Annotated in this window: 48 protein-coding genes and 1 tRNA gene (1 of these 49 running past the window's edge); 32 read left to right on the forward strand and 17 right to left on the reverse strand. The window is 74.3% G+C overall.

The window, feature by feature from the left end; genetic code table 11:
• Positions 1-130: 130 nt before the first annotated feature.
• Entirely contained in the window at positions 131-1,483 is a 1,353-nt protein-coding gene (locus ACGFZN_RS25495) for an ABC transporter permease (RefSeq protein WP_393861020.1), read from the forward strand.
• Between the two features lie 67 nt (positions 1,484-1,550).
• Here ACGFZN_RS25495 and ACGFZN_RS25500 read toward each other — a convergent pair whose 3' ends face one another.
• Entirely contained in the window at positions 1,551-2,087 is a 537-nt protein-coding gene (locus ACGFZN_RS25500) for an HNH endonuclease (RefSeq protein ID WP_330339930.1), read from the reverse strand.
• 348 nt (positions 2,088-2,435) lie between these two features.
• On the opposite strand from ACGFZN_RS25500, the gene ACGFZN_RS25505 reads away from it, so the two are divergent.
• The 16 genes from ACGFZN_RS25505 to ACGFZN_RS25580 all read left to right on the forward strand — a co-directional run bounded on the left by ACGFZN_RS25505 (position 2,436) and on the right by ACGFZN_RS25580 (position 22,069).
• The gene (locus tag ACGFZN_RS25505; RefSeq protein WP_393860800.1) at positions 2,436-3,542 is read left to right on the forward strand and encodes a mechanosensitive ion channel family protein; all 1,107 of its coding nucleotides are present in this window, start codon (positions 2,436-2,438) and stop codon (positions 3,540-3,542) included.
• 139 nt (positions 3,543-3,681) lie between these two features.
• The gene (locus ACGFZN_RS25510; protein WP_393860801.1) at positions 3,682-3,942 is read left to right on the forward strand and encodes a hypothetical protein; all 261 of its coding nucleotides are present in this window, start codon (positions 3,682-3,684) and stop codon (positions 3,940-3,942) included.
• Complete coding sequence (locus ACGFZN_RS25515; protein WP_393860802.1) at positions 3,930-4,280, forward strand: Uma2 family endonuclease; 351 nt, start codon at positions 3,930-3,932, stop codon at positions 4,278-4,280. Before ACGFZN_RS25510 ends, ACGFZN_RS25515 begins: the two co-directional genes overlap by 13 nt.
• Before the next feature lie 207 nt (positions 4,281-4,487).
• A complete protein-coding gene (locus ACGFZN_RS25520) occupies positions 4,488-5,699 on the forward strand; it encodes an ROK family protein (RefSeq protein WP_393860803.1) in 1,212 nt (403 codons plus the stop codon).
• Positions 5,700-5,740: 41 nt separating this feature from the next.
• Positions 5,741-7,087 carry an ABC transporter substrate-binding protein gene (locus ACGFZN_RS25525; RefSeq protein ID WP_393860804.1) on the forward strand — a complete coding sequence of 449 codons (1,347 nt, stop codon included), beginning with the start codon at positions 5,741-5,743 and terminating at the stop codon, positions 7,085-7,087.
• A gap of 3 nt (positions 7,088-7,090) precedes the next feature.
• Positions 7,091-8,032 carry a carbohydrate ABC transporter permease gene (locus ACGFZN_RS25530; protein ID WP_393860805.1) on the forward strand — a complete coding sequence of 314 codons (942 nt, stop codon included), beginning with the start codon at positions 7,091-7,093 and terminating at the stop codon, positions 8,030-8,032.
• 1 nt (position 8,033) lies between these two features.
• On the forward strand, positions 8,034-8,927 hold the full coding sequence (locus ACGFZN_RS25535) for a carbohydrate ABC transporter permease (RefSeq protein ID WP_393860806.1): 894 nt from the start codon (positions 8,034-8,036) through the stop codon (positions 8,925-8,927).
• A 7-nt stretch (positions 8,928-8,934) separates the two neighbouring features.
• Positions 8,935-10,200: a 6-phospho-beta-glucosidase gene (locus tag ACGFZN_RS25540; RefSeq protein ID WP_393860807.1), complete on the forward strand. Its 1,266-nt coding sequence runs from the start codon at positions 8,935-8,937 to the stop codon at positions 10,198-10,200.
• The gene (locus ACGFZN_RS25545; protein WP_393860808.1) at positions 10,191-11,162 is read left to right on the forward strand and encodes an N-acetylglucosamine kinase; all 972 of its coding nucleotides are present in this window, start codon (positions 10,191-10,193) and stop codon (positions 11,160-11,162) included. Before ACGFZN_RS25540 ends, ACGFZN_RS25545 begins: the two co-directional genes overlap by 10 nt.
• Positions 11,163-11,308: 146 nt before the next feature.
• On the forward strand, positions 11,309-12,745 hold the full coding sequence (locus ACGFZN_RS25550; RefSeq protein WP_393860809.1) for a hypothetical protein: 1,437 nt from the start codon (positions 11,309-11,311) through the stop codon (positions 12,743-12,745).
• Between the two features lie 14 nt (positions 12,746-12,759).
• Entirely contained in the window at positions 12,760-13,791 is a 1,032-nt protein-coding gene (locus ACGFZN_RS25555) for a glutamate ABC transporter substrate-binding protein (protein WP_393860810.1), read from the forward strand.
• A gap of 43 nt (positions 13,792-13,834) precedes the next feature.
• Entirely contained in the window at positions 13,835-15,106 is a 1,272-nt protein-coding gene (locus tag ACGFZN_RS25560) for a hypothetical protein (protein WP_393860811.1), read from the forward strand.
• Positions 15,103-17,568: a tetratricopeptide repeat protein gene (locus tag ACGFZN_RS25565; protein ID WP_393860812.1), complete on the forward strand. Its 2,466-nt coding sequence runs from the start codon at positions 15,103-15,105 to the stop codon at positions 17,566-17,568. The genes ACGFZN_RS25560 and ACGFZN_RS25565 overlap by 4 nt, the downstream gene beginning before the upstream one ends.
• Positions 17,569-17,571: 3 nt before the next feature.
• Positions 17,572-18,879, forward strand: coding sequence for a protein phosphatase 2C domain-containing protein (locus ACGFZN_RS25570; protein WP_393860813.1), 1,308 nt, complete (start codon positions 17,572-17,574; stop codon positions 18,877-18,879).
• Between the two features lie 79 nt (positions 18,880-18,958).
• Positions 18,959-20,299 carry a hypothetical protein gene (locus ACGFZN_RS25575; RefSeq protein ID WP_393860814.1) on the forward strand — a complete coding sequence of 447 codons (1,341 nt, stop codon included), beginning with the start codon at positions 18,959-18,961 and terminating at the stop codon, positions 20,297-20,299.
• Between the two features lie 33 nt (positions 20,300-20,332).
• Positions 20,333-22,069: an FHA domain-containing protein gene (locus ACGFZN_RS25580; RefSeq protein WP_393860815.1), complete on the forward strand. Its 1,737-nt coding sequence runs from the start codon at positions 20,333-20,335 to the stop codon at positions 22,067-22,069.
• 24 nt (positions 22,070-22,093) lie between these two features.
• Here the strand turns inward: ACGFZN_RS25580 and ACGFZN_RS25585 are convergent, their stop codons facing one another.
• Positions 22,094-23,071, reverse strand: coding sequence for a methyltransferase domain-containing protein (locus tag ACGFZN_RS25585; protein WP_393860816.1), 978 nt, complete (start codon positions 23,069-23,071; stop codon positions 22,094-22,096).
• 79 nt (positions 23,072-23,150) lie between these two features.
• On the opposite strand from ACGFZN_RS25585, the gene ACGFZN_RS25590 reads away from it, so the two are divergent.
• The 4 genes from ACGFZN_RS25590 (at position 23,151) to ACGFZN_RS25605 (ending at position 30,764) form a co-directional block, all read left to right on the forward strand.
• Complete coding sequence (locus tag ACGFZN_RS25590) at positions 23,151-23,555, forward strand: globin (protein WP_393860817.1); 405 nt, start codon at positions 23,151-23,153, stop codon at positions 23,553-23,555.
• 168 nt (positions 23,556-23,723) lie between these two features.
• Positions 23,724-27,017 (forward strand): FtsX-like permease family protein, encoded by a 3,294-nt coding sequence (locus ACGFZN_RS25595; protein WP_393860818.1) that lies wholly within the window; start codon positions 23,724-23,726, stop codon positions 27,015-27,017.
• Position 27,018: 1 nt separating this feature from the next.
• The gene (locus ACGFZN_RS25600; RefSeq protein WP_393860819.1) at positions 27,019-29,754 is read left to right on the forward strand and encodes an FtsX-like permease family protein; all 2,736 of its coding nucleotides are present in this window, start codon (positions 27,019-27,021) and stop codon (positions 29,752-29,754) included.
• Between the two features lie 50 nt (positions 29,755-29,804).
• Positions 29,805-30,764, forward strand: coding sequence for an ABC transporter ATP-binding protein (locus ACGFZN_RS25605; RefSeq protein WP_393860820.1), 960 nt, complete (start codon positions 29,805-29,807; stop codon positions 30,762-30,764).
• Positions 30,765-30,787: 23 nt separating this feature from the next.
• On the opposite strand, the gene ACGFZN_RS25610 is transcribed toward ACGFZN_RS25605, so the two are convergent.
• The 7 genes from ACGFZN_RS25610 to ACGFZN_RS25640 form a co-directional block, all read right to left on the reverse strand.
• On the reverse strand, positions 30,788-31,465 hold the full coding sequence (locus ACGFZN_RS25610) for a hypothetical protein (protein WP_393860821.1): 678 nt from the start codon (positions 31,463-31,465) through the stop codon (positions 30,788-30,790).
• Positions 31,462-31,878 (reverse strand): acyl-CoA thioesterase, encoded by a 417-nt coding sequence (locus ACGFZN_RS25615; protein ID WP_393860822.1) that lies wholly within the window; start codon positions 31,876-31,878, stop codon positions 31,462-31,464. The genes ACGFZN_RS25610 and ACGFZN_RS25615 overlap by 4 nt, the downstream gene beginning before the upstream one ends.
• Positions 31,879-31,884: 6 nt before the next feature.
• Positions 31,885-33,549, reverse strand: coding sequence for an energy-dependent translational throttle protein EttA (gene ettA, locus ACGFZN_RS25620; RefSeq protein WP_393860823.1), 1,665 nt, complete (start codon positions 33,547-33,549; stop codon positions 31,885-31,887).
• 328 nt (positions 33,550-33,877) lie between these two features.
• Positions 33,878-35,254: a Cys-Gln thioester bond-forming surface protein gene (locus ACGFZN_RS25625; protein WP_393861021.1), complete on the reverse strand. Its 1,377-nt coding sequence runs from the start codon at positions 35,252-35,254 to the stop codon at positions 33,878-33,880.
• Positions 35,255-35,620: 366 nt separating this feature from the next.
• The gene (locus ACGFZN_RS25630; RefSeq protein ID WP_393860824.1) at positions 35,621-36,097 is read right to left on the reverse strand and encodes a single-stranded DNA-binding protein; all 477 of its coding nucleotides are present in this window, start codon (positions 36,095-36,097) and stop codon (positions 35,621-35,623) included.
• A gap of 388 nt (positions 36,098-36,485) precedes the next feature.
• Positions 36,486-38,480 carry a GTPase gene (locus tag ACGFZN_RS25635; RefSeq protein WP_393861022.1) on the reverse strand — a complete coding sequence of 665 codons (1,995 nt, stop codon included), beginning with the start codon at positions 38,478-38,480 and terminating at the stop codon, positions 36,486-36,488.
• A gap of 690 nt (positions 38,481-39,170) precedes the next feature.
• Positions 39,171-40,775 (reverse strand): dynamin family protein, encoded by a 1,605-nt coding sequence (locus ACGFZN_RS25640; protein WP_393860825.1) that lies wholly within the window; start codon positions 40,773-40,775, stop codon positions 39,171-39,173.
• Positions 40,776-41,048: 273 nt separating this feature from the next.
• On the opposite strand from ACGFZN_RS25640, the gene ACGFZN_RS25645 reads away from it, so the two are divergent.
• Positions 41,049-41,121, forward strand: a tRNA-Arg gene (locus ACGFZN_RS25645).
• A 223-nt stretch (positions 41,122-41,344) separates the two neighbouring features.
• Here ACGFZN_RS25645 and ACGFZN_RS25650 read toward each other — a convergent pair.
• Positions 41,345-42,460: an ABC transporter substrate-binding protein gene (locus tag ACGFZN_RS25650; protein ID WP_393860826.1), complete on the reverse strand. Its 1,116-nt coding sequence runs from the start codon at positions 42,458-42,460 to the stop codon at positions 41,345-41,347.
• Positions 42,461-42,857: 397 nt separating this feature from the next.
• On the opposite strand from ACGFZN_RS25650, the gene ACGFZN_RS25655 reads away from it, so the two are divergent.
• Positions 42,858-43,334: a hypothetical protein gene (locus tag ACGFZN_RS25655; RefSeq protein ID WP_393860827.1), complete on the forward strand. Its 477-nt coding sequence runs from the start codon at positions 42,858-42,860 to the stop codon at positions 43,332-43,334.
• Between the two features lie 44 nt (positions 43,335-43,378).
• Positions 43,379-43,558: a hypothetical protein gene (locus tag ACGFZN_RS25660; RefSeq protein ID WP_393860828.1), complete on the forward strand. Its 180-nt coding sequence runs from the start codon at positions 43,379-43,381 to the stop codon at positions 43,556-43,558.
• A gap of 73 nt (positions 43,559-43,631) precedes the next feature.
• Here the strand turns inward: ACGFZN_RS25660 and ACGFZN_RS25665 are convergent, their stop codons facing one another.
• On the reverse strand, positions 43,632-45,641 hold the full coding sequence (locus ACGFZN_RS25665; protein WP_393860829.1) for a hypothetical protein: 2,010 nt from the start codon (positions 45,639-45,641) through the stop codon (positions 43,632-43,634).
• Positions 45,642-45,844: 203 nt separating this feature from the next.
• Here ACGFZN_RS25665 and ACGFZN_RS25670 point away from each other — a divergent pair, with 203 nt between their 5' ends.
• The gene (locus tag ACGFZN_RS25670) at positions 45,845-46,804 is read left to right on the forward strand and encodes a D-2-hydroxyacid dehydrogenase family protein (RefSeq protein WP_393860830.1); all 960 of its coding nucleotides are present in this window, start codon (positions 45,845-45,847) and stop codon (positions 46,802-46,804) included.
• A gap of 177 nt (positions 46,805-46,981) precedes the next feature.
• Positions 46,982-47,281, forward strand: a complete 300-nt coding sequence (locus ACGFZN_RS25675) for a chaplin (protein WP_393860831.1) — start codon at positions 46,982-46,984, stop codon at positions 47,279-47,281.
• A 201-nt stretch (positions 47,282-47,482) separates the two neighbouring features.
• Here the strand turns inward: ACGFZN_RS25675 and ACGFZN_RS25680 are convergent, their stop codons facing one another.
• The 6 genes from ACGFZN_RS25680 to ACGFZN_RS25705 form a co-directional block, all read right to left on the reverse strand.
• Entirely contained in the window at positions 47,483-48,001 is a 519-nt protein-coding gene (locus tag ACGFZN_RS25680) for a tyrosinase family oxidase copper chaperone (protein ID WP_393860832.1), read from the reverse strand.
• Positions 48,002-48,179: 178 nt separating this feature from the next.
• Positions 48,180-48,695 (reverse strand): hypothetical protein, encoded by a 516-nt coding sequence (locus ACGFZN_RS25685; RefSeq protein ID WP_393860833.1) that lies wholly within the window; start codon positions 48,693-48,695, stop codon positions 48,180-48,182.
• 165 nt (positions 48,696-48,860) lie between these two features.
• Entirely contained in the window at positions 48,861-49,352 is a 492-nt protein-coding gene (locus ACGFZN_RS25690) for a DUF5949 family protein (RefSeq protein WP_393860834.1), read from the reverse strand.
• Positions 49,353-49,510: 158 nt separating this feature from the next.
• Positions 49,511-49,801, reverse strand: coding sequence for a hypothetical protein (locus tag ACGFZN_RS25695; protein ID WP_393860835.1), 291 nt, complete (start codon positions 49,799-49,801; stop codon positions 49,511-49,513).
• Between the two features lie 248 nt (positions 49,802-50,049).
• On the reverse strand, positions 50,050-50,865 hold the full coding sequence (locus ACGFZN_RS25700) for a hypothetical protein (RefSeq protein WP_393860836.1): 816 nt from the start codon (positions 50,863-50,865) through the stop codon (positions 50,050-50,052).
• Positions 50,866-51,033: 168 nt separating this feature from the next.
• On the reverse strand, positions 51,034-51,273 hold the full coding sequence (locus tag ACGFZN_RS25705; protein WP_393860837.1) for a chaplin: 240 nt from the start codon (positions 51,271-51,273) through the stop codon (positions 51,034-51,036).
• A gap of 214 nt (positions 51,274-51,487) precedes the next feature.
• Here ACGFZN_RS25705 and ACGFZN_RS25710 point away from each other — a divergent pair, with 214 nt between their 5' ends.
• The 6 genes from ACGFZN_RS25710 to ACGFZN_RS25735 form a co-directional block, all read left to right on the forward strand.
• Positions 51,488-51,754 carry a hypothetical protein gene (locus ACGFZN_RS25710; protein WP_393860838.1) on the forward strand — a complete coding sequence of 89 codons (267 nt, stop codon included), beginning with the start codon at positions 51,488-51,490 and terminating at the stop codon, positions 51,752-51,754.
• A gap of 53 nt (positions 51,755-51,807) precedes the next feature.
• Complete coding sequence (locus ACGFZN_RS25715; RefSeq protein WP_393860839.1) at positions 51,808-52,968, forward strand: glycosyltransferase family 4 protein; 1,161 nt, start codon at positions 51,808-51,810, stop codon at positions 52,966-52,968.
• Positions 52,965-54,383 (forward strand): sugar transferase, encoded by a 1,419-nt coding sequence (locus tag ACGFZN_RS25720; protein ID WP_393860840.1) that lies wholly within the window; start codon positions 52,965-52,967, stop codon positions 54,381-54,383. The genes ACGFZN_RS25715 and ACGFZN_RS25720 overlap by 4 nt, the downstream gene beginning before the upstream one ends.
• 3 nt (positions 54,384-54,386) lie before the next feature.
• Positions 54,387-55,742: an O-antigen ligase family protein gene (locus ACGFZN_RS25725; RefSeq protein WP_393860841.1), complete on the forward strand. Its 1,356-nt coding sequence runs from the start codon at positions 54,387-54,389 to the stop codon at positions 55,740-55,742.
• A gap of 103 nt (positions 55,743-55,845) precedes the next feature.
• A complete protein-coding gene (gene murJ / locus ACGFZN_RS25730; RefSeq protein WP_393860842.1) occupies positions 55,846-57,603 on the forward strand; it encodes a murein biosynthesis integral membrane protein MurJ in 1,758 nt (585 codons plus the stop codon).
• 52 nt (positions 57,604-57,655) lie between these two features.
• A protein-coding gene (locus ACGFZN_RS25735) for a polysaccharide deacetylase family protein (RefSeq protein ID WP_393861023.1) crosses the window boundary here: on the forward strand, positions 57,656-57,671 show its start. It continues 677 nt past the right edge of the window; only the first 16 of its 693 coding nucleotides appear in the window; its start codon is at positions 57,656-57,658; its stop codon lies beyond the right edge, outside the window.

Below are 57,671 nucleotides of genomic sequence, written 5' to 3' on the forward strand. Positions count from 1 at the left end.
ACACCACCTTTTCGATCATCTCGACTGGGGGCTCAAGTCATACCGGGGCCGAAGGCCGGGAGCCTCCTTGCGAGGCCATGAAGAAGGTAACGGGGCAGGCGCCGGGGCGGCTGGGCGGCCGCGGGCCGGTCTGGCCGGCGACGCGCGGCTGGCCTGGCGGTTGCTGCGGGGAACCGGGCGGCCGGAGTGGTGGCGGCTCGGACTGACCGCGGCCGGGGCCGCCCTGGCCGCCGGGTTCGCGCTGGCCGCCGTCGCCCTGGCCTCGCTGCACGGGCACTACCAAGTGTCCTTCGGCCACGGCCTGCTGGACGACCCCGGCGAGCGCTCCGGAGTGATCGCCGGCCTCCTGCTCCTCCTGCTGCCGGTGCTCGGGTTCCTCGGCCAGTGCGCGCGGATCGGCGCCGTGCGCCGTGACCGCCGGCTGGCCGGGCTGCGGCTGGCCGGGGCCACCCCGGCGCAGGTGCGCCGGATCGCCGCGCTGGAGACCGGGCCAGCCTGTCTGCTGGGCTCGGTCCTCGCCGGCGCGGTCGCGGTACCCGTGGTGCTGGGCGTGTGGAGCGGGCCCACCGGGTGGATGTGGGCCGGCTTCGCACTGGTCGTACTGGGAGTGCCCCTGCTCGGGGCGGCGGCGGGCGCGCTGGCCCTGCGCCGGGTGGTGGCCTCGCCGCTCGGCCGGGTGCGCCGGGTGCGGCCGGCCGGCGGACGCGGGCCGGGGCTGCTGTTCGCGGCCGGTGTACTGCTGGTGCTGCTGCTCGCGCTGTGGTCCGTGGCGAACGCCTCCGGAGCCGACCGCGGGTGGGCGCCCTTGGCGGTGTCCGGTCTGGTTCTGGCGGGCGGGGCGGGGGCGGTGTGGCTGGCCGGGGGCGCGGCCGGGGCGGCCGGGCGGCTGCTGGCGGGCCGGGCCCGTGGCGCGGCGGTGCTGATCGCCGCGGAACGGCTGCGCGACGACCCCTGGGCGGCGGCCCGCACCCATGCGGCGGTGCTGCTGGTCACGCTCGCCGGCACGGCCTTCGCCGGGGTCCGGCAGGCACTTCTGGCCGATCTGCGCGAGGCGAGCCGGGAGCACTCGCTCGCCATGGGCACGGCCTTCTACACCACGGGCATCGACCTGACGGGAGCCGCGCTCCTCGTCGCCCTTCTGATCACCCTCTCGGGGCTCGCCGTCGGCACCGCCGAGTCGGTGGCGAACCGCCGCGGCGGGCTGAGCGCACAGGTCGCCTCCGGGGTGCCGCGGGCGGTGCTCGGCCGGGCGCTGCTGCTGGAGACGGCCCTGCCGCTGGCCCCCGCGCTGGTGCCGGCGGGCGCGGCCGGCATGGCGGTCGGCGTCTGGTACGGCTCGCTGGTGCACGGCGGCCTGCCCACCGTGCCGTACACCGCGCTGCTGGTGCCGCCGGCCGTGTACGTGTGCTGCCTGCTGGCGGCGGCCGGTTCGCTGCCCCTGCTGCGCCGCTCGGCGGACCCGGCCCGGCTGCGCTACGCGTGAGCCGCCCGGCTCCGGGGACGCTCAGGGGGCTCCCGGAGCCGGCGGGTACGGGAAGGCCCGGATCTCGTCAGGCGGATATGCCGTCGATCCGGGCCAGGGCATCGTCCGCGCCGTACGGCTGCAAGTACGGCAGCCAGCGCGGGTCCCGGTGGCCGGTGCCGATGATGCGCCAGGCCAGGCCGGTCGGCGGAGCCGGCTTGTGCCGCAGCCGCCAGCCGAGTTCGACGAGGTGGCGGTCGGCCTTCACGTGGTTGCAGCGGCGGCAGGACGCCACCACGTTGTCCCAGACGTGCTTGCCCCCGCGGCTGCGCGGGATGACGTGGTCGACGCTGGTTGCGACGCCACCGCAGTACATGCACCGGCCTCCGTCGCGCGCGAAGAGCGCTCGGCGGGTGAGCGGAACGGGCCCCCGATAGGGAACCCGGACGAATCGCTTGAGCCGGACCACGCTGGGTGCGGGAACGGTGACGGATGCGCTGTGCATATAGGCGCCGGATTCCTCGAGGGAGACGGCCTTGTTCTCCAGGACGAGGACGAGCGCGCGGCGGAGCGGTACGACGCCGAGCGGCTCGTACGACGCGTTGAGGACCAGGACATGCGGCACGGGTGCCTCCTTGGGCGTCGGCGGCGCGTGGCTCGCGCCGGGACGATCTGCAGTCAGTCTCCCCTCATGCCTGGTGGCGGCGCCACCATGTCCCGGTAACGGGCTGGGAGTGTTTTCGACCACACCTCATTCATCCCCCGGATCACGCCCGGTTCAAGCCGGCGGGGTCCCTGCCTGTTCACGCCGGGGTGAGCCCCGTCTCTCCCGTACGCCTCCTTGGCGGATTCGCACGGGGCACACACAATGCCCCGTTAGTGTGGTGGCCCTGTCCGTCCGGTGACCTTTCCGTGACCTTGAAGACCTTGACCGCCCGCCGGCCGGACCGCGCAGCACCTGGAGGTACCTGCCGTGTCGTCCTTGCCCGCCGTCCTGCTGGCCGCCGGAGCGTCGCCGACCCCCTCACCCTCCGGCTCGACGGAACCGGCCGTCCCCTCGCTCCAGGACGCCCAGGAGAGCGCGACGAACGCGGCGAGCTGGGTCGAGCAGAACTGGTCGACGTGGCTCGCGATGGGGCTGCAGATCCTGCTGATCGTGGTCGTGGCGGTGGCGCTGCGCGCGGTGGTGCGGCGGGCGATCACCAAGCTGATCGACCGGATGGGCCGCGCCGCGCAGTCCGCGGAGGGCACGGCGCTCGGCGGGCTGCTGGTCAACGCCGAGCGGCGGCGGCAGCGGGCGGCGGCGATCGGGTCGGTGCTGCGGTCGGTGGCGAGCTTCCTGATCCTCGGCACGGCCGCGCTGATGGTGCTGGGCACCTTCAAGATCAACCTGGCGCCGCTGCTGGCGTCGGCCGGCGTGGCCGGCGTGGCGATCGGTTTCGGCGCGCGGAACCTGGTCACCGACTTCCTCTCCGGCGTGTTCATGATCCTCGAGGACCAGTACGGCGTCGGCGACGTGATCGACGCGGGCGTGGCCACCGGCGAGGTGATCGAGGTGGGGCTGCGCGTGACCAAGCTGCGCGGCGCGGACGGCGAGATCTGGTACGTCCGCAACGGCGAGGTCAAGCGGATCGGCAACCTCTCCCAGGGCTGGGCCACGGCCGGCGTCGACGTGACGGTGCGGGCGAGCGAGGACCTGGACCACGTCAAGGCCACGCTGGACGACGTCGCCGAGCACCTGAGCAAGGAAGAGCCCTGGAACGAGCTGCTGTGGGGCCCCGTCGAGGTCCTCGGGCTGGACTCGGTCCTGATCGACTCCATGGTCGTCCGGGTCTCCGCCAGGACCATGCCGGGCAAGTCCCTGACGGTCGAGCGGGAGCTGCGCTGGCGGATCAAGCGGGCGTTCGACCGGGCCAGCATCCGGATCGTGGGCGGCGCGACCTCCGTGGAGGACGCGGAGGACGCCCCGGACCCGACGGCCGCGGTGGCGGCCCCCTCGGTGTACGCCAACGCCGACTCGCCGCAGGTGGCGGCGACGGCCCCGCTCGCCCCGCGACGGCCGGCGACTCCGGGCAAGTAGCGAGCGGAACGGTTCAGCACACTCGTTCGAGTGAACAGGTGGGGCATCCCGGCGCGTGGTGCGCACGGGGTGCCCCATCGTTCCGCCGGGGCGCCCGGCGTGGGCTTAGCCTGGCATCAGTGCGACGAGGAGACGAGCGATGAGCGCCGAACCTCTCATGGAGCCGGTGATGACGCAGGACCCCATCGATCTGCTGATCGCGTTCGAGGAGGCGTCGGTGGCGCCGATTCGGCCCGAGTACGTCGAGGGGACGGTCATCGTGCCGCCGCAACCGGACTACAACCACAGCAATGGCGCCGTCAATCTCACGGTCCAGCTCACACGGCCGGACCCGACCTGGCGGGGATGGGCATGGGCTTTAGGGCCGCCCACCAGGACGGCAGCACGATGGCGCTGGTGATTCCCGACTTCTCCATCCTCCACCGGGAGCCGACCGAACCGGACAACTCCTATCGGTACCCGATCGACATGATCGCTCTGGTCGGCGAGGTCACCTCGTCCAACCACGCGGTGGACACAGGCGCCAAGCTCGCCACCTACGCCGCCGCCGGCATCCCCGTCCACGTCCTCATCGACCGCCACTCCAGGACGGCCCACTGCTACACGGACCCGGTCCTTCCCGGCGACGACCCCACCGAGGCGTACTACGACACCGACGACAAGGTCGACCTCGGCGAACCCCTGCACCTCCCCGCTCCGTACCCCGCCCTCGACACCACACCCTTCCTCCGGGACTGACCGAGCGCCGGACATTCCCCCGAGATAACGACTCCGTCTCCTCGGCGCCGCCGTCTCTTGACGCCCCCTTCGTCCTGGGCTTACGTTCCTCCCACGCCAATAGGAAAGTTTCCTAACAGTGATCTCCGGTCGGCCAGTGATCCAAGACTGGACGGTTCCGCCGGGTCACTGAAAAGCTGGGTGGCTGGAAAGGCAGGTGTCGACTCCATGGCAGGAACCGCCGGTACGCCGGGCACCCCGCGCGTGCTGCGCGCCATGAACGACCGTGCCGCCCTGGACCTGCTGCTGGAGCACGGGCCGCTGTCGCGCACCCGGATCGGCAAGCTCACCGGCCTGTCCAAGCCCACCGCCTCCCAGCTGCTGGCCCGCCTGGAGGCGGCCGGGCTGGTCCGGGTGACCGGCACCAGCGAGGGACGGCCAGGACCCAACGCCCAGCTGTACGCGGTCAACCCCCGCGCCGCGTACGCCGCGGGGCTCGACGTCACCCCCACCCGCATCCGCGCCGCGGTCGCCGACATCACCGGCCGCACGGTGGGCGAGTTCGAACTGCCCACACCGGGACGGCGGCCCGCGCAGCCCGTCGTCCAGCAGGTCACCGACGCCCTCGACGGCGCCGTCAAGGCCGCCGGTCTCGCGCGCGGCGACGTGCACCGGCTGGTCATCGGCACCCCGGGCGCCTTCGACCCCAACACCGGCCGGCTGCGCTACGCCTCCCATCTGCCCGGCTGGCACTCCCCCGCCCTGCTCGACGAACTCGCCGCCGCCCTGCCGATGCCGGTCGAGTACGAGAACGACGTCAACCTCGTCGCCCTCGCCGAACAGCGGCTCGGCGCGGCCCGGGGCCACGGCGACTTCGTGCTGCTGTGGAACCAGGAGGGCCTCGGCGCCGCCCTGGTCCTCGGCGGCCGGCTGCACCGGGGCTGGACCGGCGGCGCCGGCGAGGTCGGCTTCCTGCCGGTGCCGGGCACGCCCCTGGTGCGGCAGGTGACCAAGGCCAACAGCGGCGGCTACCAGGAGCTGGCCGGCTCCCAGGCCGTACCGAAGCTGGCCCGGGAACTCGGCATCGAGGACGTGCCGCCGGGGCCGTACCCGGACGTGGCCGCCGCCCTCGTCGCCCGCGCCGCCGACCACGCCACCGGCCCCTACCGGGAGCTGCTGCGCACCTACGCGACCCGGCTCGCCACCGGTCTCGCCTCGCTCGTCTCCGTCCTCGACCCCGAACTCGTCGTCCTGTCCGGCACCGCGCTGACGGCCGGCGGCGAGGTGCTGCGCGCCCTCGTCCAGGCCGAGCTGGCGGAACTGGCCGCGGCCCGCCCCCGGCTGGTCGTCGGCGACGTCCACGAACACCCGGTACTGCGCGGCGCGTTGGAGTCCGCGCTCGGCACCACCCGCGACGAGGTCTTCGACACCTCGCGCTAGGCCCCCCTCTCACCCACCCCGTCCCGCTGGGAGACCGCGCCATGCCCGAAGTCGTACCCTCAGCTGCCCGAAAAGCGGCTTTCGCCCTGACCACCTGTGCCGTCCTGCTCGCCGCCTCCGCCTGTACGGGGCAGTCCGGCTCCGGCGCCACGGACGACGCGTCGAAGGACACGACGATCAACTTCTGGCACGCCTGGAGCGCGCCGAACGAGGTGAAGGCCGTCAAGTCCCTGGTCGCCGGGTTCGAGAAGGCACACCCCAACATCCATGTGAACGTCGTCGGCAACATGACCGACGACAAGATCAACCAGGCGCTGCGGTCCGGCGGGGACAAGGCGCCGGACGTGATCTCCTCGTTCACCACCAACAATGTCGGCAAGTTCTGTTCCTCGGGCGCGCTGGTCGACCTCAACCCCTTCTTCAAGAAGGCCGGCATCGACCCGGAGAAGACGTTCCCGAAGCCGATGAACGAGTACACCCAGTTCGACGGCAACCGCTGCACGGTGCCGCTGCTCGGTGACGCGTACGGGCTCTACTACAACAAGACGGCGTTCGCGAAGGCCGGTATCGCCGGTCCGCCGAAGACCTGGTCCGAGTTCGAGGCCGACGCCAAGAAGCTGACCATTCCGCAGGGCGACGGCTACAAGCAGCTGGGATTCATGCCGGACTACCACGGCTGGGAATCCACCACCGAGCACTACTTCGCGCAGTTCTCGCCGACGTACTTCGACAAGGACGGCAAGTCCGACCTCGCCAGGGACCCGGCGTTCCAGCAGGGCTTCGCACTCCAGAAGCGGCTGGTGGACGAACTCGGCGGATTCCAGAAGCTGGAGAAGTTCCGGGCCACCCTCGGCGACGAATGGGGCCCCAGGCACCCCTTCCACACCGGCCAGGTCGCCATGCAGCTCGACGGCGAGTGGCGGCTCGGCATGGCCGAGCAGGCAAAGCCGAAGTTCGGCATCGGGGTCGCCCCCCTGCCCGTGCCCGACGACCAGGTGAACCAGTACGGCAAGGGCTACATCACTGGCACCATCGCGGGCATCGCCGCCACCAGCCACAAGCAGAACGCGGCCTGGGAGTTCGTCAAGTACGTCAGCACGAACACGGACGCGGTGGTCGGATTCGCCAACGACATCCACAACGTCCCCTCCACGCTGGCCGCGCTGAAATCCCCGAAGCTGAAGTACGACCCGCGGTTCAAGACGTTCCTGGACATCGCCGCCAACCCCTACTCCGCCACCACTCCCGCCTCCGTCAACGGCGGCCAGTACCTCGTGACGATCCAGCAGTTCGGCTACGACTACGAAAGCGGCAAGGTCACCGACCTGAAGGCCGGCCTGAGGAAGACGGCGGCACAGATCGACACCGACATCGCGCAGGCGAAGTAGCCGATGAGCACGGTCACCCTGGCGTCCAAGCGCCGCCGGTCGGCGCTGCGGACCCTCGCCTTCATGTCGCCCTGGCTGATCGGGTTCGCGGTGTTCTTCGCCTACCCGCTGGTCTCGACGGTCTATTTCTCCTTCATGCACTACGACGGCTTCAAGCCGCCGACGTGGAGCGGGGGCAAGAACTGGGCCTATGTCTTCGAGCACTACCCGCTGTTCTGGCCGGCCCTGCGCAACACCCTGTGGCTGGTGCTGGTGATGGTGACCCTCCGGGTCGTCTTCGGGCTCGGCGTCGGCCTGCTCATCACCAGGATCAAGACGGCGACGGGCGTCTTCCGCACCCTGTTCTACCTGCCCTACCTCGCCCCGCCGGTGGCGGCCACCATGGCCTTCGCCTTCCTGCTCAACCCCGGCACCGGCCCGGTGAACTCGATCCTGGACAAGGCCGGCATCCCGGCGCCGGGCTGGTTCAACGACCCCGCCTGGTCCAAGCCGGCCCTCACCCTGCTGGCGCTGTGGGGCATCGGCGACCTCATGGTGATCTTCATGGCCGCGCTGCTGGACGTGCCGGCCGAGCAGTACGAGGCGGCCGAGCTGGACGGCGCCTCGGCCTGGCAGCGGTTCCGGTACGTCACGCTGCCCAACATCTCCCCGATCGTGATGTTCGCCGTCGTCACCGGCGTGATCCAGACCATGCAGTACTACACGCAGCCGCTGATCGCCGGGAAGGTCGCCTCCGGGGTGATCCAGGGCGCCGGCACCCAGTTCGAGCCCGGCTACCCCGACAAGTCCACGCTCACCCTCCCCCAGCTCGTCTACAACCTCGGCTTCCAGCGCTTCGACTACGGCTCGGCCTGTGTGGTGGCGCTGGTGCTGTTCGCCCTGTCGATGGTGTTCACCGCCTTCCTGATGCGGCGCCGGGGCGGTCTCATCCAGGCAGGTGACTGACATGACCCAGGTACTGGACACACCGGTGGAACTGCGGGCCCCGGTCTCGCCCGCCGAGCGCACCGCCCGGCGCCGGGCCCTGCTGGAGTGGATCGCCGTCCACTCCCTCGGCGTCGCCGCCGCGCTGTTCTTCACCCTGCCCTTCGTGTTCGTCTTCCTGACCTCGCTGATGAGCGACAGCCAGGCGCTCAGCCGGGATCTGATCCCGCACACCTGGGAGTGGGGCAACTACCGGAAGGTCTTCGACACGCCGGGCTTCCTGACCTGGTGGAAGAACACGCTGATCTACGCGGGCCTGGGCACCGTGCTCACCGTGGTGTCGTCGCTCCCGGTGGCGTACGCGCTCGCCAAGTTCCGCTTCCGGGGCCGCAACCTGTCGCTCATGCTGGTGATCTCGATGATGATGCTGCCCCCGCAGGTGGTGATCATCCCGATGTACCTGTTCTGGGCGAAGCAGCTGGACCTGTCCGGCACGCTGTGGCCGCTGATCGTTCCGATGGCGTTCGGGGACGCGTTCTCCGTCTTCCTGCTGCGCCAGTTCCTGATGACGATCCCCAACGAGTACCTGGACGCGGCGAAGGTGGACGGCTGCGGGGACCTGAGGACCCTGCTGACGGTGGTCCTGCCGATGGCCCGGCCGGGCATCGCCGCCGTCGCCCTCTTCCAGTTCTTCTACGCCTGGAACGACTACTTCGGCCCGCAGATCTACGCGTCCGAGAACCCCGGCGCCTGGACCCTGTCCTACGGCCTGGAGTCCTTCAAGGGCGCCCACCACACCGACTGGAACCTCACCATGGCCGCGACCGTGCTGGTCATGGCCCCCGTGATCCTCGTGTTCTTCTTCGCCCAGCGGGCGTTCGTCGAGGGCGTCACCCTCACCGGAGTAAAGGGTTGATCCGACTGTGAAACTCACCGTGGTCGGCGGAGGCTCGACCTACACCCCCGAACTCGTCGACGGCTTCGCCCGCCTGAGGGACACCCTGCCCGTCGCAGAACTCGTCCTCGTGGACCCGGCCGCCGAACGCCTGGAGCTGGTGGGCGGCCTGGCCCGCCGCATCTTCGCCAAGCAGGGGCATCCGGGCCGGATCGTCACCACCGCCGACCTGGACGCGGCCGTGGACGGCGCCGACGCCGTGCTGCTCCAGCTGCGCGTCGGCGGGCAGGCGGCCCGCGAGCAGGACGAGACCTGGCCGCTCACCTGCGGCTGCGTCGGGCAGGAGACCACCGGCGCGGGCGGCCTCGCCAAGGCGCTGCGCACGGTCCCGGTCGTCCTGGACATCGCCGAACGGGTCCGCCGGGCCAGCCCGCGTGCCTGGATCATCGACTTCACCAACCCGGTCGGCATCGTCACCCGCGCCCTGCTCCAGGCCGGGCACCGGGCGGTCGGCCTGTGCAACGTGGCGATCGGCTTCCAGCGGAAGTTCGCCGGCCTGCTCGGTGTCGCCCCGGCGGATGTGCATCTGGCACATGTGGGCCTCAACCACCTGACGTGGGAGACCGGTGTGCATCTCGGCGGTCCGGAGGGCGAGAACGTCCTGCCGAAACTGCTCGCCGAACACGGCGACGCGATCGCCGGCGACCTGCGCCTGCCGCGCCCCCTGCTGGACCGGCTGGGCGTGGTCCCCTCCTACTACCTGCGCTACTACTACGCCCACGACGAAGTCGTGCGGGAACTGGGCACCAAGCCGTCCCGGGCCGCCGAAGTCGCCGCGATGGAGCGGGAGCTGCTGGCGATGTACGGCGATCCGGCCCTGGACGAGAAACCCGCGCTGCTCGCCAAGCGGGGCGGGGCCTACTACTCGGAGGCGGCCGTGGATCTGGCGGCGGCGCTGCTGGGCGGGGCGGGCAGCCCGTACCAGGTGGTCAACACCGTCAACAAGGGCACCCTGCCCTTCATCCCGGACGACGCGGTGATCGAGGTGCAGGCCGCGGTCGGCCCGTGCGGGCCGGTCCCGCTGCCGGTGCCGGACCTGGACCCGCTGTTCGCCGGGCTGGTCGCGAACGTGACCTCGTACGAGGAGCTGGCCCTCGAGGCGGCGCTGCGCGGCGGCCGCGACCGCGTCTTCCGCGCCCTGCTCGCCCACCCGCTGATCGGCCAGTACGCCCACGCCGAGGCCCTCGCCGACCAGCTGATCGCACACAACCGGGAGCACCTCGCGTGGGCCTGACCTCGACCGTGCTCGCGATCGACGCGGGCAACAGCAAGACCGACGTGGCCGTGGTCACCGCCGCCGGGGAGGTGCTGGCCACGGCCCGCGGCGGCGGCTTCCGCCCGCCCGCGGTGGGGGTGGCGGCGGCGCTGGACGCGCTGGCGGCCCCGGTCGCGCGGGCCTTCGCCGACGCGGGCGTCACCTCGGTCTCCCACGTCTCGGCCTGCCTGGCCAACGCCGATCTGCCGGTCGAGGAGGAGCAGTTGGCGGCGGCGCTGCGGGCGCGCGGCTGGGGCGGCTCGGTGGCGGTGCGCAACGACACCTTCGCGATCCTGCGGGCGGGCGTCGCCGAGCCGCGCGGGGTGGCGGTGGTGTGCGGGGCGGGCATCAACTGCGTCGGCATGCGCCCCGACGGCCGTACCGCGCGCTTCCCGGCGATCGGGCGGATCTCCGGCGACTGGGGCGGGGGCTGGGGGCTGGCGGAGGAGGCGCTGTGGTTCGCGGCCCGCGCGGAGGACGGCCGGGGCGAGCCGACCGCGCTCAGCCGCGACCTGCCCGCGCACTTCGGGCTGCCGACCATGTACGCGCTGATCGAGGCGCTGCACCTGGAGCGCATCGACCACGACCGCCGGCACGAGCTGACCCCGGTGCTGTTCGCGACGGCCGCCGGGGGCGACGCGGTGGCCCGCTCGATCGTGGCCCGGCTCGCACAGGAGGTCGCGGTGCTGGCCACGGTGGCGCTGACCCGGCTGGACCTGCTCGGCGAGGAGACGCCGGTGCTGCTCGGCGGGAGCGTCCTGACGGCCGGTCACGCCCTGCTGGACGACGGCGTCCGCGACCTGCTGTCGGCCCGCGCCCTCAAGGCCGACGTCCGCGTGGTCACGGCGAGCCCGGTGCTCGGCGCGGCCCTGCTGGGCCTGGACCGGCTGGGCGCGGGCGCGGAGGCGCAGGAGCGGGCGCGGGCGTACTGGGCGGGATAGCCGGTCCCGGCGGAACCGAACAGGTGCGCAGGGCGTTTTCAAGGACAGCGCACACTGCGATCCGATCAAGATCCAGTGAAGGCCGGTGCGGAGGCCGGTGCGTGCCGCGATACTGGGCGGCGGGGAATGGCCCTGGGGGAGGTCGAGTGACACACGCGCCGCAGAGCAGTACGGCACCACCGGCGGCGGGTCCCGGCCTGCCCGCCGCTCCCGGCATCCCCGCGCAGCCCGGCCGCCCCGGCCCGGCCGGCTCCCCCGCGCCGGTCACCCGGCGGACCGCGTTCGCCGAGGGCGTCGACCGGCTGCGGGGCGCGGCCACCACCGAGCCGGGCCGGCTGCGGATCATCGGGGCCGTACTGGCGCTGCTGGTCGTGGCGTTCGGCGCGGTCACCGCCTGGCAGGCCAGTGAGCGGGCGGCCGCCGCCGACGACGTGCTGCACCGCAGCCAGCCGCTCAGCTCCGGCGCGGCCGACATCTACCGGTCGCTGGCGGATGCCAACACGGCCGCGTCCAGCGCGTTCCTGGCGGGCGGTCAGGAGACGGCCGCCTCCCGGGACCGGTACGAGAAGGACATCCGGACCGCCGCCGGGGGCCTGGTCACGGCCGCCGCCAACGCCGAGCCGGGATCGGCGTCCGAGGCCACCATCGCGAAGCTGAACCGGCTGCTGCCCGAGTACAAGGGGCTCGTCGAGCGGGCGCGGACGTACAACCGGCAGGGCTATCCGGTCGGCGGCGCCTATCTGCGGTACGCCAACGAGAAGATGCAGAAGGAGATGCTCCCGGCCGCGGAGGATCTCTACACCACCGAGAACCGGCGGCTGGACGCCGACTACGGCGACGCCACGCCGTACCCGTGGCTCGCCATCGCGCTCGGCGTGCTCGCGCTCGCCGCGCTCGGCTGGGCCCAGCACCGCACGTACCGGCGCACCAACCGCGTCCTCAACCACGGCCTGGTCGCCGCCTCCGCCGCCACCACGATCGCCCTGCTGTGGCTCGTCGTCGGGCACACGGTGGCCCGCTCGGACCTGAACGGCTCCTACGACCACGGCGTCCGCTCCCTGAGCGTGCTGCACGACGCCCGGATCGCCTCCCTGAAGGCGCGCGGCAACGAGAACCTGAGCCTGGTGGCGCGCGGCGCCGAGACGGTCGCCGTCGGCGGGCGGACGTACGACGCGTACTACTACGACTTCGACAAGGACATGACCGTGCTCGGCAGCGGTCTGAGCCGCGCGGAGAAGCTCGCCGACGACAAGGGCGGCACCACGCCGGTGAAGGCCGCCGAGGGCAACATGGCGGTGTGGAAGCAGCGCCACGCCGCCGCCCGCACCGAGGACGAGAACGGCAACTACCAGCAGGCGCTGGACAAGGTCATCGGCGCCCAGGGCGCCACCGGCGAGTGCTTCGACAGCGTCGACCGCAACCTGGCCCAGGCGATCGGGCACGAGCAGGACGAGTTCGCGCGGGCCGCCGGCGACGGGCGGGACGCCATGACCGGGCTGCCGGTCGGCGCGGCCGTGCTCGCGGTGCTCGCCGCGGCCGGCGCGCTGGCCGGGGTCGGCCGCAGACTTTCGGAGTACCGGTGACAGGGGGCGTGACGATGTACGCGACGCGTCTGCGAGCCTCCCTGCGGGGCTGGGGCGGGGTCGGCGCGATGGCGGTGCTGTGCGCGCTGGCGCTGGGCCTGGTGCTGCTGCTGCCGTGCACCCAGCAGGCCCCGCCCCGGCCGCAGCGGTCCGGGCAGGCCGTCGCCGAGGGGGTGCAGGCCCGGGCGAGCGACTGCAAGGACTCCGAGGCGCAGAAGCAGACCCTGGCGCCGTCCGGCGCCGACGGGCCGACGATCGACGCGATCAAGTCCCGTACGGGCGCCAGGCGCAAGCTGATCGTCGGCGTCGACCAGAACAGCTACCACTGGGGCTACCGCAACCCCAACACCCCGGGCGCGGAGCTGGAGGGCTTCGACATCGACCTGGTGCACCGGATAGCCCAGGACATCCTCGGCGACCCGGACGCGGTGCAGTTCAAGGCGATCCCGACCAGCCAGCGGATCTCCGCGATCCAGGACGGGCGGGTGGACATGGTGGTGCGGACCATGACGATCACCTGTGACCGGCTGTCCCAGGTGGCGTTCTCCGCGCCCTACTTCAAGACCGGTCAGCAGGTCCTCGCGCCCAAGTCGTCGGCCGTCACCGGCTACAACGGCACCCTGGCGCACAAGAGGATCTGCACGGCGGCCGGTTCGACGGCGTACGCCAAGCTGGACGCCGACCGCAAGAGCGGCGCCCTGCCCGCCTCCGCCGACATCTCCACCACCGTCCCGAACCAGCTGGACTGCCTGGTGAGGCTGCAACTCGGCGAGGTGGACGCGGTGGTGACCGACGGCGCGCTCGCCGCCAGCCAGGCCGCGCAGGACCCGACGGTCGAACTGAAGGGCGGGGCGTTCACCACCGAGTACTACGGCGTGGCGATGAAGAAGGACGCCTCCGATCTGGTACGCCGGGTCAATCGCATTCTGGTGGGCTACCGTTCCGGCGGCTGGCAGGCGTCGTACGACAAGTGGCTGTCGGCGACACTGGGTAAGGACTCCTCGGCGTCCAAGCCGCCCGCCCCGCAGTATCTGCGCACGAGTTGAACGACATCCGACCGGAAACCCCCACAGCAGCGAGAGGTGATCGATGGGCGTCACGGACCCCGCCGGGCCGGTGATGGACCGGGACGAGGTGGACCGTGCGCTGGCGCGGCTCGGCCAGGAGCACGAGGCGATCGAGACCTCGCTGCTGGCGCTGCAGGACCACGCGGGCCGCAGACTCCTCGAGGGCGCCGAACTGACCGGGGTCACCAGGGAACGCTGGCAGGCCACGGAGACCCGGATCACCCGGCTGTGGGGGTACTTCGACGCCTACGCCGCCGCGCTGCGCACCGCCCGCGAGATCCGCGCCCGGCGCCGCTGGTCCAGCCGCGAGGACCTGGCGGAGCTGACCGGGCTGCTGCGCGGCGAGTCCGTCACCGTGGCCGGCGACGGCACGCTCAGCGAGTCGTTCACGCTGTCCGGCCTGGTCGACCGGATGAACGAGCTGTACGCGACGAGCCTGGACCTGGTCGTCGCCGCCGACGCGGTGTGGTCGGCGCTGCCCGCGCGGATCGATTTACTCGCCGCGGAGCTGCAGCGCACCCGCAAGCTCGCGCACTCCGTCGGCGTGCGCCCCGGCGAGCACCCGGCCGGTGACGACCTGGAGCGGATCACCCGCACGCTGACCAGGCTCAGGGAGGACGTCGTCTCCGACCCGCTGGCCTTCTGGGTGCCGGCCGCGGGGAGTTCGGCCCCCGGCGGCGGCCGTCCGGACACCACGGTGTACGACCGTGAGGCGCGCGCCCTGGAGGACGTGCGCCGGGAGATCGACGCCGTGCTGCAGGTCCGGCAGGACGCGGAGGCGCGGCTGATCCGGCTGCGGGACGTGCTCTCGCGCGCCGACCGCACCCTCGCCGAGGCCCGTGCCGCGCGCGGCGAGGTGCTGGCGAAGATCGCGGCGACCGAGGTGCCGGTGGTCAGCGGGCCGCCGACCGTGCTCCAGGAGCAGCTGGCGACGGCGGCCGAGTACCGCAGGCAGGGCCAGTGGCACCGGCTGTCCCCGCTGCTGGAGTCCCTGGAGCAGAGGGCGGAGGACGAACTGCTGCGCGCCCGCGAGCAGTTGACCGCCGTCACCGCCCCGCTCGCGGTCCGCGCCGAGCTGCGCGGCCGGCTCGACGCCTACAAGGCGAAGGTGGCCCGGCACGGCCTCGCGGAGGACCCGGTGCTGGTCGAGCGGTACGACGCGGCCCGGCGGATGCTGTGGAGCGCGCCCTGCGACCTGCGGGTGGCCGAACAGGCCGTGCTGCGCTACCAGAAGGCGGCGGCCGAACTGCTCGGCGCGGGCGCGCCCGAGGACCGTGAGGGGGACCAGTCATGAGCCGGCCGGGGCAGAGCTGTCAGCGTCCGGGCTGCGAGGGGTCGTACGAGGACGTCGGCGGCGGCGAGCTGTACTGCGACACCTGCGGCCTCGCGCCCGTCGTCGCCGGGGATCCCTCCTCCGGGGGCGGGATGGTCGGCTCGGCGCCCACCGGGGTGGCCAAGGGGGCGGTGGACAGCGGCGGTTCGCGTTCGTCGTCGCAGTCGTCGAAGTCGCGCCGCTCGGTGTCCGGGCGGCTCTCGCGGTCCCTGTCCGGCCGGTCCAGCGGCCGCTCGGTGTCGGTGCGCAGTTCGGGTTCGTCGTCGGGGACCTCGACACGCGGACGGCTCGGCGCCGGTCTGGTGCACGTGCCGCAGGTGCCGCGGCCCGATCCGCGCTCGATGGTGCTCGAGAACCCGGAGGTGCCGGAGCGCAAGCGGTTCTGCTCCCGCTCGGACTGCGGGGCGCCGGTGGGGCGGGCCCGCGGCGACCGCCCGGGCCGCACCGAGGGCTTCTGCACCAAGTGCGGGCATCCGTACTCCTTCGTGCCGAAGCTCAAGGCCGGGGACGTGGTGCACGGCCAGTACGAGGTCGCGGGCTGCCTCGCGCACGGCGGGCTCGGCTGGATCTACCTCGCCGTGGACCGGGCCGTCTCCGACCGCTGGGTGGTGCTCAAGGGCCTGCTGGACACCGGCGACCAGGACGCGATGGCCGCCGCGATCTCCGAGCGGCGCTTCCTCGCGGAGATCGAGCACGCCAACATCGTGCGGATCTACAACTTCGTGGAGCACCTGGACCAGCGCACCGGCTCCCTCGACGGCTACATCGTGATGGAGTACGTCGGCGGCAAGTCCCTGAAGGAGATCGCCAACGCCCGCCGGACACCGGACGGCAGACGCGATCCGCTGCCGGTGGAGCAGGCCTGCGCCTACGGCATCGAGGCCCTGGAGGCGCTGGGTCACCTGCACAGCCGCAACCTGCTGTACTGCGACTTCAAGGTCGACAACGCCATCCAGACCGAGGACCAGCTCAAGCTGATCGACATGGGCGCCGTGCGCCGCATGGACGACGACGAGTCGGCGATCTACGGCACGGTCGGCTACCAGGCGCCGGAGGTCGCCGAGGTGGGCCCCTCGGTGGCGAGCGACCTGTACACGGTGGCCCGCACGCTCGCGGTGCTGACCTTCGACTTCCAGGGCTACACGAACGTCTACGCCGACTCCCTGCCCGATCCGGACGGCATCGGCGTCTTCCGCCGCTACGAGTCCTTCTACCGGCTGCTGGTGCGCGCCACCGACCCCGACCCGGCCCGCCGGTTCGCCTCCGCGCAGGAGATGGCCGAGCAGCTGACGGGCGTGCTGCGCGAGGTGGTCGCGCTGCAGACCGGGCAGCCCCGGCCCGCCCTGTCGACCCTGTTCGGGCCCGAGGTGAAGGTCACGGACCGGGAGTTGTTCCCGCGGCTGGACGGCGACGTGTCCCGGCTGGGTGCGCGCCCGGTTGGCAGGTCGGCGCCCGCCGCGCCGGCCCTGCCCCCGCCCGCGCTCGTCAAGCCCGTCGACACGGCCGCCACCGCCCTCGCCCTGCCGGTCCCGCTGGTCGATCCGAACGACCCGAACGCCGGTTTCCTGGCGGGCCTGCTGGCCTCGGCGCCGGGCGAGCTGATCAGCGCGCTGGACGCGGCGCCCACGCGGACCGCGGAGACCCGGCTCAGGCAGGTCCGGGCCCGGCTGGAGAGCGGGGACCACCAGGCCGCGCTGACGAGCCTGGCCCAGCTGGAGGAGGAGCGGCCGGACGACTGGCGGGTGGTGTGGTACCGGGGCGTGGCCGCGCTGGTCACCGGCGACTTCGAGGGCGCCGCGCTCGCCTTCGACGCGGTCTACGACGCCTTCCCCGGCGAGGCCGCGCCCAAGCTGGCGCTCGGCCTGTGCGCGGAGGTGCTGGGCCAGCTGGACAACGCCGCCGAGTACTACCACCTGGTGTGGGCGACCGACCCCAGCTATGTGAGCGCCGCATTCGGGCTCGCCCGGGTGCAGCTCGCGGCCGGGAACCGGCGGGGCGCGGTGCGGACCCTGGAGTCGGTGCCGGAGTCCTCCATCCACTACACGGCCGCGCGGGTCGCCGCGGTCCGGGCGCGGCTCAGACAGCGCACGGCGACCCCCGGTGACGTGGCGTTCCCCGACGACCTGACGGCCGCCGCCCGGCAGGTCGAGGCGCTGGACGCGTACGGTCTGGACCCGGCCCGGCGCGAGCAGTTGTCGGCGGAAGTCCTCGGCTCGGCGCTGGACTGGATACTCTCCGGGGGCCAGGGCGCCTTGCCCGCGACCGGCGGACGGATGCTGCTGGGCAGCGGTCTGGACGAGCGCGGCCTGCGCTTCGGCCTGGAGCGCGCCTACCGCACGCTGGCCCGGCTGGCGCCCGGCGGCGAGGAGAGGATCGAACTGGTGGAACGGGCCAACCGTTACCGCCCCCGGACGTGGGTGTAGTCGATGTCGCAGATGCCCCAGCAGGCCGCACTGCCGAAGTGCCCGAGCTGCGCGGAGCCCGTGGAACCGGGCGACCTGTTCTGCGGAGCGTGCGGGCACGACCTGTCCGTCGTGCCCGCGCCGCCGCAGGACCATCCGACGCTCACCATCACCGGCTCCCCCGGCGACGGGGTGGACTGGCCCGCTCCCGAGCCGGGCAGCGCCGCGCCGGCGGTGCACCTCCCGGCCGACCTGCCCGGCACCGACTCCGGCGGCCGGCCGCTGCCCGAGCACGGGCCGGGAGCGGAGCCGGCCGCTTCCGGGGTGCGGTTCGACCGGCCCGCGGAGCCCGAGGAGTACCCGTTGCAGGCGCCGGACCCGCGCGTGGCAGAGACCCCGGCCGCGTCCGAGGAGCCCGCGCAGGTGTGCGTGGCCTGCCGGTCGGGCCGGGTGGACAGCGACGGCTACTGCGAGAACTGCGGGCACGCCCAGCCCCGGGAACGCGACCACATGGAACGGGAGTCGGGGCCGGTGGCCGCCGTCAGCGACCGGGGGCTGCGCCACCACCGCAACGAGGACGCCTTCGCCGTCGGCCACACCGCGCTGCCCGACGGCACCCCCGCCGCCGTCGCGATCGTCTGCGACGGCGTCTCCTCCGCGACCCGCCCCGACGACGCGTCGGCGGCGGCCTCCCAGGCGGCCGGCGACGCCCTGCTGGCCGCGCTGCCGCGCGGCACGCATCCGCAGACCGCCATGCACGAGGCGATCGTCGCCGCCGCGCAGGCCGTCAACGCGCTCGCCGAGGAGCCGGCGACGGCCCGCGAGCACGCCCCGCACCAGAACGCGCCGGCCTGCACGATCGTCGGCGCGGTGGTCACCTCGGGGCTGCTGGTCGTCGGCTGGGTCGGCGACAGCCGCGTCTACTGGGTGCCGGACGACCGCGGCGCGCCGCCGGCCCGGCTGACCGAGGACGACTCGTGGGCCGCGCAGATGGTCGCCGCGGGGCTGATGAGCGAGGCCGAGGCGTACGCCGACGAACGCGCGCACGCCATCACCGGCTGGCTCGGCGCGGACGCCTACGAACTGGAGCCGCACACCGCGTCGTTCAAGCCGGACCGGTCCGGTGTGGTGGTGGTGTGCACCGACGGCCTGTGGAACTACGCCGAGACGGCCGAGGAGATGAGCGAGGCCGTCCCGCCGGGCGCGGCCGAGCGCCCGCTGCACACCGCCCGGGTGCTGGTCGGCCACGCCCTGGACGGCGGGGGCCACGACAACGTAACAGTGGCGGTCCTGCCGTTCCCGGCGCCGCCGCAGGGGGCAGGATCGGCCTGAGGCACGGGCCGGAGGGGACCGGCCCTGCACAGTAGGCGCCCTGCGCTCGGCAGGGCGCTCGAGGGGGATGTGAGCAGTCATGGCCAATTTCTCGAAGCCGCACGTGCCGCAGTTCGCGATGGACGTGTACCAGAACGAGTACCTGCCGGAGGGCGGGCGCGAGGTCAACGCGATCGTCACGGTGACGGCCACCGGCGGCGGCACGATCGGCAGCGCCGCCTCGCGCCTGTACCCGAAGGGGCACGGCCCGTCCGCCGCGGTGGCGGTCATGGTGGACTGCTCCGGTTCCATGGACTACCCGCCGGCCAAGATGCGGGGCGCCCGGGACGCCACGGCCGCCGCGATCGACGCGCTGCGCGACGGCACGCACTTCGCGGTGATCGGCGGCACGCACGTGGCCAAGGAGGTCTACCCGGGCGGCGGGCGGCTCGCGGTCGCCGACGCCGGCACCCGCGCGCAGGCCAAGCAGGCGCTGCGGCAGCTCGGCGCGGGCGGCGGCACGGCCATCGGCACCTGGCTGCGGCTCGCCGACCGGCTGCTGAACTCGGTGGACGTCACCATCCGGCACGGCATCCTGCTCACCGACGGCCGCAACGAACACGAGTCCCCGCAGGATCTGAAGGCGACGCTGGACGCGTGCGCCGGACGGTTCACCTGTGACGCGCGGGGCGTGGGCACCGACTGGGAAGTGAAAGAAGTCACAGGGATCGCCTCGGCGCTGCTCGGCACCGCGGACATCGTCGCGGATCCGGCCCATCTGGCCGCCGACTTCACGGCGATGATGGAGACGGCGATGGGCAAGGAGGTCGCGGACGTCTCACTGAGAGTGTGGACGCCGGTCGGCACGACGATCCGGTTCGTCAAGCAAGTCGCGCCCACCGTCGAGGACTTGACCGGCCGCCGCACCGAGGCCGGGCCGCGCGCCGGGGACTATCCGACCGGGTCGTGGGGCGACGAGTCCCGCGACTACCACGTGTGTGTGGAGGTCCCCCCGGCCGGCCTGGGCCAGGAGATGCTGGCCGCGCGGGTCTCCCTCGTGGCGCCCCAACCGGACGGATCAGTGCAGAACCTGGGCGCGCAGGGGCTCGTACGGGCCGTGTGGACCGACGACATGGCGGCCTCCACCTCGATCAGTCCCCAGGTCGCCCACTACACCGGGCAGGCCGAACTGGCACAGGTCATCCAGCAGGGGCTCACTCTGCGCAAAGCGGGCGATTTCGATGGCGCAACGGCCAAACTGGGACGTGCCGTTCAGCTCGCCAACGCCTCCGGGAACGCCGATACTGCGAAACTGCTTGCGAAGGTGGTGGACGTGGTCGACGCCGCGACAGGTACTGTGCGGTTGAAGACGAAGGTCGCGGAGGCGGATGAGATGACTCTGGAGACCCGGTCCACAAAGACTGTTCGTGTAAAGAAGTGACCCTGGAAGCGTAGGAGAAGGGGAAGCGCCGACATGCCGACCTGCCCGAACGGACACCAGTCGGGTTCCGACGACTGGTGCGAGGTCTGCGGTCACCGCATGGCCGGTGCCGTACCTCCGCCCCCGCCGCCCCCGCCGCCGGGCGGTTACGGCTTCCCGCCCCCGCAGGGCACCCAGGCCGGTGGCGGACGCCCGCCGGCCTCCTCGGCCCCGGAGCCGGAGCTGTGCCCGCAGTGCCGTACGCCCCGCGAGGGCGGCGCGCCGTTCTGCGAGGAGTGCCGGTGGAACTTCCTCACCAACACGGCCACCTCGTACACCCCGGCCGCGCCGCGCCCGCCGCAGCCGCGGTTCCAGCCGCCGAGCGCGACGTACGGCGGCAATGACGGCTACGAGTACCAGGGCTCGCGGCCCTCGCAGATGAACCGTCCCGCCGAGCCGATCCCGTCCTTCGGCAGCGAGCCCTCGGGCCCGACCCCGTTCGGCGACCCCGACCGCCGCCCCTCCGGCCCGCCCACATCACCGGGCCCGTCCGGTTTCGGCGGCGGACCGGGTCAGGGTCCCGGCCAGGGGTCCGGCGGCCCTTCCGGTTTCGGCCAGGGTTCCGGCGGTCCTGGCGGCCCCGGCGACCCGTCCGGCTTCGGTGGACGTCCGGGGCAGAGCCAGGGCCAGGGGCCCGGCGGTCCGGGTGGGCCCGGCGGTCCTTCCGGCTTCAGCGGTGGCCCCGGCCAGGGTGCGAACGGCCCCGGCGGCCCCGGCGGCCCGTCCGGCTTCGGTGGACGTCCGGGGCAGAGCCAGGGCCAGGGGCCCGGCGGTCCGGGTGGGCCCGGCGGTCCTTCCGGCTTCGGCGGTGGCCCCGGCCAGGGTGCGAACGGCCCCGGCGGTCCCGGCGGCCCGTCCGGCTTCGGCGGCCCCGGTCAGGGGCAGGGCCAGGGTCAGGGTCAGGGGCCCGGTGGTCCCTCCGGCCCGCCGCCGTTCGGGCGCGAGCCCTCGGGTCCGGGCGGCTCCTTCGGCCGTGACGGCTCCGGTCCCGGCGGCCCCGGCGGGCCGTCCGGGTTCGGCGGCGACCCCTCGCGTCCCGTTCCGCCGCCGCCCGGCCCCGGTGCCGGTCCCGGCGGCGCCCCGCAGGCGTTCCAGCAGTCCGGTCCGCCCGCGCCGCCCGCGTTCCCGCGCGAGAGCGGCCGGCCCGCCGGCGGTCCGCCCTCCGGCGGCCCCTCGTTCGGCGGCGAGGACGACTGGGTGATCTCCCCGCCGTCGTCCGGCGGCCCCGGCGGCGGTCAGGGCGGCGGCCCCGGTGGCGGGTACGGCTATCCGCAGCCCGGCGCCACGCAGGCTCCGCCCGGACCGGGTGGCTTCCCGCAGCAGCGGGCCACCTGGACGGCGACCATCGGCCCGGACCGCGAGTACTTCATGGCGATGATGCAGCGCTCGGGCCCCGAGGCCGCGGGCCTGAACCTGCCCGCGTACTCGCCCGAGCAGCAGCGCACGCTCAGCGGCAACCAGGTCACCATCGGCCGCCGCCGGCACTCCACCGGCGACACCCCCGACATCGACCTGTCCGTGCCGCCGGAGGACCCGGGCGTCTCGCACCAGCACGCGGTGCTGGTGCAGCAGCCGGACGGCAGCTGGGCGGTCGTCGACCAGAACTCGACCAACGGCACCACCGTCAACATGTCCGACGAGCCGATCCAGCCGTTCGTGCCGGTGCCGCTGCAGGACGGCGACCGGGTGCACGTGGGCGCCTGGACGACGATCACCATCCGGCGCGGCTAGCCGGAGCCGGGGCACGGGCGGGAGTCAGGGCAGGGGCCAGGCGTACGGCCCCTCCGGCTCGTCCAGCCAGGCCCAGACGTGCTCGCCGCCGACCGTGACGCCGTACCGCTCGCGCTCCGGCATGCCCTCGCGCTCCCACAGCGCATAGGCCTCCTGCGGATCGAGGGCGCCCCGGGTCAGCGCGAGCAGGAAGCGGAACGACTCCTGCTCGCGTGCCCCGCCCGGCAGCCCGGCGAGCGAGATCCCGTCCGGCGCCCTGCGGCGCTCGCCGCGCAGCGGCACGAAGTAGGCGGCCGTCGGCAGGAAACGGCCCTCGCCCCCGGTCGCGTCCCGCACCGTCAGCGCGAGCAGGCCGGTGGCCAGCGGGGTGAGGATCCGGCCGCCGGGGCGGCACTGGGCGAGCCAGGCGCGCGGCACCGTGGACAGCTCGCAGGTGGCGACGATCCGGTCGAAGGGGGCGCGTTCGGGCACCCCGCGCGTGCCGTCGCCGGTGACGACGGCCGGGTGGTGGCCGGCCGCGGCGAGGTGCTGCCGTGCCGACTCGGTGATCTCCGGCTCCAGGTCGACGGTGGTGACGAGGCGGTCGTCGCCGAGCCGGTGGGCGAGCAGGGCCGCGTTGTAGCCGGTGCCCGCGCCCACTTCCAGGACCCGGTGGCCGTCCGCGACCTCCAGCGCGACCAGCATCCGCGCCATCAGGGAGGGCTGGCTGCTGGAGGAGACCAGCTCCCCGTCGCGCAGCCGGGTGACCAGCGGCACGTCCTCGTAGGCGCCGCGCACCCAGCGGGCCCGGGCCTCCGCGTCCGGGCTCTCGCCCCAGCGGCGCTCGTAGCCGTGCGGACCGGCGACGTAGTAGTACGGCACGAACAGGTGCCGGGGCACCGCCGCGAACGCCTCCCGCCACACCGGGTCCCCGGACCAGGCTCCCCCGGCGTCGATCTCCCGCACCAGTGCGGCCCGCGCGGCGGCGGCCAGACGCTCGGTCTCGGTGTCACAGGGGCCCATGGCTCCACAGTAGGGGCGGACCGGCCGCACGAGTCCTAAGCCTTGAGGCCTCGGTCCGCCGGTCTGAGACGATGGGAGCGTGAATGAGATTCGGCGCGGCACGCTTCAGGAGAAGACCTTCTACGAGCAGGTCGGCGGGGAGGAGACCTTCCGCCGGCTCGTCCACCGTTTCTACCAGGGAGTCGCCGAGGACCCGTTCCTGCGGGCGATGTACCCGGAGGAGGACCTGGGCCCGGCCGAGGAGCGGCTGGCGCTGTTCCTGATGCAGTACTGGGGCGGTCCCACCACCTACAGCGAGAACCGCGGCCATCCCCGGCTGCGGATGCGGCACGTGCCGTTCAAGGTGGACCGCGCGGCCCACGACGCGTGGCTGCGGCACATGCGGGTGGCGGTCGAGGAGCTCGGGCTGTCCGAGGAGCACGAGACGACGCTGTGGAACTACCTGACGTACGCCGCCGCGTCGATGGTCAACACCCCGGACTGACCGGCCCGCCGGTCCCGGACCGACCGGACCGCTGAATTTTCGGATTCCGGTCGCGCGCAGCCGTATCACGATCTGGTGTAGACCGCTCGACAACCGCTTACCCCCGGCCGTTCCGGTCTGTCAGCATCGCCCGAAGGGCGGGTACGGACGGACACTCACGGGGGCCGGGTGACGGGGCTTGTCTTCGCACGCGCGCGTGCGCACCGGCTGCTGCTGGGCGCCGCGGTGCTCACCGTCGTGCTGACCACGGCGGTGCTGGCGACGCTCACCGCGTACTCGGCGGCGATCGGCGACGCGGCGCTGCGCCATGTGCTGGCCGATCCCCGCAACGCCGCCGACACCGCGCTGATCGTCAAGGCGGACGTGCCGCCGGACCGGCGCGCCGCCGCCGACGCGGCCGTCCGCGCCGCCGCCCGGAAGACCTTCGACGGGCTGCCGGTCACGCTCAGGACCCTGCGCCGCTCCGGCCCCTACGCGCTGCCCCGCTCGCTGCAGCCGCCCGCGGCCCGGTCCGGCGACCCGGACCTGACCTACCTCGCCGCGCTGGACCGCACCCAGCTGCGGCTGACCGAGGGCCGCCTCCCGCGCCGTACCACAGGCGCGGTCGAGGTCGCGCTGCCACAGTCCGCGGCCCGGTCGCTGCGGCTGCGCCCCGGGGACCGGCTCACCCTGCCCGACCGGCTGGGCGGCCCGGCGGTGCGCGTGCGGATCACCGGGCTGTACCGCCCGGTCTCGGTGACGGCGCCGTACTGGCGGCTGGACGACCTGCTGGGCCGCGGCGCCAAGCAGTCCGGCTTCACCACGTACGGCCCGCTGCTCGCCGACCCCTCCGTCCTCACCGGCGGCCGGGTCAGCGCCGGCGCCACGGCGTGGCTGGCCTCGGCGGACTTCTCGGCGCTGACGACCGGGCGGACGGGCCGGCTGCGTACGGCGGCCCGGACCGGCAGCGCGCGCCTGCGCGAGCCGGCCACGCTGCCCGGTGCGACGATGGCGCAGACCTCGCTGCCCGACGTGCTGGACCGGATCGACCGCTCGCTGCTCGTCGCCCGCTCCACGCTGCTGATCGTCACGCTGCTGCTGGTCCTGCTCGCCGGGTATGCGCTGCTGCTGGTGGCCCGGCTGCTGAGCACCGAACGGGCCGGTGAGACCCGGCTGTTGCGGGCGCGCGGCGCCTCCCGCGCCCGGCTCGCCGCCCTGGCCGCCGCCGAGGCCCTGCTGCTGGCGCTGCCCGCCGCCGTCTGCGCGCCGCCGCTGTCCGGCCCGCTCACCGCCCTGCTCGCCGGGCACGGCCCGCTGGCCCGTCTCGGCCTGCGGCTGGATCTGCCCCCGGCCGGCCGCCCGGCCGTCTGGCTGGTCGCGGCCGCAGCGGCACTGGGCTGCGCGCTGGCGGTGACGGGGCCGGCGGTGGGGGGCGCCGGGGAGTGGGACCGAAGGGGCCGGGCGCGGTCCTTCCTGGCGCGCAGGCCCCAGCGGGCGCGCCGCCGCGGTGCCGCCCTGCCCGCGCCCCTGCGGGCCGGCGCCGACCTGGGTCTGCTCGCCGTCGCCGGAGCGGCCTACTGGCAGTTGGGCAGGCAGGGCTCGGGCGGGGTGTCCGCCGACCGGTCCGGGGCGCTCGGCGTCGATCCGCTGCTGGTGGCCGCGCCCGCGCTGGCGCTGCTCGCCGGGACCGTGCTGACGCTGCGGCTGCTGCCGCCGGTGGCGCGGTGCGCCGAGCGGTGGGCGACCGGCGGGCGCGGGCTGCCGGCGGCACTGGCCGGCTGGCAGTTCAGCCGGCGCACCGCGCGCGGCGCGGGCCCGGTGCTGCTGCTGGTCCTCGCCGTCGCGCTCGGCATGCTCGCGATCGGGCAGGCCGCGTCCTGGGGCCGCTCGCAGGACGACCAGGCCGACTTCCGCGCCGGGGCGCCGGTGCGGGTGGTGTCCGCCGGGGAGGGCGGGCCCGGCCGCACCGACCAGTACGCGCGGCTGCCGCACGTGCGCACGGCGGCCCCGGCGTTCCGGTTCTCCCAGCCGCTGTCCGGGGACCGTACGGCGACCGTGCTGGCGCTGGACACCGGGCGCGCGGCGGACGCGCTGCTACTGCGCCCCGACCTGGCCGACGAGCCGGTGCGGCCGCTGCTCGCCCCGCTCGCCCCGCGGGGCTCCCTGGCCGGGACCCGGGTGCCCGTCGGCACCGCCCGGCTGCGGCTGCCGGCGACCCTGCGCAGCTCGGCCGGGCCCGGACTCGTCGCCGACGTGACGGTGACGCTGGCGGACCGGTACGGGGTGCCGTACCGGCTGCCGTTCGGGCTGCTGCCCGCCGACGGCCGTCCGCACACGCTGACCGCCGACCTGAGCGCCGCGCCCGGCCCGCTGACCCTCACGGGACTCCAGCTGATCCTGCCCCAGCCCTACGAGCAGACCGAACACCGGCTCACGCTCGGCGACTTGACGGCGACGGACACCGGCGGGGCGACCCGTGCGCTCGCGCTGCCCGGCCGCTGGACGACCGCCGCGGAGGCCGGGGGCGACGACGTCGCGAGCGCGCCCACCAGCCCGACCCGCCCCCGGCTCACCGGCGCCCGCACCTTCACCTACCGCACCGGCTACCTCCCGGGCCACGACGTGTGGCGGACCGCCGTCGTCACGGTCCGGCTCGACGTGCCGCAGCGGGCGCCCGCCGCGGTGCCGGCCGTGGTCACCGACCGCTACCTCGCCTCGGCCGGCGCCCGGCTCGGGCAGCGCGTCGACCTGGCGGTCGGCGACCACACGCTGCCGGTGCGGATCGTCCGCACGGTGCGCGAGCTGCCCGCGAGCGCCGACCCCACGGCCACCGGCGCCCGCGACGGCGGTGCCGTCCTGCTCGACCTGCGCACCGTGAACCAGGTGCTGCAGGCCCGCGACGGCGACAGCGCGATGCCGAACGAGTGGTGGCTGGGCACCTCGCCGGGCGACGCGGCGGCGGTGGCCGCGGCCCTGCGGGCGCTGCCGGACGTGGATCCCGGGCAGGTGGTGGTGCGCGACGAGATCGCCGCCGAGCTGCGCGACGACCCCTTCGGCGCGGGGCCCACGGCCGCGTTCACGGCGGCGGCCGTGGTGGCGGCGGCGCTCGCGGCGGTCGGGTTCGCGGTGGGCGCGGCGGCCGCGCAGCGGGCCCGTGGCGCCGAGTTCGCCGTGCTGCGCGCGCTGGGGGCGCCCCGCCGGCAGCTGGCCCGCACGGTCGCCGCCGAACAGGCCGTCCTGGTGGGCCTCGCCCTCGCGGTGGGCCTGGGCCTGGGCACCGTGCTGGCCCGCGCCGTCCTGCCGCTGGTCGTCCTCACCGACGAGGCCACCCGCCCGGTGCCGCCCCTTCTGGTGCGGCTCCCGCCCGCCTCCGTGGGGTTGCTCCTCCTCGCGGTCGCGGCGATCCCGCTGACCCTCGCGGCCCTGCCGGCGCTGCGCCGGTCCGATCCGGCGCGGGCACTGCGCGAGCAGGGGGGTGAGTGAGATGGGGAACGCGCCGGGGCACACCTCCGCGCGGGAGGTCGCGCCGTGGGTGCGGACGCGGTTGCGGGCCGCGCCCGGTGCCGCCGTCGCGCTGGCGGTGCTGGTCGCGCTGGCCGCGTGTCTGGCGGCCGCCTTCCCGCGTGCGGTGGACCGGTACGAGGACGGCGGGCTGCGGCGCGCGTTCGCGCAGGCGCGCCCGGACCACACCACCGTGCAGGTGTTCGCGTCCCAGCCCGACTTCGGCCTGCCGGCCGCACAGCGGGCCGCGGCCATGCGCCCGCCCGCGCTGGAACGCCAGTACCGCAAGGTGCTCCCCATCGTGGACAGCCGGCTGACCGTCGACCGGGCGCAGTCGGCGTACGGCGTCGCCGGCAGTGTGAGCCCGCCGGTGCCGGACCCTTTCCTGCCCCGCCCGAGCGGACTGCCCGCCCGGGTCTCGCTGTTCGCGCCGAGCGGCCTGTCCGCGCACTCCCGGGTCCGCGCCGGGCGCATGCCGCGCACCGGCCGGCCGGTGACCGCGAGCACGCCCGAGGTGGAGGCCGCCGTCACCGCCGCCACCGCCAGGAGCCTGCACATCAAGGTCGGTTCGGTCATCCACGTGCCCGCCGCCGGCCGCCCCCCGCTCGCCGTCCGGGTCACCGGCATCCTCCTCCCGCGCGACCCCGCCGGCGCCTACTGGTCGACCGTGCCGCGGCTCGCCACCCCGGCCCTGGTGACGCTCCCCAGCCCCACCGGTGAGCCGCCGAAGTACTGGCTCGGCACCCTGCTGCTCCCCCCGGACGCAGGACCCGCGCTGCTCGGCACGACCGCCAACCCGTTCCGCTACTGGTACCTCGCCCCCGACCCCGACGCCCTGCGCGCGCACGACCTCGGCCGGCTCAGGTCGGCGGTGGCCGCCCTGGAGGCAGGCCCCGGTCTCCAGCGCGCCCGCGCCGTCACCGGCAGCCGCACCGGCGTCGGCACCGACCTGGACGAGACCCTCGCCTCCTTCGCCGGGCTGCGCTCCGGGATCGCCCCGCTGGTCTCCGTGGCCGCCGCCGGCGCCGGCACGGTCGTCGCCGTCGTCCTGCTGATGACGGGCGGCCTGGCCGCCGACCGGCGCCGCGGCGAACTCGCCCTGCTCCGCGCCCGCGGCGCCTCCCTGCCCGCGCTCGCCGGCCGGCTGCTGGCCGAGACCGCCGTGGTCGCCGTACCGGCGGGCGCGCTCGGCCTGGCCGCGGCCCTGCTCGCGGTCCCGGCGGGACGCACCCGGTACGCCGTGGCCGCGTCGGCCGCGGTCACCCTCCTCGCCTGCGCCGCGCTGCCGGTGCGCGCCGCCGTGGCGCACCGCGCGGTGCGGGCGACGGCCGACCGCGCGGACCTCGCGACCGCACGGCCGTCCCGGCGCCGTACCGTCGCCGAGCTGACCCTGCTCGTGCTGGCCGCCGCCGCGGTCACGGCGCTCAGGCGGCGCGGCGCGAGCACCGACCAGCTCCAGGCGCTCGCCCCGGTCCTGGTCGGCGTCATCGCCGCGCTGCTGCTGCTCCGCCTCTACCCGCTGCTGCTGCGCCGCCTGGCCGGCCCGGCGGCACGACTGCGCGGGGCCACCGGACACCTCGCCCTCGCCCGCGCGGGCCGCACCCAGGCGTCCGCGGTACTGCCGCTGCTGGCCCTGCTGACCGCGCTGACCACGGCGGCGTTCGGCGGCTCGGTGCTGGCGGGCGTGGCCGACGCCCGGGACCGGGCGGCACTGCTCACCGTCGGCGCCGACGCCCGCCTGGACTCCGACACCCCGCTCCCGGCCGCCGTGCCGGCCCGGGTGCGGGCCGTGGCCGGGGTGCGGGAGACGGCGCCGGTGAGCATCGACTACCAGGCCAAGCCGATGGACGGCCCGGGCTCGGTGCCGCTGGTGGGCGCCGACCCGGGGTCCTACGCGCCCCTGGCGTCCCGCACCGGCCTGGGCGCCTTCCCCGCCTCCGCGCTGCGGGCCCGCGCGGGCACGCTGGCGGCCGTGGCCTCCCCGTCCGTCGCCTCCCAGTACGGCACCCGGCGCCCCTTCCTGGTGCGGCTCTCGGACGGCGACACGGTGACCGTGCGTATCGCGCTGGTCCGGGACACCACCCCGGCGGTGTCCGGCGGCGACTTCCTCGTGGTGGACCGGGCGGGCCTGCCCTCCTCAGCCGGGCGGCCGACGGCCCTGCTGCTGACCGGCCGGCGCCTGGACGCCGGTGCGCTGCGGCGGGCCGCCCGCGGCTCGGCCGACGTCCACCTGCTGGCCGCGGAACGCGCCCGGTACGCCGACTCCCCGCTGCAGACCGGCGCCGAGCACGTGTACACGGCGGCCGTCGCCGCGGGCGCGGGCTTCGCCGTCCTGGCCCTGCTCCTGGCGCTGCTGCGCGCGGCCCCGGAACGCGCCGCGCTGCTGGCCCGGCTGCGCACCATGGGCCTGACCCGGGCGGAGGGCCGCCGCCTGCTGGTCCTGGAGTCCCTCCCGCAGGCCCTGCTCGCCGCGCTCGGCTCCGCGCTGACCGGCTGGGCCACCGTACGGCTCCTCTCCCCCGGCGTCGATCTGATGGCCATCGCCCTGCCCTCGGGCCAGTCCCCGCTCACCGAGGCCGAGCTGAAGCCGGACGCCTGGTCCCTGACGGTTCCGTCGTTGCTGGTCGTCCTGGTGACGGTGGGGATCGCGGCGCTGCAGGCGTGGTGGACGGGGCGCAGGGGATCGGTGACGGAACTGCGGGCGGGGGACGCCCGATGAACGAGCGCACCCGCCCCGCCCTCGCCCGGGCCACTCACTCAGGAGATCCCATGGCAACGCCCCCGAGCCTGTCCGACCTGGCCGACCGGGTCGAGGAAGGCCGCAACCGGCCCGCCTACGGCCACGACGCGCTGATCACCTGCGACCGCCTGGTCCGCATCTTCTCCACCGACGGCGTGGAGGTGCAGGCGCTGCAGGGCCTGGACCTCCTCGTCCGGGAGGGCGAGCTGATGGCCCTCGTCGGCGCCTCCGGCAGCGGCAAGTCCACGCTGATGAACATCCTCGCCGGCCTGGACACCCCCACCGCCGGCGCGGCCCGCGTCGCCGGACACGACCTGCTCGCCATGACCGCCCGGGACCGCCTGGCCTACCGCCGCACGACCGTCGGCTTCGTCTGGCAGCAGACCTCCCGCAACCTGCTCCCCTACCTCACCGCCGCCCAGAACGTCGCCCTGCCCCTGAACCTCTCCGGCGTCCGCGCCCGCCGCCGCGCCCGCGCCGAACGGGCCATGGAGCTGCTGGAGTTGCTGCAGGTGGCCGACTGCCGCGACCGCCACCCGCGGGAGATGTCCGGCGGCCAGCAGCAGCGCGTCGCGATCGCCGTGGCCCTCGCCAACGCGCCGGCGGTGCTGCTCGCCGACGAACCCACCGGCGAACTCGACTCCGGGACCGCCGCGCAGATCTTCGACGCGTTCCGCACGGCCAACGAGACCCTCGGCGCCACGATCGTGATCGTCACCCACGACCAGGCGGTGGCGGGCGAGGTCCGCCGCACGGTCGCCATCCGCGACGGCCGCACCTCCACCGAGGTGCTGCGGCGCAGCGAGATCGACGCCGCGACCGGCGACGAGAGGGTGGTGGCCCGGGAGTACGCCATGCTGGACCGCGCGGGCCGCCTCCAGCTGCCCGCCGACTACCTGCGCGCCCTGGACATGCGCGACCGCGTGGCCCTGGAACTGGAACCCGACCACATCGGGGTGTGGCCGGACGACACACGCCCGCCGCAGTGAGTATCAGCGCACGACGGTAAGTGTCAGCGCACGCTGACGCCGAGCGTGCCCAGGCCCGCGCGCCGTACGGCGACGGAGCCGTAGGGGGTGCGCAGCCTCAGCCAGGCCCCCGAGGAGTACAGCGCGGTGCCGGCCGGGTCGGCGCCCGGCCGCAGGAAGCCCAGCGACTGGGCCGCGTGCACGGCCCGCACCGGAAGCCCCGTCCGGCCGATCTCCCGGGACCAGATGTCCCGCCCGATCCGGTCCAGCTCCGCGCGGGTACGGCCGCCGGGCGCGAGCTCCTCCGTACGGGACCGGAACTCGGTGACCGCCGCCGCGACCGTCGCCCGCAGCGCGTCCGGGGCGGGCAGCCCCGGCTCGGCCCGCCAGCCGCCGCGCGGCGGCAGCACCCCGGCCCACGGCGGACCGGTGACCGCGGCCGGCACGGCGGCGGTGGCCCCGCGCTCGTCCACGGACTCCAGGAACTCGCCGGCCGAGACGGTCACGTCGAGCGTGGCGTCGAGTCCGTCCTCGTACGGCTTCTCCAGCCGTACGGCGCGCACGGCCAGCACCTCGAAGGACGGCGGGCGCCCGAAGACGGCGAGCGCGGTACCGGCCGCCTGCAGGCGCACCGCGGCTCCACGGTCGTAGTGGAGCAGCCGGGAGAGGAAGGCGGCGAGATCGGCCGCCTCCGTCTCGTCGGCCAGGTGCAGCACCGTCATGCGGCGACGGCCTCCTCGTCGTCGGCCGTGTCCCGGTACCCCTCCAGGAACGCGCGCTCCTCGGCGGTGATCCGGCGCGGCCGCTGCGCCTCGAAGTCGAACGGGACGATCACGGTGGACGCCCGCACGTACACGAGGTCGTCGTCCTTCACCTCGTAGGCGATGGTGAAGGACGCGGCCTTGATCTCGGTGACCCACAGCTCGATGTCCACCGGGTGGTGGCGGTGGACGAGCTGCCGCTTGTAGTCGATCTCATGGCGCGCCACGACCGACCCCTGCTTGAACTCCTTGTCCGGGCGGAACAGGAAGTCGATGCGGGCTTCCTCCAGGTAGCGGAGGAAGACGACGTTGTTCACGTGCCCGTACGCGTCCATGTCCGCCCAGCGCAGCGGGCAGCGGTAGATGTGGCGCAAGACCGATCAGCCCCGGGTCAGCTTCTTGTAGGTGGCGCGGTGCGGACGCGCGGCGTCCGGGCCGAGCCGCTCGATCTTGTTCTTCTCGTACGACTCGAAGTTGCCCTCGAACCAGAACCACTTCGAGTCGCCCTCGTAGGCGAGGATGTGCGTGGCGACGCGGTCGAGGAACCACCGGTCGTGCGAGACGACCACGGCACAGCCCGGGAACTCGAGCAGGGCGTTCTCGAGGCTGCTGAGAGTCTCGACGTCCAGGTCGTTCGTGGGCTCGTCGAGGAGCAGCAGGTTGCCGCCCTGCTTGAGGGTGAGCGCCAGGTTGAGCCGGTTGCGCTCACCACCGGACAGCACGCCGGCCGGCTTCTGCTGGTCCGGCCCCTTGAACCCGAACGCGGACACGTACGCCCGGCTCGGCATCTCGACCTGGCCGACGTTGATGTAGTCGAGCCCGTCGGACACGACCTCCCACAGCGTCTTCTTCGGGTCGATGTTGGCGCGGCCCTGGTCGACGTAGGAGATCTTGACGGTCTCGCCGACCTTGATGTCACCGGAGTCCGGCGTCTCGAGGCCCTGGATCATCTTGAACAGGGTGGTCTTGCCGGCGCCGTTCGGGCCGATGACACCGACGATGCCGTTGCGCGGCAGGGTGAAGCTCAGGTCCTCGACGAGGACCTTCTCGCCGAAGGCCTTGTTGAGCTTGTCGACCTCGACGACGACGTTGCCCAGGCGGGGGCCCGGCGGGATCTGGATCTCCTCGAAGTCCAGCTTCCGCATCTTCTCGGCCTCGGCGGCCATCTCCTCGTACCGCGCGAGACGGGCCTTGGACTTGGCCTGCCGCCCCTTGGCGTTGGAGCGCACCCACTCCAGCTCTTCCTTGAGCCGCTTCTGCCGCTTGGCGTCCTTCTGCCCCTCGACCTTCAGACGGGCGGCCTTGGTCTCCAGATAGGTGGAGTAGTTGCCCTGGTACGGGTAGGCACGGCCGCGGTCGAGCTCGAGGATCCACTCGGCGACGTTGTCCAGGAAGTACCGGTCGTGGGTGATCGCCACCACGGTGCCCGGGTACTTGGCGAGGTGCTGCTCCAGCCAGTTCACCGACTCGGCGTCGAGGTGGTTGGTGGGCTCGTCGAGCAGCAGCAGGTCGGGCTGCTCCAGCAGCAGCTTGCACAGCGCGACGCGGCGCTTCTCACCACCGGAGAGGTTGGTGACGGGCCAGTCGCCAGGAGGGCATCCGAGGGCGTCCATGGCCTGCTCCAGCTGGGCGTCCAGGTCCCAGGCCTCGGCGTGGTCCAGCTCCTCCTGGAGCTTGCCCATCTCCTCCAGCAGCGCGTCGGAGTAGTCGGTCGCCATCAGCTCGGCGATCTCGTTGAACCGGTCGAGCTTGCCCTTGATCTCGGCGACACCCTCCTGGACGTTCTCCAGGACGGTCTTCTCCTCGTTCAGCGGGGGCTCCTGGAGCAGGATGCCGACGCTGTAGCCCGGCGACAGGAAGGCATCGCCGTTGGACGGCTGCTCGATCCCCGCCATGATCTTCAGCACGGTCGACTTACCGGCACCGTTCGGCCCGACGACGCCGATCTTCGCTCCCGGCAGGAAGTTCAGGGTGACATCATCGAGGATCACCTTGTCGCCGTGCGCCTTGCGCGTCTTGCGCATGGTGTAAATGAACTCAGCCAAGAGAAACCGTCCGGCAGCTTGAAATCTGGCAGTGGGCAGATACACCCCATCTTGCCGTACGGCCACCCCTGGGCGGAAACCCGTTAGGCCCGGGGGCGCTGACCTGGGGTTTTACTGCTGCGGGCTGGGGCCCGCCCGTCACTGTCAGTCGCCGTCGGCCGGCCCCGGCACCCTCGCACGGCCCGGAGACGGCCCAGCGCGGCCCTCGCCTGTCGCCGCTGGTGATGTGGGGAGGCGGGGACGGCTGGCCGGGCGCTCGTCCCTGCGGCGGTTGGGCGACGATGGGGGCGAGGCGACGACGGACCCGTGAGTCAGGGGTTGCGCCGGCTCAGCCGCCGGGCTGTTCGCGTTTGCGGAGCAGGACCAGTACCGCCCCGCCGATCACCACGAACCCGATGGCCAGGCCCGCGATGAGCGGGGTGATCGCGGAGCCGCCCGTCGCGGCGAGGTCGGTGCCGGGGGCCATGGTGCCGCCGACCGAGGCGGGGGCGGGTTCGTTGTGGGCCTTGGCCGTCCGGGTGGTGAGGGCGCCTTGCGTCTTGCAGTCGAGGACGCCGGTGAAGCGCTGGCTGAAGCCGTGCGGGCCGGTAATCGTGAAGTCGTAGGCCTGGTCCTCCTGGAGCGGCACGGTCACCGTCCGGGAGGCGCCTGCCGGGATCGTGTGCTCGGCGCCCATCAGCTCGAAGGCATAGGGCCGGTCCCCCTTGTTGGCCACGAAGAGGTCGACGCCGCCCTTGGCGCAGTCCTTCCGGACCGAGACCGCCGGTATCGCACCCTCGGCCGCCCAGGTGGCGGTCGCCGTGGCGGAGACCGTGGACTCGCTGGAGCCGGCCAGGATCTGGGTCTGGCTGCGGCTGTCGGAGGTGAAGGCGCGTCCCACGGGCACCGTCGTCGACGCCTGCACGGTCAGCCGGGCCGTGCCTCCTTCGCTGTCGAGCCCCTGGGAGGAACCCTCCGCGCCGCTCCCGGCGGAGTCCTCCGGAACGTCGAAGTACAGCCGGCTGCCGTCCCGTGCGGAGGTCACCGCCTTGCCGGTGCTGTCGGTGATCCGCACCCCGCTGGTGGCCGCGTCCGGCGGCGGACTCACCGTGACGGCACCCGCGTTGGTGTGCACCGTCACCGGGCCGATCAGGGCTCCCGGCCGCCCGGAGACCGCCGGCGGGTCCAGCGTCAGCGAGGCCTGCGGTTCGCCCAGGTCGCGGGCGCTCTTCTGCAGGTAGTCGGCGAGCTTCTCGGCCTGCGGGTCGACGGCGTCCACCTTCGCGTGGTCGGAGTAGCGCCAGATGGCCACCTGGGTGCCGGCCGCCGCGTCCTGCTCGGTCAACGTGCCGGTGCCCGCCTGGCGGGCGAGCGCGGCGAGGTCGTTGACCTGGGGGTAGGAGTTCTGCAGGATCCAGCGGATTCTGCCGGCGTCCTTGTTGGCGCCCAGGGAGGTGCCGCTCCACGGCGTCTCCTCGTAGTGGGCGTCGCGCTGGGTGGGGTTGTGGAGGTCGACGCAGTACGTCTGGAGGGTGCCGCCGCCGTCGACGGACATCTCGAACAGGCCCGCCTCCACCCGCTGGTCGCCGCCGTCCTGGTGGATCACTGCCTCGCCGTAGGTCTTCAGACCGTTGATCGTGGCCGTCGCCCCGCCCCGGGTCTGCGGTGTCCCGTCGGTCCCGTCGGCCGCGGCCGTCCCGGCGCCGGAGAGCACACCCGCCGCCATGAGGCCGGTCACCGTCGTGACGGCGGCCAGGCGTGCCGCTCCGGTACGGCGGCGGAACCCAGAGAACGCAGCAAGCACAGAATTCCCCTTCGAGCAGGACCCGTTGGACGTGGGGGACGGTCCCACCAGCAGAATCGGCAGCCCCTAGGGGCACGTCCGGCATCCTAGGGATCAGCCGGAGCCTCTCCCGCCGGTCGGATGAACCGATGGGCGATCCGATCCGTAATCGTTATCGCCGGGACCGTCCATGAGCTGGGCATATCGACAAATCCACCGCTTCGTACGGGTGGTTCGGCCACGCTGTGCGACATCGGTCCGGTGACTCTGGTGGGCCGGCAACTCGGGTGCACAGCACATTCGCTGACTTCACGTCACCGCTGCTGGCTCCGGGGCCTGTTCGCGGGACCCCTCGCTCTCTGCGTCGGCTGGACGCGGTGTCTCCCAGTTAGGCTCGGGCCGGGGCGCCGTCGGCGCGGACTCCGGCCTGGCCGGGCGCTGGAAGGCGGCCGTACCGCGGCTGAGGTCGTGGCCGATCGCCATCGCGTCGATGTCGGCGGAGGCCCACTGCTGCTGCCCGTCGCGCACCTCCGTGCGCACCTTCAGCCGGCCCTGCACCAGCACCGGCTGGCCCAGCTCCACACAGGCCGCCACGTTCACCGCCAGCTGCCGATTGGCCCACACCGTGAAGAAGTTGGTGTGCCCGTCCGTCCAGGCGTTCTTCTCCCGGTCCCAGTAGCGCGAGGTCACCGCCAGCCGGAACCGGGCCGAGGGTCCCGCCGCCGTCTCCCGGTACAGCGGCCGGGTCGCCACGTTGCCTACCACGCAGACCATGGTCTCGTTCATGTTCTCGCTCCCCTCCCGCGCCCGGTGCCTTCCGGCGGCCGGGCACGACGTCTGAGACGTCCGGATCGTGTGTGTCCGCGTGCGGGTCCGTACGACCGGTCGCCGTACCTGTCCGCACCTCCGCGACGACCTCAGACTGCCCGTGCCGGGCCGGTTCCGCTGAGCGCTGTGGACAGGCCCCGAGCCTGTGAAAAACCTCGCCACCCGTGTGGGTGACACGGGCGCGCCACCGCCGGTGTCACCGGGACCGGGGACCGGGGGTCGGGGGCCGGGGCGAAAAAGGTGAGGGGCCTCGGACACCCGAGGCCCCTCACCGTACGGCTCTCAGCCCACCCCCGAGTCTCAGACCACCCCGAGTCTCAGACCACCCGAGTGGCCACCCGGACTCTCAGCCCACCCCCGTGCCGCTCCGTGCCACCCGCCCGTACTGCTCCCGCACCTCCCGGTAGCGCAGCAGCTCCGCCGCCACCGGCTCGAGCACCCTGGCCCGGCCGCAGCCGGCGGCTGCCTCCCGGAGTCTGCGTTCGGCCTCCTGCCCGTAGCGCCGGGCGGGCCCTCTCGCCGCCATCCGGCAGCCCCACTCGACGAGCGGCCCGCCGACGATCCCGCAGGCCATCAGCAGCACCGGCAGCCCGAGATTGGGTGCCATGACGCCGACGATCTGGCCGACCAGCCACAGACCGCCCATGACCTGCAGCAAGGTCATCGCCGCCTGCACCAGCACGGCCGCCGGCCACCAGCCGGGCCGCGGCGGCCGGCCCGGCGGCAGTCCCGCGCGTGCCACCAGCTCGTCCAGCGCCTCCGGGAGCCCCTGCGACCCGCGTACGGCGGCCTCGCGCACCGCCTGCGCCCACGGCGCCGGCAGCCCGGCCGAGGCCCGGTCGGCCACCGTACGGACCGCCTGTTCCACCCGCTGGCGCGCCGTGGCCTCCTCGTCGGCCGGGGCCGTGCGCACGGGGATGCGGCCGGTGGTGGACTCGCCGCGGAACCGGTACCAGCGCCACAGCCGCAGCCAGGGAGTGCCGCAGGCGCGGCCCGCGTTGCGCAGCCAGGCGCGCTCGGCGGCCTCGCCCGCCGCGGTGGCGCCCACCGCGTCCGCGAGCCGCGCGGCGAACTCCTCGCGCGCCTCCTCGCTCAGACCGACCCGCTGCCCGGTGGCGTACATCGGCCGCAGCCCGGTCGCGGCGGCGTCGACGTCGGCCGACACACGGCGGGCCGCGGCGCCGCGTTCCGCCACGAACTCGCCGAGGACCTCGCGCAGTTCGCCGATGCCGTCGCCGGTGAGCGCGGACAGCGCGAGCACCCTGGCGCCGGGTTCGCCGTGCTCGCCGAGCGCGATGCCGTCCTCGTCCAGCAGCCGGCGCAGATCGTCGAGGACCTGGTCGGCGGCGTCTCCGGGCAGCCGGTCGACCTGGTTGAGGACGATGAACATGATCTCCGCGTGGCCGGCCATGGGACGCAGATAGCGCTCGTGCAGCACCGCGTCGGCGTACTTCTCCGGGTCGACCACCCAGATCACCGCGTCGACCAGCTTCAGGATCCGGTCGACCTGCTTGCGGTGCTCCACGGCGGCGGAGTCGTGGTCGGGCAGGTCGACCAGGACCAGCCCCCGCAACTGCGCCTCTGCCTCCGGGCTCTGCAGCGGACGGCGGCGCAGCCGGCCCGGGATGCCCAGCCGGTCGATGAGGCCGGCCGCGCCGTCGCTCCAACTGCACGCGATGGGCGCGGCGGTGGTGGGACGCCGTACGCCGGTCTCCGAAATGGGCACGCCGGCAAGGGCGTTGAACAGCTGCGACTTGCCGCTGCCGGTCGCGCCCGCGATGGCCACGACCGTGTGCCGGCCGGAGAGCTTGCGGCGGGCGGCCGCCTCGTCCAGGACCCGGCCCGCCTCGGCGAGGGTACGGCTGTCCAGCCGGGTCCGGGACAGCCCGACCAGCTCGCGCAGGGCGTCCAGCCGGGAGCGCAGCCGGCCGTCGTACGCCAGCGGGGCGGGTGGCTTGCCGGCGGGGCCGCGACTGCCGGTCTCCAGCACGGAGGCGCGTTCGGCGGCGAGGGCGGCAGCGGTGGCCTCCGTGACCCGCCGGGCGATCAGGCCGTCGTCCCAGGACTCGGTGGAGTCGGAGGAGTTGGGGGAGCCAGCCGAGTTGGGGGAGGTGGAGGACGCGAAGGGGGCCGATGACTTGGAGGAGGCCCGGGACCCGGGTTCCGCGGCGCCGGACGGTCTCGCGGGCCGGGGGGAGGCCGAGGGGCGGGAGGAGGAGTGCGACGGCTCAGGGGCCTTCGTGGAGCCGGGTGCTCCGGAGGCGGCGGCCGGGTCAGCGGTGGTGCGGGGGGCCGGGGCCGGGGTCGGCGTGAACGTAGGCGTGTACGGGAACCGCGGCAGCGGCGGAAGGGACGCGGGGGTGGGCCTGCCCGTCGGGGCCGGTCCGGCGATGGGGGCCGGTACGGCTTCGGCGCTGTTGCCACTGCCGCTGCCGGCCGCGGGGTGCGGGAGCGCGCGCGGCAGGTACGGCTGCCTACCGCGCCCGGTGTCCGCGCCGGCCCCCCGCTGCCGGGCCACACCCTCACCGTCGCCCTCGTGCCTTCCGTGCCCCATGCCCGCGCCGCCCTCTCCCTCGTCGTCGTCCCGCACGCGCGCGTACCGCTCACCGGAAGACCTCGCGGGGTTCGCGGCGGCGTGACCGTCCTCCCCCCGCTCGGGGTCCGCGCGGCCGGCGTCATGGGCGCTGTCCCGCGCGGTGCCGCACATCGCCGCACGGCTGTCCTCCGCCGCCCCTGAGGCCGCCCCTGGGGCCGCGCCGGAACCGGGCTCACCCGCGCTGCTGCGGTAGCACCCGCACGCCTCGCCCTCTCCGGCACCCACCGCTCCGGCGGCCACCCGATCGTCGTATCCCTCGTACTCAACAAGCCCACTGCTGTTGCCGCTGCCGCCGCCGTCGCTGTCCCTGTCCCGGGCCTGGGCCCGGCCCTCTTCCCTGCCGTGGCTGTCCGGCTCCATGTCCCTCATGCGTCCGATGTGCCTGGTGTGGTCGGTGTGATCCGTGTGGTCCTGGTCAGTGACGGAGGTCACCGGTCACCTCTCCTTCTGCAGTACGGACAGCGCGGCGATGAGCTCCGCCTGGGGATCGGGCTGGATGTCGAGGGCGTCGAGCGGGGCGAGGCGCCGTTCGCGTTCGTTGTGCATGACGCGGTCCACGTGTTCGTTGAGCAGCCGCCCGGCCCGGTCGCGCAGCCGCAGCGCGCCGTGCGCGCCGATCCGTTCGGCGAGCCCCTCGCCCGCGGAGCGGGCGCGTCGTCCGCCGAGCAGCGCGGTGGCCACCAGGGCGGCGACGGCCTCGGCGTCGGGCATCACGGAGCGTTCCAGCACGCGCACCTCGTCCTCGGCGTACTCCTCCAGTTCGCGCCGCCAGCGCCGTACGGCGAGGCCGATACGGTGTTCGGAGCTCTCCAGGGCGGAGTGGCCGGCGGCGAGGGCCGGGTCGGCCCCGGCGGGCTCGCGCCGCCAGGCCTCGTCGACGCGCTCGTCGGCGGCGGTGACGGAGCACAGCAGCAGGGCGACCAGGCTCTCCACGAGGGCGTCGAGGAGCTCGCCGGGGGTGCAGTCCAGCGGGAAGGCCCGCCAGCGCTTGAGGGCGTCCCCGGCGAGTACGGCGCCGGACTGGAGCCGGCCGCGTACGCGCGCGTGCTCGCTGTCGTAGGCGGTCTCCACGGCGGAGGTGAGGCGGAGGGCGGCCGCGTACTGGGCCGCGGCGGCGCCGGCCAGCTCGGGCATGCGGACCTTGAGCGAGTCGAGGAGGCCCTGGACCGTACGGGCCACGACGTGCTCTCTGGCGGCAGGTTCCTGGGCGTGGTGGGTGAGCCACTCCTTCAGCGGGGCCACGGCGGTCGCGGGCAGCAGACCGGCGCCCCAGGCGGACTCGGGCAGCTCGGGCACCGTGAAGCGGGGTACGTCGCCGAGGCCGGCCTTGGCGAGCAGGGCGCCGTACTGCCGGGAGACCTCGGAGACGACCTGGTGGGGCACCCGGTCCAGGACGGTGACGAGGGTGGCGTCGTACTCCTTGGCGGTGCGCAGCAGGTGCCAGGGGACGGCGTCGGCGTAGCGGGCAGCCGTGGTGACCATGATCCAGATGTCGGCGGCGCAGATCAGTTCGGCGGCGAGGACACGGTTGTCGGCGATCAGGGAGTCGATGTCGGGGGCGTCGAGGAGGGCGAGACCGCGCGGGAGGGTGTCGGCGGTCTCGATGCGCAGCACGCGCGCGGGGGGTGCGCCGGAGGGCACGAGGTCGTCGGATTCCTCGTCGGGGGTCCACACGCGCGTGAAGTCGGGCAGCACGCGGATGCCGCCGAACCAGTGCTGATCCTCCGGATGGCAGACGAGGACGGGGGTCCGGGTCGTCGGCCGCAGGACGCCCGCTTCGCTCACCCGCCGTCCGACGAGGGAGTTCACGAGCGTCGACTTGCCGGCTCCGGTGGACCCGCCGACGACGGCCAGGAGCGGCGCCTCCGGTTCCCTCAGGCGGGGTACCAGGTAGTCGTCGAGCTGCGCGAGGAGTTCGTCGCGGTTGGCACGCGCGCGTGGCGCCCCCGGGAGGGGCAGCGGAAAGCGTGCGGCGGCGACACGGTCGCGCAGTGCGGAGAGTGTGTCGAGCAGCTGAGGCCGTACGTCCAAGGTCACCACATGCGAAGAATGCCCAATTTTAGGGGAATTCTGAAGCATATAGACATGTCTGCGCGCCGAGAGGACAGAAAGGGCGCAAGGGACGACTGGGACATGGGCACAGCCCAGGCATAACGAGTGCACAACACCCGGTGCGTCGGAGGCCAAAAGCGATGCACGATTCGTACCTGCCTGCGATTATCAGGACCGCTTCACCGAACCTCCACATCGAGCCACGGAGGCGAAGCGACAGGGTCGAGGAACAGGGAGCTTTATCCTTGGTCCGGCCACCAGGCCCCCGTAGCTCAGTGGATAGAGCAGGCGCCTTCTAAGCGCTTGGCCGCAGGTTCGAGTCCTGCCGGGGGCGCTCTGCCTCAGCCCTCCCCTCGGGAGGGCTCTTTGCTGGTCGGAGTAGGTGACACCGGGTACGGCCCGGCACCGGACGCCGCCTTCTGGTGAGCAAGGGCGGCACCCGCGGCCGTCCGGCTGTGGCCGGGGTTTCGTGAGCGGCCGTGTCGATGTGGCCGGTGGTGTCGGTGTTCCCGGGCGGGGAGAAGATCAGCCAATGCCGGCGGGGGCCGAGGGCGTGCTCAGCCGGTGTGGAGGGTTCGGAAGCGGTGGGGGGCCGCCGGGTCCCGATCGGCGACCTGGACCGGTGGCCACGCCCATTGCTGCACGCTGATGCCCGGCGTGCGGGTGAACCGGATCCGTCCGCGGGTGCCCTCGACTTCCGCATGCGGCCAGGATTCGGCGATGCGCGCCCGGTCCGTGCCGTGAGAGCGCAGGACGTCGGCGAGGACGGCGACCGTGTCGTAGCCCTCGAAGGCGACGAAGGAGGGCGCTTCGGTCAGCCGCTCGCGCAGGGCCGTGTCCACTCGTGCGCCGAGTGGTCCGAGGCGCTCGGGCAGGTAGCGCAGGAACGGGACCGCGGCGCCGTCGTCGCCCAGCAGCCTCGCCCACTCGGCGAACTCCGGCTGCCCGGCCGGAGCGCCGATCAGGATCTCGGCGAGGCGCTCGTCGCGGCGGACGGACCTGACGATCGGCACCGCCGGCTCCGGGTGGCCGACCAGCAGGAGGAGTGCTGTCGCGCGATGGGCGACGAGCGCGTCGCACACGGCAGCCGGTGCGAGCGCGCGCGTGTCGAGTTCGACGACCGTGCCGCCGCGTGGAGCCAGGTGGTCGCGCAGGATGCGGATCCCGGACGCCCAGTAGACGCTCGGCTGGGTCGCCACGGCGATCCGGGTGTGGCCCGCGCCGAGGAGGAAGTCCGCGTAGATCCGCCAGCCGTGGGACTGTGCCGGGGGCAGCCGCGCGACCCACCGCGTCGGCTCCTCGGTGAGCGCGTCGAGCACTGCCGACGAGCAGAGGAACGGCACACCGAGGGCGTCGGCCCGGGTGGCGGCGGCGCGGGCGACGACGCTGTGGTACTCCCCCGCCAGGGCGGCCACGCCCAGGCCGGCCAGTTCGTCCACGGCCGCCGCTGCCCTGTGCGGATCGGCCGCGGTGTCCCGGACCACCAGCTCGAGTGGCCTTCCGGCGATCCCGCCCCCGTCATTGACGTCGCGCACACCCAGCTCCAGCCCGGCGAGCAGGTGCCGGCCCGCCTCCACCCACCCGGGCCGGCTCAGCGGGACCAGGGCACCGATCCGCACGGCTGGTCCGTCGGCCTGCTCCGTGTCACGGGGCGATGGCGGCGACGTGTTCATGCGTTGACGTCTCCCGAGTGAGATGCGGGGTGCCCCGATGTGGCGGGCGTAGTGAGGACCGGTGGCGCCGAGCGTAGCCGAGCGAAGATCGACGCCGGACACATCTCAGCGACCGGCGGCCGTCGGCGGGAGGGCACCAAGGCAGTCACGCTCGACAGTTGCGCACGCCCCTCGAGCCCTCGCGGTTCCCGCTGACAACCGGCAGCGCGAGTTCTGCGCGCGGGACCGGTCGTCGGGCCGGCCCTCCCGGCCCACCGCACAAGCTGACGTTTCTGCTGGTCAACACGGCCGCTCCATGATCCGTTATTTCGGTGAAGGTGCCCCCCGATCCCGCACCGGTCCGGCAACGTGCCTGTGGTTCCCGGTACGTGTCACGAGATCACCAGAGGGGGACACCTTGCCCACACCGGCCTTCAAGCGCATCGTCACGGCTCTGGCCGCCTCATGCGCCCTGGTCCTCACCACCCCGGCAGGGGCCGAGGCCACGTCGATCGGAACGGCTCCTGTGCGCACCTTCGAGTACAGCGTCGGCGGTGTGACCGTGAAGGTGCCGACCGGCTGCATGTTCACGCACGTCATCCGAGGCAGCGGCAGGAGGATCACCTACCAGAACGCCGGCGTCGACTGTGCCTTCGTCGCGGCGCTGAGCAGCGGATTCTGCAACTGGCGCATCGACTTCACCTACGCCGACACCGACAACCGGGTCTACCGCAGGGTCACGCGGCCGGACGCACAGCGAGTGCAAGATCGACCCGATGCGCGGCAACTCTCCTCAGACGTTGCCTCGTTATGGCAAAGCGTGCGCCCACCTCTATGTCAACGGAGTGCGGCGCGTGAGCCAGTGTCACCACATCACCATGTGAGTTGGGCATGATGGAGCAACAGCAGTGGTCGGGCCGGCGTCGGGCGGGAGGGATCGTGTTCGTCGCGGGGCTTGTCCTCTCCCTGGCGTTCTTCGCCTTCTTCCCCGGTCTGCCTCATGTCATCGACTGGGGGGCCGTCCTCGTGGCGATCGGCGTCGGCGCGCTGGCGCGGTGGGGGTACCTGGGCTGGACGGCCAGGGCGGCGGAGAGGAGGGGCCGGGGGAACGGCGCCTGATCACCGCTCCACCGGCCCCACCGGTCCCATGGGCCCCACCAGTCCGTCTAGTCCCACCCTCGCCCTCACACCCTCACGCCGCCACTCCCGCACCCCCCTGCACCGCTTCCCTCTCCGCCCTGCTTGCCAGGGTGTTGACCGCGGTGTTGAAGCGCTGCAGGGAGGTGGGGTGGTCGGGGCCGAGGACGTAGTGCTTGAGGGTGTGGCGGGCGGGGGTCATCGGGTCGGGGTGGGGGGAGCGGACGGCGGTGAGGATGACGGGGAGGCGGGTGCAGGCGCGGTCCAGGAGGTAGGCGCCGCCCGCCGTGGTGTACGCGGCGCGGAACTCGGCGTCGGGCAGGTCGTGCGCGTTGGTCAGGACGTACGGCTTGAGGCTGGCCACGAAGTCGGCGACCACCGAGGAGACGTCGCTGATCAGCAGGTCGGCCTGGTTGAAGCAGTCGTACAGGGAGGGGAGTTGGCGGGTGATGACGTTGTGGCGGTACGGGCCGCGGCTCTCCCAGAAGACGCGGTGCCATTCCGCGCGCAGCTCCTGCCATTCGGCCGCCGCCGCCCGGTCGGGGACCCGTGACGTGCGCAGCTGCTCGGCGTCGTCGCCCCGGTGCCGGCCGGCGAGTTCGTCGAGCCGGGCCTGGATCTCCTTGAGCCGGGGACGCGCCGCGGCCTCCGCCGCCTCCGCGTCGGCGGCGCCGTGCCGCTCGTTGTCGGCGCGCAGCAGCTCGCGGATCGCCCGGTCGGCCGCCGCGGCCTCGGCCGAGCGCTTGCCGGTGAGGGGGTGGGGCTTGTAGATGACCCGTACGTTCTCCGCGAGCAGCTTCTCGATCAGCGGCACGCCCATCGGGATCAGCGAGGTGTGGCAGTCGTCGTCGCTCCAGCCCTCCCAGGTGGGGGCGTAGAGGACGACCGGGACCGGGCCGGGGGTGTGCTCGGCGTGCAGGCGGATCGGGGACAGCTGCGGGCGCCCCACCTCCACGATCGCGCTGTCGCTGATGGCGTGCCGCACCCGCTGGTACCGGTCCCGGCCCGCGCGTCCGGCCACCCATATCTCGTCGTACACCTTGCTGACCCGGTTGCTGCTGGCCAGCTTGTCGCTGTCGCCGTGCCCGATGAAGACGTGCTTGGCCTCGGCGAAGCGCAGCATGTGGACGTTCTTGCCCGCGTTGCCGGGGTAGAGCACGACGCGTACGCCGGACAGTTCCAGCTCGGCCAGGTCGTCCGCCCGCGGCACGCACACCACCGGTATGCAGGTGCGGCTCAGATGACGGAACGACGCCCGCTCGCGCAGGATGATCACCGGGCGCAGGTCCAGCTGCTCCAGCGTCTCGATCCACATGTTGACCTGGTACATGAAGTCACGGGACACGGCCGCGAAGCTGAAGTACAGGGCCACCTGCGGGCGGTATCCGGCCAGTTGGCGGTTGACCGCCGCGAACACCTCGTCACGGGCGGGCATGCGGCGCGCCCTGCGGTACTGGGTCAGGACGGCCAGCAGTGCCGCCCCGGTCGTCGCCAGCGTCAGCGCGAAGCCCGTCCAGGCCGCCCGCTCGGAGCCGGTGGCGGCCGCCACCAGGAGCCCGGCGTGCGCCGGCAGGTCGAGGTGGAGGAGCTTGCGCAGGTGGCGGCGGTAGAGGAGGGCCGGCGGCTGCGGCGGGACGGACAGCTCGCTCATGTCCAGGTTGCGCACCACCAGCGGCAGGACCCGGCGGCGCCGTACGGCGTGGTGTACGGCCGTGTAGCACATCATCATCGCGTAGTGGGCGCTGAAGACGGCGAGCCCGGCGACGAGCACCGCGTCCGGCGCGTCCAGCCGTGCGGCCAGCGCCAGCAGCATCACCGTACGCACCGCGAAGCGCATGGTGCGGTCCAGGTGCAGGGCCGCCAGGCGGCGCACGAAGGCCGGGGCGCGCAGGTGCAGCGCCTCGTCCGCCAGGTACGTCACGGCCGTCGCCGCCACGAAGCCCCACAGGGACGGCAGCAGGGCGACGACGGGCAGCGCGGCGAAGGACGCGCCGAGCAGGAGCGCGAGGAGCAGGTCGGTCGTCCCGCGTACGCGCAGGACTCCGCACAGCCGGCGGATCGTCATGGGCAGGGTTCCTCTTCCGGGGTGGCGCCTCCAGGGGCGGGCGCCGCTGTTCACCGGTTCGACGTAAGAGGAAGGTGAAGAGTTGTACATGGTCAGGAAAGAAGGAGTTCAGGTTCCGTTTGCCTGAAGTGGGTGGCTCGGGAGGCGCCGAAAGGGGCTTGGGTGCCGGTGGTTAGAGTCGGCGCCGGGAAGGGAGAGACGACGTGCGACTTCGCTGTGCGGTGCTGGACGACTTCCAGGGTGTGGCGACCGCGATGGCCGACTGGTCGGTGCTCGAGGACGAGGTCGAGGTCGTCGCGCTGCGCGAGCACCTCGACGGCGAGGACGCCCTCGCCGCGGCCCTCGCCGGCTACGACATCGTGGTCACCCTGCGCGAACGCGTCCCGTTCCCCGGCTCGCTGCTCGCCCGGCTGCCCCGGCTGCGGCTGCTCGTCGCGTCCGGGAGGCGCAACACCGTCATCGACTACGCCGCCGCCGAACGGCACGGCGTCACCGTGTGCGGCACCGACAGCTCCGGCATCCCGCCGGCCGAGCTGACCTGGGCGCTGCTGCTCGGGCTGGCCCGCGGCATCGTCGAGGAGAGCACCGCCCTGCGCACGGGCGGCCCCTGGCAGTCCACCGTCGGCGCCGACCTGCACGGCGCGCGGCTCGGTGTGCTCGGGCTGGGAAGGATCGGCGCCCGCGTGGCCCGGGTGGGGCTCGCCTTCGGCATGCGGGTCGGTGCGTGGAGCCCGCGCCTGACCGAGGAACGCGCCGCGGAGCACGGCGTCGAACCGGCCGCCTCCAAGGAGGAGTTGCTCGCCGAGTCCGACTTCGTCACCGTCCACGTCCCCGGCGGCGCCGGCACCCGCGACCTGATCGGCGCCGCCGAGCTCGCCCTGATGAAACCGACCGCGTATCTCGTCAACACCTCGCGCGCGTCGGTCGTCGACCAGGACGCGCTGCTGGCGGCGCTGCGCGAGGGCCGGATCGCGGGCGCCGGCGTCGACGTCTTCGACATCGAGCCACTGCCCGCCGGCCACCCGATGCGCACCGCGCCCCGCCTCCTCGCCACGCCCCACCTCGGTTATGTCTCGCGGGCCAACTACACGACGTACTACGGCCAGGCGATCGAGAACATCCGCGCCTACCTCGCCGGCTCCCCCGTACGACGGCTGCCCTGAGCCGGCGTCAGGGCGGCGGGGGCCGCGCCCGCGCCGTGCGCGGCGTACGGCCCCCTGCCTGGGGCAGAAGGGTGATCTCCGGAAGATCACCGTGACCGCCTCCGCGTGCCGCCGTTGAACGGGAGGTATGGCGGCTCTGTGCCGCCGCGCTTCCCGAGCAATCAGAAGGAGAACGTGATGTCTCGCATCGCGAAGGCAGCCGCCGTCGCTCTCGGCACCGGCGCCGTGGTGGCCGGCGGGGCCGGGCTGGCCATGGCCGACTCGGGCGCCCAGGCGGAGGCCGTCCGCTCCCCCGGCGTCGTCTCGGGCAACGTGGTCCAGGTCCCGGTCCACGTGCCGGTCAACGTCTGCGGCAACACCGTCGACGTCATCGCGCTGCTGAACCCGGCCTTCGGCAACACCTGCGCCAACCTCAGCAAGACGACCACCCCCGGCCACGGCGGCAGCGGCGGCAGCAGCGGCAGCTACGGCGGCTGACCCCGCCGCCCGCAGGCCGGAGCCCCGGCGCCGAGGGCGCCGGGGCTCTGCCATGTCCGGGGGCGCGTCGGGCCAGGGGCCATGCCCGGGGCCACGTCGTTCCAGAAGGTGCCGCCGTTCCCCGGTTGTGCCAGGAGGCGCCGGCGTTCCCCGGCCCTCCGGCCGCGCCTGCCGACGTGTCGGCGCGCACCCGCCCTCGCGTCATCCCCTACCGTGCCCCCGGTGTCCCCCGTGCCCCCGCGCCGGTTCGGCCCCGCTCCCCTCGGTCATGGCGCCCATCGGACCGGCGCCGCTGCCGGCCGGTGCCATGTCGCGCAGCCGCCGGCCGGGGCCGAGTTCGTCCACGGCCGCGCGGGTCGCCTCCAGCGGGGTGCGGTACGACGTGTAGTGGTCGACCATGCTCAGCCAGGTGCCGTCGGCCCGCCGCATCAGGTGCAGCGGGCGTCCGTCGACAGTGACCCGCCAGTCCTGCCCGCCCTGCTCTCGGCTCGCGGCCGGCGCGCCCTGGATGCGGCGGCCCCGGTAGGTCTCGTCGAAGGCCGCGCCGTCGGGGCCCCGCGTGGAGAGCGCGGGCCGGGAGGCGGCGGCGAGCGGGGCCACCGCCAGGGCGGCGGCGGAGCCGAGCAGCTTCCGCGCCAGCTGTCTCCGGGACGGCCCGACGGCCTGCGTCCCTCCTCGCCGCTCCGCGTCCCCCGCCACTGTGTCGACACCCACGCCCATCGTTCGCTCCCGAGTGCTCGGCCGCCTCTGATCGGATTCCGTGCTCGGTGACCCCGACCGGAGATGTCCGATCAGATGTCCCCACGGGCTAACCGCCTAGGGGCACGGAGGTCACCGGTGCAGGGCCATCCGGCGGTACGAGGGCAGGGGCGCGGGGCGTCGCGGCGTGGGGCGCGGGCTACCGGCCCGGGCCGCTGCCCAGGTCGGCGTCGGCGACCGTCTGCAGGACCGGGGCGAGGATGCCGAGTTCGGGCTGCTTCAGGGCGGGCAGGCCGAAGTGCTGCGGGTCGGGCCCGGTCAGGGGCGCGTCCGCGGTCACGCCGGGGCTGAGGGCGCGCAGGCCGGAGGCGGGGAGGTCGGCGCCGACGTGGTCGTAGCCGCTGCCGACGAGCCGCGGCAGCGGGGCCCGCACATGCGCGCCGGGCAGCGCGCCGCGCAGGGGCACCTGGGGGATGGTCCGCTCGGGCAGCAGGCGCCCGGTGACATAGCGCGGGCCCTCGGGCGCGCCCGAGGTCAGCAGCGGCACCTCCAGGCCGGCCTCGGGCATCGGCATGCCCAGGGCCGCGGAGGCGCCCTGCAGCGGCACCGGGACGGGCACCGAGCCGGTCGCCGCGGCGGGGCCGGCCGCGGTCCCCACGGCGGCAGCGGCGCCCGCGACGACGGCGGCAAGGGTTCCTCGGGTGGTCGGCTTCATGTCGGGTACGGTCCCTTCCAGGGTGCGGGGATGCGAGGTCCGTACCGGGTAACGAGCGGGAAAACGACCTCAGTTCACATTTCGCCCGGCTGCCGTAATAGTCCTCTCGTCACTCTTCGGCTGGTCCACAAGTCCCACCGGCGCCCACCCCGGGGTTCCGGGGCGTCAGCCGCGCAGACTGGTGGCCGGCAGGACGACGTGCGCCGCGGCGGTGAGGGTCTCCTCGGCGCCGGCGAACGCGGCCAGCGCATCGGCTTCGACGGGCTTGCCGGGCTCGCCCTCGGGCCAGGCGCGGGTGGTGAAGACCAGGTAGGCGTAGCCGCGCTGGGCGACCGCGGCGAGCCACTGCGGCGGCGCGTCGGCCTGGGCGACCAGCTGCGGCATCCGCAGCACGGCCTGACCGGCCTCGACCAGCAGGCTGACGGGGAGGCTGGGCCGGCTCGTGCCGTCGACGAGGTCGCCGCCCACGGGCAGCCCGTTGCGGGTCAGCAGCCGCTCGACGGCGACCGCGGTGGCCTCCGGTCCGCCTTCGGCGTCACCGAGGGAGTAGGCCAGCAGATAGGGCATGTCGGCGCCGTCGGGAGCCTCGCCGCTCCAGGGCAGGACGACGAGGGTGCCGAGGCCGGGGGTGCGGATTTCGGTGGGAGTTGAGGTCACCGCGCGACCATATCGGCGGATTTGCGGGCCTCCGGGCGGCTCCTCACCCTTCCGGGCGAGCGCCCGCGGGCGCTCCACACGATAGAGGGAAGCGGCCCGGAGAACGCCGGGGCCGGTGCCGCGGATGCGGTACCGGCCCCGGGTGCGCGGGCGGAGCGTCAGCTCTGCAGGGGCAGGCCGCCGAGCATCGGCTGGTGCTGGTTCAGCCGGCCGGCGGTGGCCTTGACCGTGCTGAGCACGGAGTTCTTGTTCTCGGTGTCGAGGGCGTTCGACTGGTGCCGCAGCGGCATCGCCTGGTCGAGGGTGATCGGACCCTTGGTGAGCTGGTTGACGGCGCCGTTGAGGCTGGTGGGCGTCACGTCGGCGGTGTTGTAGGCGAACGCGGGCGCGGCAACGCCGGCGAGGGCCACGGAACCGGCAACGACGGCGGCAGCCTTCAGGGACTTCATCGTGTTCCTTTCTTCGGCAACTCACGTCACCCCAGAGGATTCTGACGTCGTGCCTAACGAGGTCGGGCCGGACCGGAAACCCCGCGTGGACAAGACATATGAAATCCCCGACGCCCGCGGAACCGGTTCGTCAGGACGAGCTGAGGACGAGCCGAGGACAGGCCGGGGCAAGCCGGGACAAGCGCGCGGCCGCCGTGCCCGGGGACAGGCGCGGCGGCCGGCGCGGGGGAACGCTCCGGGCTCCGGTGTCACCCGGTCGTGGGCAGGCTCGGGAGCGAGGGGAGCGCGGTGAGGCTGGGAGCGGGCAGCGCGCCGCCGAGGAGGCCGCTCGTCAGCAGGCCGAGCAGGTCGTCGACGACCCCGCCGGCGGACGACAGGAGCTGGTCGAGCTCGGAGGTGACCGCCTTCACCAGCTTGTCGACGGCGGCGTCCAGCGCGGCGAGCAGGTCGTCGGTGGCGTCGCGGGCCGAGGGCGACGCGTGGACGGGCAGGTGCTTCGTCAGGGCGGCGGGGGCGGCCGCCGCAGCGGGCTTCGCGGCCGCGGGGGCCGTGACGGGCGCCGAGGGCTTGGCGGGGGTGGCCGGCGCCGTCGGGACGGACGGGGCCGCAGGCGTGCTGGGCTTGGCCGGCAGTGCGGGGGCGGTCGGGGTGGCGGCCGCCGGCTCGGCCGCCGTGGGAGCGGCCGGAGCGGACGGGGTGGCCGCGGGTGTCGGCGCGGCCGGTGCCGTCGGCGTGGCGGGGCCGGCCGGCTGGGCCTGGGCGGCGGCTCTGGCGACGGCCGCGTGGGCCGCGTCGGCGAGGGCCCGCGCCTGGTCGGCGGGCAGCCGGCCCTTGGTCAGCGACTCCTTGAGCAGGTCGACGACCGGCTGCAGGACGGAGCCGGTGTTGTCGAGGGCCCTGACCTGGGCGAGCAGCTTGTCCGCTCCGGGTACGGGCGAGCGCGAGGCGGCACGGTCGGGTTCTCCCGCCGAGTCGGCGGCGAGGGCCGCCGGACCGGTGATGCCGGCCAGGAGGGCGGCACAGAGGGCGGAGGAGGCGAGGCGCCGCGCGGGCAGACCAGGCATGGTGTTCCTTTCGGTGAACATCGGGACCTGAGCCCACCGTCCGTTCACCGATGACCTACCGCAACCGCTCGAACGCATGTGGTGATCCGTTCGGGCGAGCGCAGAACCGGCCGCCCACCCCCGGCGAAGGCGCGAGAGGGACGGCCGGCCGACGGAAGGCCTCCGACGTCAGCCGTTGGCGCACTTGTTGCCGAACGCCGGGTTCAGCAGGGCGATGACGTTGACGGTGTTACCGCAGACGTTGACGGGCACGTGGACCGGGACCTGGACGACATTGCCCGACAGGACTCCGGGGGAATTGGCGGCGAGGCCGTCCGCGTGCGAGTCGGCGGCGGCCACACCGGCACCGCCGGCGACGGCCGCGACGGCGGCGGAGGTCAGGACCAGACCCTTCGCGATACGCGACATGGAAAGGTGCTCCTTGGGATCGACACAACATCCGGGCGGATGCCCGGCGTTGTGTCAACGCGCGGCGGCGCCCGGGGTTGTGCGGCCAATGGAGTGACGGGAGCAAAGCGTCACTTTCACGATTCCGACACACTTGTCCTGTTTCTCCGGATTAATACGCATAGCCGGTAGAGTTGCGGATCTCCCCAGCACGTGCGAAAGGGCCCCACCGGTCATGCGCAAGTTCCTCGGTCCGCTGCGGTGCACGACGGCGGGCGCCCCGGGCCACGCCGGCCCGGCCGCACCTCCCTGCTTCCGCGCGCTCCCGCGCACGCTCTCCCCCGCCCTCCGGCGCACGCCGGTCGCACTGCGCGCCCCCGCCTGCTCCGCGGACGACGTGCGCAAACGGCGCGGCGGTGACCCTGCGGGCCCCCGGCTCGTTTCCAGGCCGGACGCGGCGTGGGCCGGCGCGCTCTTCGCCGCCGTGGACGCACGGGTGTGAGGCGCGTTCCCGACCGCCGTCCGAGCGCCCTTTTCATGCGAGGAAACCCGCGAATGCACCAGTCAGCACCCGACCCCCGGCCCCGGGTCCTGCACCTCGCACAACCCGTCGACGGCGGTGTCGCCCGGGTCGTACGGGACCTGGCCGAGGCCCAGCTCACGGCGGGCCTGCGCGTCTGCGTCGCCTGCCCCGGCGGCGAACTGGCCGCCTCACTGCGGGAGTCGGGCGCCGAGGTGCGGCCCTGGCGGGCCGGCCGGTCCCCCGGTCCCGGCCTGCCGGGCGAGGTACGGCGGCTCGCGCGTCTGATCGACGAGGTACGCCCCGAACTGGTGCACGCGCACAGCGCGAAGGCCGGTCTGGCCGGGCGGCTCGCCGTCCGCGGGCGCGTCCCGACCGTGTTCCAGCCGCACGCCTGGTCCTTCGAGGCCGTCGACGGACTCACCGCCGCCCTCGCCCGGCGCTGGGAGCGGTGGGGGGCGCGCTGGGCCGACCGGGTGGTGTGCGTCAGCGACGCCGAACGCCTGACCGGGCTGCGCGCCGGTGTGCGGGCCGCGTACACGGTCGTCCCGAACGGCATCGACACGGAACGCTTCGCGCCCGGGCCCCGGCCCCCGCTCCTCGCGGAGTCCGGCGCGCCCGTCGTGGTCTGCGTCGGCCGGCTCTGCCGCCAGAAGGGCCAGGACGTGCTGCTGCGCGCCTGGCCGCGGGTCCTCGGCAGGGTCGCGAACGCGCGGCTCGTGCTGGTCGGCGACGGCCCGGACCGGGAGACGTTACGGCGTCTCGCCCACTCCTCCGTGCGGTTCGCCGGGGCGGTGGCGGACCCCGTGCCCTGGTACCGCGCCGCCGACCTGGTCGTGCTGCCCTCGCGCTGGGAGGGCATGGCGCTCGCCCCGCTGGAGGCGCTCGGCTGCGGCAGGCCCGCCGTCCTCACCGACGTCGGCGGCGCCCGCGAGAGCCTGCCGCCCGCGCTCGCCGCGCACTGCCTGGTCCCGCCGGACGACCCCGCCGCGCTCGCCGGCGCCCTCGCCGCGCTGCTGTCCGACCCGCCGCTGCGCGCCGCCCTCGGCGAGCAGGGGCGCCGGCACGTGACGGCCACGCACGACGTGCGGCACACCACCGCGCGGATCACGGACCTCTACCGCGAACTGCTCGGCGGCGCCCGAGACACAGCACCGCGCGTGCCCTCCGAGTGCAGGGAGTCCATCCACTCGTGACTGCGGAAAGCACCGTACCCTCGCCCGGCGGGCAGCCCTGGGACCACGGTTTGTCGTCCGTCTCGGTGTTGCCGGCCCCCGCGGCCCGCGGCTTCCGGTTCCCGCTGCGCCGCCCGCCCGTCCGCCCGGCCTCGCCGCTGCCGCTGCTCGCGGCCGACCTGGCCGCCGCGCTGGCGGGCACCGCCGCGCTGGACGCCGTCCGCCGGCCGCTGCCGGCACTCGCGCTGGCGGCGCTCGCGCTGCTGCTGCGCCCGCGGACGCCGCGCCCGCTGACCGGCGTCCTCGACGAACTGCCCGCGCTGTGCGGCCGGATCACCGTGGCCTGGCTGGCGCTCGCCGCGCTGCTCGCCGCGTACGACCCCGGGTGGGCCCTCGGCGCCCGCACCCTGCTGCCGGGCTGGGCCCTGCACACGGCGGCGGCCTGCGCGGGCCGGGGCGTGGCGCACTGGCGGCGCCGGGTCGCGCTGCTGCGCCGCCCGCGCACCGCGCTGGTGATCGGGCCCGCCGCGACCGCGCAGCGGGTGGCCGCCGCGCTGCTGCGGCACCCGCGCTGCGGGGTGCGGCCGGTCGGCGTGGTGGCCGACCATCCGGCTCCCGGCGGTGCGCTGCCCGTGCTCGCCACCGGCGAGGAGGTGGAGCGGGCGCTGATCCGGGACGGGGTGCGGACGGTGCTCGCCGTGGACCCCGCCGTGCGCACCGCGCACGGCCCGCTGCTGCGGGGGCTCGCCGAGTCGGGCTGCACGGTGTGGGAACTGGACGCGGACCGCCCGGCGTACGAGGTGCGCGACCAGCTCGCCGGATTCGCCGTACGGCGGCTTGACCTCGGCGAGCGGCGGTGCGGCAGCCTCGGCAAGCGGCTGCTGGACGTGCTGGTCTCCGGGGCGCTGCTGGTGGCGGCCGGCCCGGTGCTGCTGGTGTGCGCGGTCGTGCTCCGGGTCACCGGCGGGCCCGGCGTGGTGTTCCGGCAGGAGCGGATCGGCAAGGACGGGCGCCCCTTCACCCTGCTGAAGTTCCGCACTCACCGCCCGGCCGACGAGCACGAGGCGGCCACCCGGTGGAGCGTGGCCGGGGAGAGCCGGATGAGCCCCTTCTGCCGCTTTCTGCGCCGGACCTCGCTGGACGAGCTGCTCCAGCTGTGGAACGTCTTCCGCGGCGACATGAGCCTGGTCGGCCCGCGCCCGGAACGGCCGTACTTCGTCGCCCGGTTCAGCCAGGACCACCCGGGTTACGCGGCCCGGCACCGCATGCAGACCGGCATCACCGGGCTCGCCCAGATCCACGGGCTGCGCGGCGACACCTCCATCGAGGACCGGGCCCGTTTCGACAACGCCTACATCGACAACTGGTCGCTGTGGCAGGACGTCTGCATCCTGCTGCGCACCGCGGCCGCGCTCGTGCGCCCGACGGGGAGCTGACCGATGGTCCGCACACCGCTCCCGCGGCTGTCCGCGCTCCGGTCCCCCGTGCTGCCGGTGGTGGCCGTCGTCGCGCTGCTCGCGCTGCCGGTCCCGTCCGGCGGCGGCGCGGGCCCGGCCGACGCGCTGTCCGCGCTGGCCGTCGTCTTCTGCGCGGTGCGGCTGCTGCGCGACCGGCGCCGCCCGCTCAGCCGTACCGCGGCCGTGCTGCTCGCCCTGCCCGTGCCCGGGCTCGCGCTGGCCGCGGTGAACGCGGTGTCGCCGGGCGCCGGGATCGCCGGTCTCGGCCGCTATCTGCAGATCTTCGTCCTGGTCCCCGCGGCCGTGGTCCTGCTCGTCCGGGACCGGCGCGACCTGCGGCTGACGGCCTGGGCGTTCGTGGCGCTCGCGGTGTGGCAGGGCGCGGTCGGGGTGCACCAGTACCTCACCGGGACCGGCGCCTCGTACCAGGGCGAGGACATCCGCGCGGTCGGCACGTTCGGGCCGTCGGACGTGATGGACATGGCGACCGTGGTGTCCTTCGGGCTGGTGTGCGCGGTGGGTCTCGCGCTGGGCCGCGGCACCCGGCGCACGCGCCTCGCGGCCGCGGGCTGCGCCCTGGCGCTGCTGCTCCCGCTGGCTCTGTCCTTCAGCCGGGGCGCCTGGATCGCCACCGCCGTCACGCTCACCGTCCAGCTCGTGCTGTCCGGGCCGCGCCGGGCGCTGAAGACGGGCGCGGCGGCGGTCGCGGCGTGCGTGGTGCTGGTGGGCGGGTTCGGGGCGGGTACGGCGCTGCTGCGGGAGCGGATCGACAGCATCACGCAGGTCACCGACGCGCCCGACCAGTCGGTCACCGACCGGTACGCGATGTGGGCGGCGGCGCTCGGCATGTGGCGCGAGCACCCGCTGACCGGCGTCGGCCTGAAGGGCTTTCCCGAGTACCGGGACGCACACGCCTCCCTGGCGCTGTCCTCCGGCAGCGACACCGAGGGGGCGGGCGCCGCGTACCGCCGGGAGCCGCTGCTGTCCCCGCACAACATGTATCTGCTGGTCCTCGGCGAGCAGGGGCTGCCCGGGCTGCTCGGACTCGCGGGCGGCTGGCTCGCCCTGCTGGTGTGCGCCCTGCGCGGGCTGGTGCGCGTCCGCGCGGCCGGCGGCCGGGGCCTGGACTGCGCCCTGGTCGCCTGCGGGCTGCTGGTCTGGCAGCTCGTGGACTTCCTGTACGCCGACATCGGCGGCCCGTCGACCGTGCTGACCGCGGTGTGCCTCGGGATGGCCGGCTGGTGGGCGCTGGTCGGCGCGGACCGGCTCACCGCCGACGCGGGCGCGGGCGTGCCGGACTGCCCGGCCCCGGTCGCGGAGGAGGCGGCGCTGCGATGACGGTGGTGCACGCGGCGGGGCGCAGCCTGCCGTACGGCACGTGCGGTTCCGGGCCGTGCCGGGGGCGGCGGCCGGCGCGCCCCGAGCGCCGGAGGCCCCGGCGATGACGAGTCCGAGCACCGAGAACCTGCCGGGCGGCCCGGAGCCGGCCGTCCCGGCGGCACCGACCGCGCAGACGACCGGCGCGGTGGCACCGGGGTGGCATCCGCCCGCCGTACCGCCGACCCGGCTGCCCGCGGTGCCCCTCGAAGCGCCCCCCGAGGCCCCCGCCCCTCACCCCGACCACGCCCCGCCCTCCCCGCGTTTCCTCGCGCGGGCCGCGCTCGTCACCGCCTCGCTGTCGGTCGCGGGGTCGTTGCTGGGGCTGGTGCGGGACCAGTCGCTGGCGCGGCTGTTCGGCGCCGGGCGGGACACGGACGCCTTTCTGGTCGCATGGACCGTGCCGGAGTTCGCGGCGACGCTGCTCATCGAGGACGGGCTGGCGTTCGCGCTGGTCCCGGCGTTCAGCCGGGCGCTGGCCCGGCGCGCCCAGGGCGTCGGCGGGGATCCGGTGCGGTCGCTGGTCGCGGGCACGCTGCCGCGGCTGGCGCCGTTGTTCACGGCGGTGGGCGGGCTGCTGGCGCTGGCGGCGCCGCAGTTCGTCGCGGCACTCGCCCCGGGCCTGTCCGACGCGCGCCTCGCCGTGGACTGCACCCGGCTCACCGCGACCTGTGTGCTCAGCTTCGGCCTCGCCGGGTACTGCAGCGCGGCGCTGCGGGCCCATCGCCGGTTCCTGGCGCCGGCCGCGATCTACATCGTCTACAACCTCGGCATCGTCGCGGCGATGTACGCGTTCGGCGGCCATTGGGGCGTGCGCGCCGCCGCGTTCGGGGTCGCGGCGGGCGGGCTTCTCATGGTGCTCGTCCAACTTCCGTCACTGCTCCGGGTGCTGCGGTCCCGGCGGGACCCTGCGGGGGATCCGGCGCCCGGCCTGGCCGTCGAGCCGCGGGCGGTGGACGTACGGCTGATGGCGACCGTGCTGCTGTTCGCGCTGTGCCGGCAGTCGCAGGTGCTGATCGAGCGGTTCCTCGCCTCCGGCCTGCCCGCCGGGGCGATCTCCCACCTGAACTACGCGCAGAAGGTCGCGCAGATCCCCATGAGCCTGTCGCTGATGCTGTGCACGGTCACCTTCCCGGTGGTCGCGCGGGCGCTGGCCGAGGGCGACACCGAGCGGGCCCGGGCCCGGGTGGAACGGGACCTCGCGGTGGCCGCCACGCTGGTGCTGCTCGGCACGGCCGCCGTCGTGGCCTGTGCCCCGCAGCTGATCGGCCTGCTGTTCCAGCGCGGCGCGTTCACCGCGGCCGACACCGCGGCGACCGCCGGGGTGATGCGCGTCTACGCGATCGGGCTGCTCGGCCAGACGCTGACCGGCGTCCTGGTCCGTTCCTACTTCTCCGCGGGCCGCGCCGCCTGGTACCCGGTCGGCGCGATGGCCGCCGGGATCGCGGTGACGTCGTGCGTCGGCGCCCTGTCCCTCGGCTCCTGGGGCGTGACCGGGATCGCCGCCGCCAACGCCACCGGCATCACCGTCACCGCCGCCCTGCTGCTCGCCGGCATGCGGAGCCGCAGTGTGCCGGTCCGCACGCCGCTCGTGCTGCGGGAGCTGAGCCGGCCGCTGCGGGCCGCGGTGGTCGCCACCGTGTCCGGCGTCCTCGTGGCCGCGCTGCCCGCGACGCCGCTCGCCTCGCTCGCCGCCGGCGCCGCCACCGTGACCGCCGTGTTCGTGCTGCTCGCCTGCGTCCTGGGCGCCCAGGGCTGCACCCGCGTGCTCCGCCGTGTCCGCACCCTCACCCGAAGGCTGGCCCATGTCCTTCTGCGCTGAGACCGCCACCCCGCTCCGGCCGGGCAGACGGGGCCCGGTCCCGTGGATCGCCATGTACCACTCGGTCG

This window comes from Streptomyces sp. NPDC048192, from assembly GCF_043202415.1.
Classification (GTDB): domain Bacteria; phylum Actinomycetota; class Actinomycetes; order Streptomycetales; family Streptomycetaceae; genus Streptomyces.

Coding starts and splice junctions, on each gene's coding strand:
- ACGFZN_RS25510 (WP_393860801.1), top strand. CDS start 3,682: ATGAGCGCCGAACCTCTCATGGAGCCGGTGATGACGCAGGACCCCATC.
- ACGFZN_RS25515 (WP_393860802.1), top strand. CDS start 3,930: ATGGCGCTGGTGATTCCCGACTTCTCCATCCTCCACCGGGAGCCGACC.
- ACGFZN_RS25520 (WP_393860803.1), top strand. CDS start 4,488: ATGGCAGGAACCGCCGGTACGCCGGGCACCCCGCGCGTGCTGCGCGCC.
- ACGFZN_RS25525 (WP_393860804.1), top strand. CDS start 5,741: ATGCCCGAAGTCGTACCCTCAGCTGCCCGAAAAGCGGCTTTCGCCCTG.
- ACGFZN_RS25530 (WP_393860805.1), top strand. CDS start 7,091: ATGAGCACGGTCACCCTGGCGTCCAAGCGCCGCCGGTCGGCGCTGCGG.
- ACGFZN_RS25535 (WP_393860806.1), top strand. CDS start 8,034: ATGACCCAGGTACTGGACACACCGGTGGAACTGCGGGCCCCGGTCTCG.
- ACGFZN_RS25555 (WP_393860810.1), top strand. CDS start 12,760: ATGTACGCGACGCGTCTGCGAGCCTCCCTGCGGGGCTGGGGCGGGGTC.
- ACGFZN_RS25560 (WP_393860811.1), top strand. CDS start 13,835: ATGGGCGTCACGGACCCCGCCGGGCCGGTGATGGACCGGGACGAGGTG.
- ACGFZN_RS25565 (WP_393860812.1), top strand. CDS start 15,103: ATGAGCCGGCCGGGGCAGAGCTGTCAGCGTCCGGGCTGCGAGGGGTCG.
- ACGFZN_RS25570 (WP_393860813.1), top strand. CDS start 17,572: ATGTCGCAGATGCCCCAGCAGGCCGCACTGCCGAAGTGCCCGAGCTGC.
- ACGFZN_RS25575 (WP_393860814.1), top strand. CDS start 18,959: ATGGCCAATTTCTCGAAGCCGCACGTGCCGCAGTTCGCGATGGACGTG.
- ACGFZN_RS25580 (WP_393860815.1), top strand. CDS start 20,333: ATGCCGACCTGCCCGAACGGACACCAGTCGGGTTCCGACGACTGGTGC.
- ACGFZN_RS25585 (WP_393860816.1), bottom strand. CDS start 23,071: ATGGGCCCCTGTGACACCGAGACCGAGCGTCTGGCCGCCGCCGCGCGG.
- ACGFZN_RS25600 (WP_393860819.1), top strand. CDS start 27,019: ATGGGGAACGCGCCGGGGCACACCTCCGCGCGGGAGGTCGCGCCGTGG.
- ACGFZN_RS25605 (WP_393860820.1), top strand. CDS start 29,805: ATGGCAACGCCCCCGAGCCTGTCCGACCTGGCCGACCGGGTCGAGGAA.
- ACGFZN_RS25610 (WP_393860821.1), bottom strand. CDS start 31,465: ATGACGGTGCTGCACCTGGCCGACGAGACGGAGGCGGCCGATCTCGCC.
- ACGFZN_RS25625 (WP_393861021.1), bottom strand. CDS start 35,254: ATGGCGGCGGGTGTGCTCTCCGGCGCCGGGACGGCCGCGGCCGACGGG.
- ACGFZN_RS25630 (WP_393860824.1), bottom strand. CDS start 36,097: ATGAACGAGACCATGGTCTGCGTGGTAGGCAACGTGGCGACCCGGCCG.
- ACGFZN_RS25650 (WP_393860826.1), bottom strand. CDS start 42,460: ATGAACACGTCGCCGCCATCGCCCCGTGACACGGAGCAGGCCGACGGA.
- ACGFZN_RS25665 (WP_393860829.1), bottom strand. CDS start 45,641: ATGACGATCCGCCGGCTGTGCGGAGTCCTGCGCGTACGCGGGACGACC.
- ACGFZN_RS25675 (WP_393860831.1), top strand. CDS start 46,982: ATGTCTCGCATCGCGAAGGCAGCCGCCGTCGCTCTCGGCACCGGCGCC.
- ACGFZN_RS25680 (WP_393860832.1), bottom strand. CDS start 48,001: ATGGGCGTGGGTGTCGACACAGTGGCGGGGGACGCGGAGCGGCGAGGA.
- ACGFZN_RS25685 (WP_393860833.1), bottom strand. CDS start 48,695: ATGAAGCCGACCACCCGAGGAACCCTTGCCGCCGTCGTCGCGGGCGCC.
- ACGFZN_RS25695 (WP_393860835.1), bottom strand. CDS start 49,801: ATGAAGTCCCTGAAGGCTGCCGCCGTCGTTGCCGGTTCCGTGGCCCTC.
- ACGFZN_RS25700 (WP_393860836.1), bottom strand. CDS start 50,865: ATGCCTGGTCTGCCCGCGCGGCGCCTCGCCTCCTCCGCCCTCTGTGCC.
- ACGFZN_RS25705 (WP_393860837.1), bottom strand. CDS start 51,273: ATGTCGCGTATCGCGAAGGGTCTGGTCCTGACCTCCGCCGCCGTCGCG.
- ACGFZN_RS25710 (WP_393860838.1), top strand. CDS start 51,488: ATGCGCAAGTTCCTCGGTCCGCTGCGGTGCACGACGGCGGGCGCCCCG.
- ACGFZN_RS25715 (WP_393860839.1), top strand. CDS start 51,808: ATGCACCAGTCAGCACCCGACCCCCGGCCCCGGGTCCTGCACCTCGCA.
- ACGFZN_RS25725 (WP_393860841.1), top strand. CDS start 54,387: ATGGTCCGCACACCGCTCCCGCGGCTGTCCGCGCTCCGGTCCCCCGTG.
- murJ (WP_393860842.1), top strand. CDS start 55,846: ATGACGAGTCCGAGCACCGAGAACCTGCCGGGCGGCCCGGAGCCGGCC.